This window comes from Microbacterium sp., from assembly GCF_047606685.1.
Lineage (GTDB): Bacteria > Actinomycetota > Actinomycetes > Actinomycetales > Microbacteriaceae > Microbacterium.
In genome coordinates, this window is record NZ_JASGEC010000060.1 from 1 (window position 1) to 57,671 (window position 57,671).

48 protein-coding genes and 1 pseudogene (1 of these 49 running past the window's edge) are annotated in these 57,671 nt (G+C 66.1%); 17 read left to right on the forward strand and 32 right to left on the reverse strand.

The window, feature by feature from the left end:
• Both QM611_RS06640 and QM611_RS06645 read right to left on the reverse strand, forming a co-directional pair.
• Positions 1 to 788, reverse strand: a 788-nt coding sequence (locus QM611_RS06640) for a tyrosine-type recombinase/integrase (RefSeq protein WP_415079122.1), incomplete at its 3' end; no start/stop codon positions are given.
• A complete protein-coding gene (locus QM611_RS06645) occupies positions 788 to 985 on the reverse strand; it encodes a hypothetical protein (protein WP_085106792.1) in 198 nt (65 codons plus the stop codon). The genes QM611_RS06640 and QM611_RS06645, both read right to left, overlap by 1 nt.
• A gap of 141 nt (positions 986 to 1,126) precedes the next feature.
• Between QM611_RS06645 and QM611_RS06650 the strand changes: the two genes are divergently transcribed.
• A complete protein-coding gene (locus QM611_RS06650) occupies positions 1,127 to 1,837 on the forward strand; it encodes a hypothetical protein (protein ID WP_415079123.1) in 711 nt (236 codons plus the stop codon).
• 250 nt (positions 1,838 to 2,087) lie between these two features.
• Here QM611_RS06650 and QM611_RS06655 read toward each other — a convergent pair whose 3' ends face one another.
• The 4 genes from QM611_RS06655 to QM611_RS06670 are packed head-to-tail and all read right to left on the reverse strand — an operon-like array spanning position 2,088 to position 9,035.
• Positions 2,088 to 5,147, reverse strand: coding sequence for a type I restriction endonuclease subunit R (locus tag QM611_RS06655; protein ID WP_415079124.1), 3,060 nt, complete (start codon positions 5,145 to 5,147; stop codon positions 2,088 to 2,090).
• The gene (locus tag QM611_RS06660) at positions 5,144 to 6,397 is read right to left on the reverse strand and encodes a restriction endonuclease subunit S (protein WP_415079125.1); all 1,254 of its coding nucleotides are present in this window, start codon (positions 6,395 to 6,397) and stop codon (positions 5,144 to 5,146) included. The genes QM611_RS06655 and QM611_RS06660 overlap by 4 nt, the downstream gene beginning before the upstream one ends.
• Entirely contained in the window at positions 6,394 to 7,962 is a 1,569-nt protein-coding gene (locus QM611_RS06665) for a type I restriction-modification system subunit M (protein ID WP_415079126.1), read from the reverse strand. The genes QM611_RS06660 and QM611_RS06665 overlap by 4 nt, the downstream gene beginning before the upstream one ends.
• Positions 7,959 to 9,035: a restriction endonuclease gene (locus QM611_RS06670; protein WP_415079127.1), complete on the reverse strand. Its 1,077-nt coding sequence runs from the start codon at positions 9,033 to 9,035 to the stop codon at positions 7,959 to 7,961. Before QM611_RS06670 ends, QM611_RS06665 begins: the two co-directional genes overlap by 4 nt.
• A 119-nt stretch (positions 9,036 to 9,154) precedes the next feature.
• On the opposite strand from QM611_RS06670, the gene mobF reads away from it, so the two are divergent.
• Entirely contained in the window at positions 9,155 to 12,589 is a 3,435-nt protein-coding gene (gene mobF, locus QM611_RS06675) for a MobF family relaxase (protein WP_415079128.1), read from the forward strand.
• Positions 12,590 to 12,617: 28 nt separating this feature from the next.
• On the opposite strand, the gene QM611_RS06680 is transcribed toward mobF, so the two are convergent.
• The 5 genes from QM611_RS06680 to QM611_RS06700 form a co-directional block, all read right to left on the reverse strand.
• Positions 12,618 to 13,169 (reverse strand): PIN domain-containing protein, encoded by a 552-nt coding sequence (locus QM611_RS06680; protein ID WP_415079129.1) that lies wholly within the window; start codon positions 13,167 to 13,169, stop codon positions 12,618 to 12,620.
• A complete protein-coding gene (locus tag QM611_RS06685) occupies positions 13,166 to 13,693 on the reverse strand; it encodes a helix-turn-helix domain-containing protein (RefSeq protein ID WP_415079130.1) in 528 nt (175 codons plus the stop codon). The genes QM611_RS06680 and QM611_RS06685 overlap by 4 nt, the downstream gene beginning before the upstream one ends.
• 425 nt (positions 13,694 to 14,118) lie before the next feature.
• Positions 14,119 to 14,472 (reverse strand): TfoX/Sxy family protein, encoded by a 354-nt coding sequence (locus QM611_RS06690; protein WP_415079131.1) that lies wholly within the window; start codon positions 14,470 to 14,472, stop codon positions 14,119 to 14,121.
• A gap of 5 nt (positions 14,473 to 14,477) precedes the next feature.
• On the reverse strand, positions 14,478 to 14,747 hold the full coding sequence (locus tag QM611_RS06695; RefSeq protein ID WP_415079132.1) for a hypothetical protein: 270 nt from the start codon (positions 14,745 to 14,747) through the stop codon (positions 14,478 to 14,480).
• Complete coding sequence (locus tag QM611_RS06700; RefSeq protein ID WP_415079133.1) at positions 14,740 to 15,075, reverse strand: ArsR/SmtB family transcription factor; 336 nt, start codon at positions 15,073 to 15,075, stop codon at positions 14,740 to 14,742. Before QM611_RS06700 ends, QM611_RS06695 begins: the two co-directional genes overlap by 8 nt.
• 153 nt (positions 15,076 to 15,228) lie before the next feature.
• Between QM611_RS06700 and QM611_RS06705 the strand changes: the two genes are divergently transcribed.
• A complete protein-coding gene (locus QM611_RS06705) occupies positions 15,229 to 15,564 on the forward strand; it encodes a YdeI/OmpD-associated family protein (RefSeq protein WP_415079134.1) in 336 nt (111 codons plus the stop codon).
• A 62-nt stretch (positions 15,565 to 15,626) separates the two neighbouring features.
• On the opposite strand, the gene QM611_RS06710 is transcribed toward QM611_RS06705, so the two are convergent.
• The 9 genes from QM611_RS06710 to QM611_RS06750 all read right to left on the reverse strand — a co-directional run bounded on the left by QM611_RS06710 (position 15,627) and on the right by QM611_RS06750 (position 23,145).
• Complete coding sequence (locus QM611_RS06710) at positions 15,627 to 16,562, reverse strand: HAAS signaling domain-containing protein (RefSeq protein ID WP_415079135.1); 936 nt, start codon at positions 16,560 to 16,562, stop codon at positions 15,627 to 15,629.
• Positions 16,559 to 16,897 (reverse strand): PadR family transcriptional regulator, encoded by a 339-nt coding sequence (locus QM611_RS06715; protein WP_415079136.1) that lies wholly within the window; start codon positions 16,895 to 16,897, stop codon positions 16,559 to 16,561. Before QM611_RS06715 ends, QM611_RS06710 begins: the two co-directional genes overlap by 4 nt.
• A 612-nt stretch (positions 16,898 to 17,509) precedes the next feature.
• On the reverse strand, positions 17,510 to 17,794 hold the full coding sequence (locus QM611_RS06720; RefSeq protein ID WP_415079137.1) for an RES domain-containing protein: 285 nt from the start codon (positions 17,792 to 17,794) through the stop codon (positions 17,510 to 17,512).
• Entirely contained in the window at positions 17,787 to 17,981 is a 195-nt protein-coding gene (locus QM611_RS06725) for a hypothetical protein (protein WP_415079138.1), read from the reverse strand. Before QM611_RS06725 ends, QM611_RS06720 begins: the two co-directional genes overlap by 8 nt.
• 426 nt (positions 17,982 to 18,407) lie before the next feature.
• On the reverse strand, positions 18,408 to 19,040 hold the full coding sequence (locus QM611_RS06730) for a DUF3349 domain-containing protein (RefSeq protein WP_415079139.1): 633 nt from the start codon (positions 19,038 to 19,040) through the stop codon (positions 18,408 to 18,410).
• A gap of 1 nt (position 19,041) precedes the next feature.
• Positions 19,042 to 19,329 (reverse strand): hypothetical protein, encoded by a 288-nt coding sequence (locus tag QM611_RS06735; RefSeq protein ID WP_415079140.1) that lies wholly within the window; start codon positions 19,327 to 19,329, stop codon positions 19,042 to 19,044.
• 33 nt (positions 19,330 to 19,362) lie between these two features.
• Complete coding sequence (locus tag QM611_RS06740) at positions 19,363 to 20,559, reverse strand: inorganic phosphate transporter (RefSeq protein WP_415079141.1); 1,197 nt, start codon at positions 20,557 to 20,559, stop codon at positions 19,363 to 19,365.
• Positions 20,560 to 20,661: 102 nt separating this feature from the next.
• Positions 20,662 to 22,125 (reverse strand): purine-cytosine permease family protein, encoded by a 1,464-nt coding sequence (locus QM611_RS06745; protein WP_415079142.1) that lies wholly within the window; start codon positions 22,123 to 22,125, stop codon positions 20,662 to 20,664.
• Between the two features lie 108 nt (positions 22,126 to 22,233).
• The gene (locus tag QM611_RS06750; RefSeq protein ID WP_415079143.1) at positions 22,234 to 23,145 is read right to left on the reverse strand and encodes a LysR family transcriptional regulator; all 912 of its coding nucleotides are present in this window, start codon (positions 23,143 to 23,145) and stop codon (positions 22,234 to 22,236) included.
• A gap of 72 nt (positions 23,146 to 23,217) precedes the next feature.
• Between QM611_RS06750 and hisD the strand changes: the two genes are divergently transcribed.
• The 4 genes from hisD to QM611_RS06770 all read left to right on the forward strand — a co-directional run bounded on the left by hisD (position 23,218) and on the right by QM611_RS06770 (position 28,443).
• Entirely contained in the window at positions 23,218 to 24,537 is a 1,320-nt protein-coding gene (hisD, locus tag QM611_RS06755; RefSeq protein ID WP_415079144.1) for a histidinol dehydrogenase, read from the forward strand.
• 13 nt (positions 24,538 to 24,550) lie between these two features.
• The gene (locus QM611_RS06760) at positions 24,551 to 25,372 is read left to right on the forward strand and encodes a nitrilase-related carbon-nitrogen hydrolase (RefSeq protein WP_415079145.1); all 822 of its coding nucleotides are present in this window, start codon (positions 24,551 to 24,553) and stop codon (positions 25,370 to 25,372) included.
• 476 nt (positions 25,373 to 25,848) lie between these two features.
• Entirely contained in the window at positions 25,849 to 27,441 is a 1,593-nt protein-coding gene (locus QM611_RS06765) for a sugar transferase (protein WP_415079146.1), read from the forward strand.
• 336 nt (positions 27,442 to 27,777) lie between these two features.
• A complete protein-coding gene (locus QM611_RS06770) occupies positions 27,778 to 28,443 on the forward strand; it encodes a hypothetical protein (RefSeq protein ID WP_415079147.1) in 666 nt (221 codons plus the stop codon).
• A 117-nt stretch (positions 28,444 to 28,560) separates the two neighbouring features.
• Here QM611_RS06770 and QM611_RS06775 read toward each other — a convergent pair whose 3' ends face one another.
• From QM611_RS06775 to QM611_RS06785, 3 genes are all read right to left on the reverse strand, one after another.
• On the reverse strand, positions 28,561 to 31,854 hold the full coding sequence (locus QM611_RS06775) for a PKD domain-containing protein (RefSeq protein ID WP_415079148.1): 3,294 nt from the start codon (positions 31,852 to 31,854) through the stop codon (positions 28,561 to 28,563).
• A gap of 178 nt (positions 31,855 to 32,032) precedes the next feature.
• On the reverse strand, positions 32,033 to 32,530 hold the full coding sequence (locus tag QM611_RS06780) for a hypothetical protein (protein WP_415079149.1): 498 nt from the start codon (positions 32,528 to 32,530) through the stop codon (positions 32,033 to 32,035).
• A gap of 164 nt (positions 32,531 to 32,694) precedes the next feature.
• On the reverse strand, positions 32,695 to 36,294 hold the full coding sequence (locus QM611_RS06785; RefSeq protein ID WP_415079150.1) for a PKD domain-containing protein: 3,600 nt from the start codon (positions 36,292 to 36,294) through the stop codon (positions 32,695 to 32,697).
• Positions 36,295 to 36,695: 401 nt separating this feature from the next.
• On the opposite strand from QM611_RS06785, the gene QM611_RS06790 reads away from it, so the two are divergent.
• Entirely contained in the window at positions 36,696 to 36,836 is a 141-nt protein-coding gene (locus QM611_RS06790) for a hypothetical protein (protein WP_415079191.1), read from the forward strand.
• Here QM611_RS06790 and QM611_RS06795 read toward each other — a convergent pair.
• Positions 36,829 to 37,038 (reverse strand): hypothetical protein, encoded by a 210-nt coding sequence (locus QM611_RS06795; RefSeq protein ID WP_415079151.1) that lies wholly within the window; start codon positions 37,036 to 37,038, stop codon positions 36,829 to 36,831. The two genes, QM611_RS06790 and QM611_RS06795, sit on opposite strands and share 8 nt — an antisense overlap.
• A 121-nt stretch (positions 37,039 to 37,159) precedes the next feature.
• Between QM611_RS06795 and QM611_RS06800 the strand changes: the two genes are divergently transcribed.
• Positions 37,160 to 37,693, forward strand: a complete 534-nt coding sequence (locus QM611_RS06800) for a hypothetical protein (RefSeq protein ID WP_415079152.1) — start codon at positions 37,160 to 37,162, stop codon at positions 37,691 to 37,693.
• A 14-nt stretch (positions 37,694 to 37,707) separates the two neighbouring features.
• Here the strand turns inward: QM611_RS06800 and QM611_RS06805 are convergent, their stop codons facing one another.
• From QM611_RS06805 to QM611_RS06815, 3 genes are all read right to left on the reverse strand, one after another.
• Positions 37,708 to 38,709, reverse strand: coding sequence for a glycosyltransferase family 2 protein (locus QM611_RS06805; protein WP_415079153.1), 1,002 nt, complete (start codon positions 38,707 to 38,709; stop codon positions 37,708 to 37,710).
• A 319-nt stretch (positions 38,710 to 39,028) separates the two neighbouring features.
• Positions 39,029 to 40,483, reverse strand: coding sequence for a sulfotransferase (locus tag QM611_RS06810; protein WP_415079154.1), 1,455 nt, complete (start codon positions 40,481 to 40,483; stop codon positions 39,029 to 39,031).
• Complete coding sequence (locus QM611_RS06815; protein WP_415079155.1) at positions 40,480 to 40,842, reverse strand: UDP-N-acetylglucosamine--LPS N-acetylglucosamine transferase; 363 nt, start codon at positions 40,840 to 40,842, stop codon at positions 40,480 to 40,482. The genes QM611_RS06810 and QM611_RS06815 overlap by 4 nt, the downstream gene beginning before the upstream one ends.
• Before the next feature lie 262 nt (positions 40,843 to 41,104).
• On the opposite strand from QM611_RS06815, the gene QM611_RS06820 reads away from it, so the two are divergent.
• Genes QM611_RS06820 through QM611_RS06840 form a run of 5 tightly spaced genes read left to right on the forward strand, consistent with a single transcriptional unit; the run spans position 41,105 to position 47,664 of the window.
• Positions 41,105 to 42,763, forward strand: coding sequence for a Wzz/FepE/Etk N-terminal domain-containing protein (locus QM611_RS06820; protein ID WP_415079156.1), 1,659 nt, complete (start codon positions 41,105 to 41,107; stop codon positions 42,761 to 42,763).
• Positions 42,760 to 44,127, forward strand: coding sequence for an O-antigen ligase family protein (locus QM611_RS06825; protein ID WP_415079157.1), 1,368 nt, complete (start codon positions 42,760 to 42,762; stop codon positions 44,125 to 44,127). Before QM611_RS06820 ends, QM611_RS06825 begins: the two co-directional genes overlap by 4 nt.
• The gene (locus QM611_RS06830) at positions 44,124 to 45,257 is read left to right on the forward strand and encodes a hypothetical protein (RefSeq protein ID WP_415079158.1); all 1,134 of its coding nucleotides are present in this window, start codon (positions 44,124 to 44,126) and stop codon (positions 45,255 to 45,257) included. Before QM611_RS06825 ends, QM611_RS06830 begins: the two co-directional genes overlap by 4 nt.
• Positions 45,254 to 46,120 carry a sulfotransferase family protein gene (locus QM611_RS06835; RefSeq protein ID WP_415079159.1) on the forward strand — a complete coding sequence of 289 codons (867 nt, stop codon included), beginning with the start codon at positions 45,254 to 45,256 and terminating at the stop codon, positions 46,118 to 46,120. Before QM611_RS06830 ends, QM611_RS06835 begins: the two co-directional genes overlap by 4 nt.
• Positions 46,087 to 47,664, forward strand: coding sequence for a lipopolysaccharide biosynthesis protein (locus QM611_RS06840; RefSeq protein ID WP_415079160.1), 1,578 nt, complete (start codon positions 46,087 to 46,089; stop codon positions 47,662 to 47,664). The genes QM611_RS06835 and QM611_RS06840 overlap by 34 nt, the downstream gene beginning before the upstream one ends.
• Here QM611_RS06840 and QM611_RS06845 read toward each other — a convergent pair.
• Positions 47,661 to 49,046, reverse strand: coding sequence for a carbohydrate binding domain-containing protein (locus QM611_RS06845; protein WP_415079161.1), 1,386 nt, complete (start codon positions 49,044 to 49,046; stop codon positions 47,661 to 47,663). The two genes, QM611_RS06840 and QM611_RS06845, sit on opposite strands and share 4 nt — an antisense overlap.
• A gap of 408 nt (positions 49,047 to 49,454) precedes the next feature.
• Between QM611_RS06845 and QM611_RS06850 the strand changes: the two genes are divergently transcribed.
• Positions 49,455 to 52,058 (forward strand): PKD domain-containing protein, encoded by a 2,604-nt coding sequence (locus tag QM611_RS06850; protein WP_415079162.1) that lies wholly within the window; start codon positions 49,455 to 49,457, stop codon positions 52,056 to 52,058.
• Between the two features lie 13 nt (positions 52,059 to 52,071).
• Here the strand turns inward: QM611_RS06850 and QM611_RS06855 are convergent, their stop codons facing one another.
• The 4 genes and pseudogenes from QM611_RS06855 to QM611_RS06870 all read right to left on the reverse strand — a co-directional run bounded on the left by QM611_RS06855 (position 52,072) and on the right by QM611_RS06870 (position 55,860).
• Positions 52,072 to 52,788 carry a glycosyl hydrolase gene (locus tag QM611_RS06855; protein ID WP_415079163.1) on the reverse strand — a complete coding sequence of 239 codons (717 nt, stop codon included), beginning with the start codon at positions 52,786 to 52,788 and terminating at the stop codon, positions 52,072 to 52,074.
• Between the two features lie 428 nt (positions 52,789 to 53,216).
• Positions 53,217 to 53,544 (reverse strand): annotated as a pseudogene (locus tag QM611_RS06860) (transposase); the annotation flags it as partial.
• A gap of 82 nt (positions 53,545 to 53,626) precedes the next feature.
• A complete protein-coding gene (gene cysC / locus QM611_RS06865) occupies positions 53,627 to 54,805 on the reverse strand; it encodes an adenylyl-sulfate kinase (RefSeq protein WP_415079164.1) in 1,179 nt (392 codons plus the stop codon).
• The gene (locus tag QM611_RS06870; RefSeq protein WP_415079165.1) at positions 54,805 to 55,860 is read right to left on the reverse strand and encodes a sulfite exporter TauE/SafE family protein; all 1,056 of its coding nucleotides are present in this window, start codon (positions 55,858 to 55,860) and stop codon (positions 54,805 to 54,807) included. The genes cysC and QM611_RS06870 overlap by 1 nt, the downstream gene beginning before the upstream one ends.
• Before the next feature lie 200 nt (positions 55,861 to 56,060).
• Between QM611_RS06870 and QM611_RS06875 the strand changes: the two genes are divergently transcribed.
• Together QM611_RS06875 and cysD are read left to right on the forward strand one after the other, a co-directional pair.
• Positions 56,061 to 56,819, forward strand: coding sequence for a 3'(2'),5'-bisphosphate nucleotidase CysQ (locus tag QM611_RS06875; RefSeq protein WP_415079166.1), 759 nt, complete (start codon positions 56,061 to 56,063; stop codon positions 56,817 to 56,819).
• Positions 56,816 to 57,671, forward strand: partial view of a sulfate adenylyltransferase subunit CysD gene (gene cysD, locus QM611_RS06880; RefSeq protein WP_415079167.1) — the 5' portion only. It continues 65 nt past the right edge of the window; 856 of the gene's 921 nt are visible here — the first part of the coding sequence; its start codon is at positions 56,816 to 56,818; its stop codon lies off the right edge, out of view. The genes QM611_RS06875 and cysD overlap by 4 nt, the downstream gene beginning before the upstream one ends.

Here is a 57,671-nt window from a genome sequence, read left to right on the forward strand (position 1 = left end):
AGCGGCACCTCGCGGGACTTGTGGCTCTTGGGGCTCTGCTCCACCAGCTCGCCGTTCCTGCCGGGGCTCAGCGACCGGCTGACCCGGATGATGTTGTGCGCGAAGTCCACGTCGCGCACTCGCAGCGCGGTCGCCTCGCCCGCGCGCATCCCCGTGTAGACGAGGGTCGCGAGGTAGCGCCGGTACACACCCTCGGGGACGAGCGTGAGCAGGGTGGCGACCTGCTCCAGCGTCAGGGCGCGGGAGATGGGCGAGACGGACTCGCGCATGCTCGGCCGCCTCACCTCGCGAGCCGGGTTGTAGTCGATGAAGCGGGAGCGCCGCGCGGCGTCCAGCAGCCGGGACAGCACCGCGAGGGCGTCGTTCTTGGCCGACGCGCCGCCGGACCAGGTGACCATCGCGGACTCGATCATGGGCGAGGTGATGTCCTCCAGCCGGTGCCGCCCCAGACTCGGCTTCACCCGGAGCCGCCAGCCGACGTCGTAGCAGCGCGCGGTCGCCGGGCGGACGGACGCCTCGATCGCGGGCCAGTACCGCTCGTGCCACTGCTCCAGCGTCATCGAGCCGTTCGGGTTCCGCCCAGCGATGACCTTCGCCAGCTCGCGCTTCGCCTCCGCGAGCGTGAGGAACATACGCGACCGCTCGGCCGCTCCCCCGTCCACGCTCGGGCCGACGACACGGATCTGATACCGCTGGCGGTCGGCACGCCAGCGGATGCCTTCGGGCAGTGGCCGGCCCGTGCGCGGGTCGATCCGCGCCGGGGAGTCCTTGCCCGGCCGCCCGGCCATCAGGTGTCCGTCCCGCCGCGGGCGAGCAACTCGTCGATGGTGTCGGCGCGCCAGAGCAGGTGCTTGCCCATGCGGGCGTCAGGCTCGGGCACCAGGCCGTCGCGCCGCAGCTTGTCGAAGGACGAGACAGGGATGCGGCACCGCTCGGCCGCTTCGACGCGGTTCAGATACTCGACCCGTGATGCCGTCTCGATCATGCCGCGCTCCTTCCACCCGGATGGCTACGTCCTCGACGCCCGCTTGACGTTCGCAGATAGTTGCAGTTATCTGACTGTAGCGTCGCACATGGATTTCGGCAAGTATCTGAGTTGAGACGGGAAAGTCGATACACTCGGCAGGTGTCTATCACTCCTCCGCGCCGCGGCTACCAGCCCTACGACGGGCTCATCACCGCGGACGACCTGCCCGAGGGCTGGTACCTGCCCGACCGCTTCCCTGGCGAGCGCGAGGACGACGCGAGCAACGAGATCGACGCCCTTCTCGGCTACGACGATTCGCTCGTCACCGACGAGCAGCGCCGGTCGCAGGCGGCGTCCGACGAGAACGAGACCGTCGACGGCCGCTGGCGCTACATCGAGCACACCGAGACGCACACCCGCGTCATGATCCGGCTCCAGCGGCAGATGTTCGCCGTCCCCGAGGAGGTGCGGATCACCGGCGTCATCTACCTGCCGTGGCGACCCGGCGACCCCATCACGAGCCAGCTCCTGCGCGAGCTGCCGACCGCCCGCATCGAGGCCGCAATCAACAAGCGCCTGTTCGCCATGAAGCGCACCGAGACGATCACCGGCGGCAAGATCGTCCTCCCCTCCGGCCACAAGGTCAGCGAGCGCGACCTGCGGGGGCCGCTCGGCGACCCGAAGAAGACGCCCGACTTCTACGAGCTGGTCGCCCTCCAGCACGGCCGCCTGACCAGGGAGGGCGACCGCAACCCGAGCGCGACGATGGCGCAAATCAACAGCGTCGCCCTCTCCACCGCGCAGGGATGGGTGACCAAGGCCCGCGACCGCGGGCTGCTGCCGCCGGGACGGCGCGGACGGGCCGGGTAACGCCGCCTGACCGCCCTTCCGGCCCTACCGCTCGGCGGTGTCATGCCGCGACCAGCGGCGATCCACACCGAGTTGACGGCGAACACGGAACGGCGTCCGCGCGGAGTCTCCATTGCCGGTGTGCTTGTGCGGCTTGCACATCGCGCAGCCGCGCCAGCGCTTGTGCGAACTGTGCGCCATCAGAGTCTCCAGGTCATAGAAAAGTAGATCAGGATACATGGGCAGCTTCGGCAACCCATCGCTCCACCGCTCAGCCGAGTCCGAAGAATCGCTCGAAGTAGGCCACGAGCGCGTCGAGGACGGCCGCGCGCTTCTCGACGTAACGTGTCGCTGCTCCGGCACCGAACCGCGGCATCGGGGGCAGGAGACGACCGATGGCCGTCCCTGCTGTCTGCACGCCGCCGTCGCGGAAGGCGGCGGCCATGAACGCCTGCGTCTCCTCCGGCTTCAGGGACTCTCGCTCGATGATCGTGGCGAGTTCTTCAGCCTTGCGCTCCGCGATGAATCGCCGCCACTCCTCGTCGACATCAGCGCTGACGGCGATGGACGCGACGAAAGCCTCGATGAGGTCCTTCTTGGAGCGCAGCGTGATCGAGGAGTCGAGCGCGCGGGTGATGGAGGCCGTGATCTCCTTGTCGGCCTTCAGGTCCTTGCCGCGGCCGTCGTTGTAGGCGCGCACGAGCATGAGCACGTAATCGACACCGACCTCGACGGACTTGACCAGTTCGATCTCAAAGACGACATCCTCCGTGATCGCCTCCTTGCCGACCTTCGCCCGCTCGCGGCGCTCGGCGTACAGGTCGACGTAGCGGCTCTGGTAGTCCTGGAGCACGCCCTCCGGGAGGATCTCATTCCCGGCGAACTCGTCGAACGCGGTGAGGATGTTCCGCAGTCGCAGGATGCCGCCGTAGAGGGCGATGAAGGCGTTCTCGGCCTTTTCGCCGAACGGCGCCTCGCCCGGCGGGAACTCGGTGAGCAGGCGGTCGACGAGCGCTTGGTAGTCGCCGTAGTAGTCGGCGAAGGGCTTCAGCACGACGATGCCGCGCGCGTCCTTGTCGCCGAAGAGCGCGATGGCGTCGTTTGTCGCCTCTTCCAGGTTCCGGAACGAGACGATGTTCCCGTATGCCTTGACGGCGTTCAGGATGCGGTTCGTCCGCGAGAACGCCTGGATGAGGCCGTGCTGCCGGAGGTTCTTGTCGACGAAGAGCGTGTTCAGCGTCGTCGCGTCGAAGCCGGTGAGCAGCATGTCGACCACGATCACGAGGTCGATCTCGCGGTTCTTGATCCGCTGCGTGAGGTCCACGTAGTAACGCTGGAAGCCGTCCCCGCTGGTGGAGAAGCTCGTGCGGAACAGGTCGTTGTAGTCATTGATGGCGTCTTCGAGGAAGTCCCGTGAGACCTTGTCGAGCCGGTCGGTGTCCATCGCCTCGTCGGGCAGCAGGCCGCTGCCCTGCTCAGCCTCGTTGGCCGCGTAGCTGTAGATGATCGCGACCTTGAGACGCTGCGCCTCGGGAATGCTCTGCTGCTGCCAGGAGAACTGGTTGTAGTAGCGGCGGGCCGCGTCGATGGACGCCGTCGCGAAAATCGCGTTGAACCCCGCGACGCGGCGGCCGCGGAAGTCGTAGGTGTCGTGCCGCTGGGTCTTCTGGTCGAAGTGCTCGCGGATGTACTCGGTAATCCCCGCGATCCGCTCCGGGGCGAGCAGCGCCTGCTCGGTGTCGATCGCCCGCACCTGCTTGTCGGCGATCGCAGCGGGAGCCTTGATGGTGTCGATGTAGTCGATGCGGAATGGCAGCACGTTCCGGTCGCGGATCGCGTCGACGATCGTGTAAGTGTGCAGCTTGTCGCCGAACGCTTGCTGCGTCGTGCGCAGGTGCACTTTGCCGCCGCTGGCGGCGTTCGCCGCGAAGATGGGCGTGCCCGTGAAGCCAAAGAGGTGGTACCGGCGGAACGCCTTGGTGATCTCCTCGTGCATGTCGCCGAACTGCGAGCGGTGGCATTCGTCGAAGATGACGACGACGTGCTGCCCGTAGATCGGGTGCTGCTTGTGCCGCTCGACGAAGATCGAGAGCTTCTGGATCGTCGTGACGATGATCCTCTTCGTCGGGTCGCCGAGCTGCCGGGTGAGCACCGCGGTCGAGCTGTTGCCGTTCGCGGCCCCTTCCTCGAAGCGGTTGTACTCCTTCATCGTCTGGTAGTCGAGATCCTTGCGATCGACAACGAAGAGCACCTTGTCGACCTCCGGCATCCGAGAGGCGAGCTGCGCGGTCTTGAACGAGGTGAGCGTCTTGCCAGAGCCGGTCGTGTGCCAGATGTAGCCGCCGGCCTCGACCTTGCCGAGCTGCTTCGCATTCGTGGCGGTAAGGATGCGCTGGAGGATCTTCTCCGTTGCGACGATCTGGTACGGCCGCATCACCAGCAGCATCCGGTCGGTGTCGAAGACGCAGTACTTCGTCAGGATGTTGAGGATCGTGTGCTTGGCGAAGAACGTCTTGGTGAAACCGGCGAGGTCCTCGATCGGCTGGTTGTTCTCCGCAGCCCACCATGACGTGAACTCGAAGCTGTTCGAGGTCTGCTTGCCCCTGCCACCCCTGACGCCTGCGGAGCCTGCGCGTGTGGACTCGTCGATATGCCGTTCGCGGGTCGTGTTCGAGTAGTACTTCGTCTGCGTGCCATTGGAGATCACGAAGAGCTGCACGTACTGGAACAGGCCGCTGCCGATCCAGAAGCTGTCGCGCTGATAGCGGCTGATCTGATTGAACGCCTCGCGGATCGGCACCCCACGACGCTTCAGCTCGACGTGCACGAGCGGCAGGCCGTTCACGAGGATCGTCACATCGAAGCGGGTCGACCTGCCCGCCGCCTCCGCCCCGTCGACCTCGTACTGGTTCAGCACCTGGAGTACGTTGTTGTGGATGTTCCGCTTGTCCAGCAGCGCGATGTTCTTCGTCGTCCGGTTATCGCGCCGAAAGGCGATGATGTGGCTCTCCTGGATGCGCGCCGTCTTCTCGACGGTGCCATCCGAGTCGCGGGCCAGCTCGTCTCGGTAGAAACGCGCCCATTCCTCATCGGTGAAGACGAAGGCGTTCAGCGCCTCGATCCGCGCCCGCAGGTTCGCTACCAGCTCGGCCTCGGTCGTGATGCGGAGCCGCTCATACGCCTGCGCGACGAGCTGCCCGATGAACGCCTCCTCGAGCTGCGCCTCCGACTGGTAAGCAGCGACCACGGCCGGCTCCGGCGTGAACTCCGCGACGACCGTCGACTCGCTGGAGACCGCGATCGGCTCATACCGCAGGGCTGGATCGGTCACGCTGCCTCCTGGAAGGTCAGCAGGCGGTCGCGGTAGTACCCGTACTGCTGCCGCCGAGCCTCCAGCTCCGCGGGCAGGCCGATCAAGAGATCGTTCACGAGGGCGTCGAACTTGTCGAGGATCGAGACAATCCGCCGCTGCTCGTCGAGCGGCGGGACGGGAACGACGATCTTACCGAGGCTCTCACCTCCGACACGCTTGACCTTGGCTCGGGTAACGTACTTCTCCTTCTGGCCGTGAAATGCCGCGGTCTGCATGACATAGGCGATGTACGCAGGGTCCTGCCCGGAGCGGAAGGCGAACGAGTCGTCGTGGATAGCGACCTCGGTGTCGCCGAGCCAGGCGACCGCCTTCGCCACGTCCTCGACCGTCTCACCGACACCGGCGATCACGACGTCGCCCGGCTTCGCGTAACGCAGGCTTCCGGCGAGGTCATGCCGGACATAGCTGACGGTCTCTCGCGCGGAGACACCGTAGTGCGTGTAAATCTCCCCATAGTGAATGCTCGGGATGCCCACCGGAACCATGTCATTCTTCGTGAACCGGCGGCCGCGGATGAATGTGCCAAATTCAGCCATTTGAAGATAGGTCACCCCCCCCCCCCCGCTCAATTCGCGAAAGCTAAGAACCCGGTCACGGTAGAAGGCATACTGCTGCCGGCGGGCCTCCAGCTCAGCCTGCAGTTTCTCTTCCAACTCCGACTCCAGTGCCTGGAACACGTCGAGTACTCGAACAATCTCCTCCTGAACGCCAACAGGCGGAACGGGTATCCGGTGCGCAAGCAACGCTTTACTCTCGATCGCTGCCATCGAGCCAGCCATTCGACCTGCGATAGCGAGGATGGCATTCGCCTGCTGATGGAGAACATGAGCGAGATACTGAGGGAGAACGCCGCCATGCGGAACAACCGCACGCATGTCCTGGTTCAGAGTCACGCTGATCGGGACGTACGCGGTGGGCAGGCGACGTCGGAGGATATTCGATCTGACCACGATCGCGATCGAACCTGCCGGAACCAGCTTGATCGATCCCCGCTGCAGGGCAGCTTCCGCGATGTGATCCTCCGTGACTGCCACGACTTCGCCAGTCATGTCCTTTGGGGACAACCACGGCACGGTTCCATCAGCCCAATACTCGGAGACGGACTTCGATGGGGTGCCCCCGCCATACCAGTCACCGATGTCACGCAAGGCCCGGAACGGCACACCGTCCGGACATAGCTCACGGATGAGATCGTCGATGCGACTCATGCGTCAACCTCCAACTCGGCGACGATCGCGTCGATCTGCGTGCGCAGCTCGGCCTGGCGGGCGACGATCCCGGCGATCCGGGCGTTCAGCTCGGTGATGTCGATCGCCTCGGTGGTGTCCTCCTTATCGACGTAGGCGTCGACGGAGAGGCGGTAGTCGTTCTCCGCGAGCTCCGCGGACGAGACGAGCTTCACGAGATAGTTGGCATCCGCCCGCTCGGTGAAGACCTCGATGATGCGGTCGCGGTGCTCGGCGAGCAGCTTGTTCTTGTTGCCGACGCGGGTGAAGAGCGTCGAGGCGTCGATGAAGCACACGTCGTTGGTCTTCTTCGACTTCTTGAGCACGATGATGCAAGTCGCGATGCCGGTGCCGAAGAACAGATCGGGCGGGAGCTGGATGACCGTGTCGATGTAGTTGTTTTCGACGAGGTACTTGCGGATCTTCTGCTCTGCCCCGCCGCGATACAGCACGCCGGGGAACTCGACGATCGCCGCCGTGCCGTCGACCGCGAGCCAGTGCAGGATGTGCATCGTGAAGGCGAGGTCGGCCGCGGACTTCGGGGCGAGCACACCGGCCGGGGCAAAGCGCTCGTCGCCGATGAGCACCGGGTCGCTGTCGCCGGGCCACTTGATCGAGTAGGGCGGGTTCGAGACGATCGCCTCGAACGGCTCGAAGCCCCAGTGTTTCGGGTCGATGAGCGTGTCGCCGTGGGCGATGTCGAACTTCTCGTAAGGGATGTCGTGCAGGAACATGTTGATCCTGGCGAGGTTGTACGTCGTCAGGTTGATCTCCTGACCGTAGAAACCCCGCCGGACGTTCTCCTTGCCGAGCACCTTGGCGAACTGGAGCAGCAAGCCGCCGGAGCCGCACGCTGGGTCGTAGACCTTGTTCACCTCGGACTTGCCCGCCACCGTGATCCGCGCTAGCAGCTCGGAGACCTCCTGCGGCGTGTAGTACTCGCCACCCGACTTGCCCGCGCTGGAGGCGTACATCTGCATGAGGTACTCGTAGGCGTCGCCGAAGGCGTCGATCGTGTTGTCCTCGAAGCTGCCGAGCGGCAGATCGCCGATCGCCTCCAGCAGCTTCACGAGCTTCTCGTTGATCCGTTGCACGGTGGAGCCAAGCCTCGCGGAGTTCACGTCGAGGTCGGCGAAGAGCCCTTTGAAGTCCTTCTCGCTCGCAGCTCCCACCGCCGAGCCCTCGATGTGCTTAAACACGGCGTCAAGCGTCTCGTTGAGGTTCTCGTCGTGCCGTGCGCGGGCACGGACGTTGACGAACAACTCGGAGGGCAGAATGAAGAAGCCCTTGTCGAGAACGGTCACCTCGCGCATCGGCTCGGCGTCGCGGTCATCGAGGGTCGCGTAGGAGAACACCGCATAGCCCGCCGCCCGCTCGGCGCGGTCGAAGTGCGCGGCGAGGTTCTCGCTGATGTAGCGGTAGAACAGCATCCCGAGGACGTAGGACTTGAAGTCCCAGCCATCGACGGAGCCCCGAAGATCGTTCGCGATCCGCCAGATCGTCTTGTGCAGTTCGGCGCGCTGCGCTTCCTTTGTCGTCGGCGTCATGCGCTCGCACTCTCGTCAATCACCCAGGCGCGACGCAGCGGGATTGTCTCCTTGATCAGATCCGGCATCACCTCATAGTGCTTGAGCAACCGATCGACGAGTTCCTCTGCGTCCCACACCGCCACCCGGAGCCGCTGCGCATCGACCTTTGCCTGCGCCTGCGGCGTCAGGCCACCCAACGTCACAAGCAGCCCATGATCCGCCTGATGCTGGCCGACGACCCCGCCGAGTTGGTCGAGCGCCTCAGAGCCGACACGACTCGACTGCGACTTCACCTGGACGATGATCGTCGGAGCCGAAATACCAAGCACTCCCGAGCCCGCGATGATGTCGATCCCGCCATCCGCCCCCTTCGGCGGCACCTTGCACGTCATGCCCTCGGCTCTCAGTACCTCTGCAACGAGATCCTGCAGCGCGTGCCCTGCGAACTGCTCCTTGATCCTGGTGAGAATGCGGTCACGCGAGTAACGAATGATGTCCTGCCCGTCGCTGGCGATCGCCTCATCCGTGTCGACGACGTCATCCTCAGCCTTTGGCAACGTCAGCGCGACACCCGGCCGCGCACCTGGATCGGTCTCCGCGCCACCCAGCACCCTGCCGAGCCGGTACGCCGCGTCGTTCCGGCTAATCTGCACTACCGTGCTGAAAGCGCCGAGCGAGTATAGGAGATCCTGGTTGATCGCGGCACGAGTCACGTCCGGGCGCCTCCAATCGACCGTGCGGACATGGTTCAACACCCCCGTTCCCGAGAGGTACCGATACTCGCCAGTCACCACACCGAAGGCGAGCCGACCCAGGCTCTTGAGCGGGAGCACGACGATGTCACCGATCGCCATGCGGTTCGCGAAGGCGTTGAGCTGAGCGGCGTAGTTGCCGATCGCCTTTTCCGACTTGTCCGGCATCACCGGGGCGAGCAACGCACGCATCGCGGGCAGGTCTTTCGCCGCGCTCAGGTCGCCTACTTCGCGGAAGTCGACGGCCGTGAATCCACTATCGAGCATCCACTGGTCGAATCCGTAGTTCTTCGACCCGCGTACCAGCCATGCCCTCGGCTCCATCGTCTCCACGCTCACAGTTATGACCCTACCGATGTGCGATCTGCCCCCAGGACGGCCCTTCCCACCCCTATCCCTCGGAATGGACGTATGCTACCGTCGATATTTGCAAGTATCTGAGTAACGAGTGGTGGGCCATGAGAGGCGGCGTGATCCTGTTCCGGGGCACCGGGGCGGATGCGCTGCGCTATCTGGAGTCCGACCGCGCCAGAGCTGACGAGTATTACCTGGAGGCGGGCATCGCCCTGGCGGAGTTCACGGCGGTCGATGCTGAGGGCCGGGTGATCGGCGAGGTCGCACTGACCGCCGACGAGTACCGCCAGTGGGTCGATTGGACGAACCCGCTCACCGGGGAGTCGATGGGCAAGCCCCGACTGCCCGGCGACGGCAGGCGTGGATCGCCGCGGTTCGCGGAGATGGTCGTGAATGTCCCCAAGTCCCTCTCCGTCGCCGCCGCGCTCCACCCCGAGGTGTCCGAGGCGTTGGACGCGGCGCAGCGCGACGCCGTGGCGGAGATTCGTTCCTGGCTCGGCCAGCACTCCGTCACGCGAGTCGGGCCGCGCGGCGCGCAGGAGGTGGTGCCGGTCGAGCAGTTGGAGACAGTCGCTGTCTCGCACAAGACGAGCCGCGCCGGTGATCCGCACCGGCATATCCACTTCCAGATCGGCAGCCGAGTCTGGGCGGCCGGTGCGTGGCGCGGGTTGGACACGGCGGCGTTGTTCCGGCAGCAGGGCGCGATCCGTGCCCTCGGCACCGCGGTCCTTGCGGCGCACCCGCAGCTCGCCCAGGTGCTCGACGCGCACGGCCTGACGCTCGATCCGGTGACCGGGGAGGTCGCGGAGCTGGAGCCGTGGAACGCGCTGATGTCCAAGCGCGGCGCGCAGGTGGCGCGCAACCTGGAGAAGTTCACCGCCGAGTGGGAGGCGGCGCATCCCGGCGTCGAGCCGGGGCCGGTGGTGCGCGCCAGGTTGCAGGCGAAGGCGTGGGATCACGAGCGGCCGAGCAAGAAGCCCAGCACGCTCGGGTCCGAGGCGGGCTGGCTGCGCGAGTTGCAGGACGCCGGCTACACGCCCGACCTGCCGCGCGCCACCGTGCAACCGGCGCGCACGCTGGACGAGCTGACCGTGCAGCAGGTGGCCTCCCGTGCGCTCGACCGAACTGCGGCCGGGGCGTCGGCGTGGACCATGCATGACGTGCAGGAGCAGGTGGCGCGCATCGTCACCGAGGCCGGCGTGCGGGCCACCCCGGACGAGCTGCGCGAGTTCATCGGGATCACGACACGGCTGGCCGCCGACGACTGCCTCTCGATCCTCCCGCCCGGCGCACCTACGCACGAGCATGTGGCGCATCTGACGACGTTGCACGTCGTTGCGGTCGAGACGGAGCTGCGCGACCGGCTCGCTGCACGCGCCACCGTGCGCACGTCCGGTGCAAACCCGGCCGTGCGGGAGCCGGGGCTGGACGCGGACCAGGCGCGCGCCGCTGCCGCGGTCGCCTCGGCCCGGCCGCTGGTCGTGGTCGAGGGCGCGGCCGGCGCGGGCAAGACCACCATGCTCGGCGCAGCGATCCGCGCCGCCGAGCAGGACGGCCGCACCGTGCGGGTGGTGACGCCGACGAAGAAGGCCGCCGAGGTCGCCGCCAGCGAGCTCGGCGTGCCGACCGACTCCGTGGCCGCGCTCGTCCACGCACACGGGTTCCGGTGGAACGCCGACGGCGTCTGGACCCGCCTTGCCGTGGGCGACACGGACTCGGAAACGGGTGCAACCTACCGCGGCCCCGCGAAGGCGAACCGCCTGGCTGCCGGTGAGCGGATCGTGGTGGACGAGGCCGGGATGCTCGACCAGGACACCGCCCTCGCCCTCCTGACCATCGCGGACGAGGCCAGCGCAACGCTCGCGCTCGTCGGGGACCGGGCGCAGCTCCCCGCAGTCGGCAGGGGCGGCGTGTTCGACATCGCCGCCGCCCTGACTCCGCGGGTGTTCGACCTGACGAGCCTGCACCGCTTCACCGATCCCGACTACGCGCAGCTCACTCTCGACCTGCGGGCCGGCCGCGACCCCACCAAGCTGTTCGACCGGCTGTACGCGCTCGGCCTGGTCGTGCTGCACGAGGACGCCGAGACGCTGCATACCGCGGTCGCCGCCGAGCGGATCGACGGGGCCGCGATCACCACGGCGACAAACGACGAGGCCCGCGAGCTGAACGCCCTGATCCACGAGGACCGCGTGCGGGAGGGCGTGGTCGACGACGCCCGCACCACCGAAGGCTCGGACGGCCTCAGCATCGGCCGGGGCGACTTGATCCAGACCCGCCGCAACGACGCGGAGGTGGGCGTGGCGAACCGGCAGACCTGGATCGTCCAACAGGTCGGAGACGACGGGAGCCTGTGGGCGCGGGACCCCGCCTCCGGCCGGAAGCAGCAGCGCACCGCGTGGCTGCCCGCCGAGTACGTCACGGAGCACACCCACCTGGCCTATGCCGCGACCGCCTACGGCGTCCAGGGCCTCACCGCCCCCGAGTCCCACACGATCCTCACCGACGCCCTCAGCGCGGCCGGCGTCTATGTCGGCCTCACCCGCGGCCGCGAGGCGAACCGCCTGCACGTCGTCTCCGCGGACCTCGGGGACGCGCGCGAGCAGTTCGCGGCCGCACTCGAGCGGGATCGCGCCGATCGGGGGCTCCGCGAGGCGACCGAACGGGCGAGACTCGCCGTCGCCGGAATCGTCGCGGACGGTCCCGCGACGATCGTGAACGCCGAGCGCGCTCGTCTCACGAAGCTGATCGAACAAGCCGAGCGGGCGACGTCGAAGTGGGAACGGGAGGCAGCCGCGTTCGCCACGCTGGCAAACCGGCACAAGAACGAGACGGACAAGCAGAAGGCGATGGTCACTGCGGCCGAAGCGGAGGCACAGCGAGTGCGAGCGGCGGTCGCCGACCCGCTCATCGCCCAAGCAACCGCGGACGGCACGGCGGTCATCACCGCACAGTCGCGGGTGTGGGAGGCATCGCGGACGCGGAGTGCGACGCGAGGGTTCCGCAAGCGCAGCGCGGCCCGTGCGCTGAGTGCCGCGATACGCGAGCGTGAGACCGCCGAGACGGCCGCTCGCCAGCGTTGGGGCAGCATCCCTGCCACGGCCACGAGCGTTGAGGGGTGGGCCGCGACCGTCGCAGGCCGTGAGGCCGACGCGCATCCTCGCGTGGTCGAGCAGCGTGAGCGCGTCGCGGATGCCAAGCAGAAGCAGCAGGAACTCGCAGCCCGGCACACGCAGCAGAACCGCGCCCTCATCGCCCAGGCGTTCGGGGATCGAACCCCGAGCAGCCCGCGGAAGCTCGCCGCCCAATGGCGGGCGCAGGTAGAGACGGCCCGCCGCGACCTCGCCACCATCGAGGCCCTACCCGTGGCCGAGGCAGCGCAGCTCATTCGCGACCGCGCCGCTCAGGAGCAGGCCCGGCGCGAGGCTGCCGAGCGCGCCCTGGTCGCGCGGAAGGCACGCGCCATGCAGCTCCACGACTTCACTCGCCGCCCTCCAGACCGCGGGCCGACGCCGCCCAGTCATGGGCTTGGGCTATGACCACCGCACGGCGCGCTCCCGCGAATACTCAGTAAAGCTTCGACCGGGCCGCATCCACGAACTTCGGCACCCCGGCACGGGTGAGTGAGAGCAGGAAGTCATCGACAGTCATCGCCGGAGAGTCGTATCCCTCGACGAGTTCGACCAGGGCGCGAAGCGTCGGCGCGTGGTAGAGGTCGAGCTGATCCAGGAGGAAGTCGTCGGGGTGGACGACTTCGAGGTCGAACGGTTCGACGGCCTCCGCCGGGAAGTGCTTCGTGTTGAAGGTCACCAGCACTTCGGCGCCACCGCGGACGGCGGCTGCGAGGACGTGCCGATCCTTCTCGTCGTTCGTCATCGTCGGCACCAGATCGTCGTAGCCGGTGACCATCGCATCGGCGAAATAGTGCTCCATCGTGCCGACGCGCTTCTCGACGAGCGCCGGGTCCTCGCCGTTCTTCACGAGGTTCTTCGCCAGCTCGAACAGCACATCCTTCGACCACAACGGCCGGAACAGTCCACGATCAGCGAGTTCGAGGATGAAATCGTTGAGCAGCGCCCCGTAGAGAACGTTGGTATCGAAGAAGGCGGGAAAGCTCACTCAGCGTCCAGCTCCGCACGGCGCGTCACATCGGCCGGGTTACCGACCTGAACCTTCGCCCCCAGACTCGCGCGCTGCAACTCGCGCAGCGCAGCGCGACGCTCGGCACGGAAGTTCGCCTGGTACGCGACCAAGTCCTCCAACCGGACACGACGGTGGCGGCCGGGCTTGTCGTAAGCGATGTCGCCCGCCTCCAGGAGACGGACCAGCGTCGGGCGGCTGATGCCAAGGAAGTCCGCGGCCTGCTGCGTCGTCATGGTCATGCCCTGCGGCACGATCGTGATGCCCTCACCCGCGGCGAGCGCGTTCGTCACCTGATCGAGGATGCGGAAGATCTCATCCGGGATGGGACGGGCGTTGCCCTGGGGGTCGACGAGCGCAGCCTTGGACGAGCTCTGCGCGAGGAAGACCTCGAGCTCGCGCATCAACTCGGCGAAGTCGAGAATCTCCTCACGAGCGTCGGCCTCGGGGAGGTAGGTCTGTGCCTTGCGGGCACCGCGTGGGGTGGCGGTCGAGGTGCTCATAGTACTCATCCTACTTGGACAAAACGAAAAAATCGAACACAAAGTCGGGTGGCGGACCTGCCGACCCTGGGCCATATCCGGGCCATTTCCGGCCACCGAACCAACTGCGAGCAACTGCGACTATCCAGGAAAATACCTGGTCAGAAGCAAGCCGCCGCCATAGATACAGTGCGATTTCGCCCCCGAACTCACTGAAAATCGTGAGGTCACGGGATCGACGCCCGTCGGAGCCACTGAACCCCCCGAGGTGGCTTCTACACCGAGGGGGTTCTTCATTTTTGGCGGTCGTGGCATCGAAACGGTGCGTCGTCGCGCCCCTCACGCTCTGATCTTCACCGTGATCAGAGCGTGAGTGCCGCGACTGTTCACGTCGGCTCCCGCGCGGTTCGCCGCTGAGAAAAGCGCTCGAGGACACGATCAGCGGCTCACGGGCGCCCGCCCGTCACGGCGCGGTTGTGCTCCATGGCGACCCCAACCCAGAACGACAGCTGCTCGTCGCCCCCGATCGCGTCAGCCGCGACCTCGATCCAGCCCGGCCCCATGTCGCGCCCTGGCCCCATCTCCGCCTGCACCGCTCCCGGCCGGGCCAGCAGCTCGTCGTGCCGGCCAGCATCCACTCGCACCAGCAGCCTGCCGCCCTTCAACGCGCTGACGATCATCTTCTCGTTCACCATCACAGAGCGGCTGCCGAACATCGGCACTTCACGCACCACGGGCTCATCTGCCACCAGCGCACGGATCCGTTCGATGAGCTCCGCCTGCTCGGGCGTCACAGCCATCCCTCTCACTCCCCCTGGTCGGGCGGGCCGAAGGAGAGCCGGTCGAAGATCAGCACGCTCTCGGCGATCTTGCCGTCTCGGCGACGTAGCCCGTCGCGGTCTCGACGTCGCCACTCGTCCAGGCGCGGTGGTACGTGCGCACGATGTCGTGCTCGGACTCTTGAGCCATCGGACTCTCCTTCGCTTGTGCCGCGAGTGCCGTCGTTGGTGGTCAAGTACTCGAACACGGTCTCGGGCGCCGCGGCGATGTCGATGGAGTCTCGGAACTCAGCCACGGGCGATCGGCTTCCGCGACTCGATGACCGCCTTCAGGTCGGCCAGCTTTCCGGGCCAGAAATCGTCGAGGTACGAGCGCACGGCCGCGAGCCCGTCGGTGTCGACCGCGAACAAGTGGCGCGTGCCATCCCGAGTGCCCACGGCGAGGCCCGCCCTCCGCAGCACTCCGAGATGGTGGGAGGCCGTCTGCTGCGAAAGGCCGACCTCCTCGGCGATCGCCCCGACCGGCTGCGGAGCAGAGCGGATCACCCGCAGGATCGCGCGCCGGTTTCCGTCGGCCAACGCCCGCAGCGCGAGATCGAGGTCGACCGCAGCCTCCGCGCCCATCGCCGCCTCCTCGCTTGGTCGCGTTCACCATAACACAAATGACTGTTTGTACTCATGGTTACATGCACAAGCGACACCACCCCCGTCGGCACAGAGCCCGCGGGTAGCCTGGGCGACGGCACACCCATCACCCCGTCGAGGAAGGCGCGCACAGTGCAGCAAGATCTCGAGCGCCGGTCATTCGACTCTGTCGACGACCTGTGGGCATGGCTCGTCGAGAACCACGAGACTCACCCGGGCCTCTGGGTCGTGCTGCAGAAGGCCGACAGCTCGAAGCCCTCGGTCTCCTTCCACGATCTGCTGGAGGCGGGAATCGCCTTCGGCTGGAGTGAGAGCACGCGTCGGGCGAACGACCGGACGTCGTACCTGCAGAAGTTCACGCCCCGCCGCACGAAGGGCACGGCATCGCCCCGCAACGCCGCGCTCGCCGATCGGCTCGAGGCCGAGGGGCGGATGACTCCCGCCGGGCGGAGCGCGCTCGGGCGTTGACCGCCGAGCCCATCCGGGTGGCGTTGGCTCAATCTCCCGACCCTCGGGGCCCGCCCCCGACCTCAACGGATGCTGCCGCGCGCCACCAGGCCGCAGAGCCCCACCACGAGCCACAGCCCGCCTGACCACCACAGCGCGAGCAGCAGCATCCCGCTGTCGAAGACGCCCAGCAGCATCACGCCGACGCCGAGCACCCCGACGACCGCGTCGATCAGCGGCACGCGCGCCGCGAAGAGCACCGCGAGCAGCACGACCACGAAGAACGTCACCCACATCGGCACGCTCGCGTCTTGCAGCGTTCCGGTGAGCAGGCCGCCGAAGGCGAGCATGGCCGGCAGCAGCAGCGCCACCGCGCCGACGATGCGCCAGACGCGGCCGCCGCGCATCCAGATCGGCACGAGCATCGCCGCCCACAGCAGCAGCGCGAGCGGCACGTAGAAGCCGCCGATCGTGAATCCGGCGAGGAGGGATGCCGCAGTCACCAGCCCCGCGACGGCCCACCCGGCGACGGCGCGCGCCCGCGACGGCAGCACGAGCGGCAGCAGCACGAGCGCCGCGGGCAGCAGCGGAAGCAGGCCGACGCCGATGCCCATCTGCTCGAAGAGAGTGGATGTCGCGTACACCTCCTGCTCGAAGCCGTTGCTGGACTGCACCGACTGGGCGGTCGTGTACAGCGGCAACAGGAAGGTCACGAACACAGCGGTCACCACCGCGAGCGCGAGCGCGGCCCCGTGCAGGATGCGGCCCGCCCGCGTGGCCGGATCGGCGGGCTCAGCGGGCGCGGCGGGCGGCAGACCCAGCTCTTCGCGGGCGGTGCGGGCGACCGCCTCCGGCGCGCCGAGCGCGGCGAGCACCGACTCGGGGTCGCGGCCGGCCTCGATCGCGTCGGCCGCGTGCGCGCGCACGTCGTCGAGGATCGTCTGGCGGGCGGCATCCGGAATCCCCGTGAGCGAGGCATCCAGTTCCCGCACGTACTTGTCGACGTCAGGATTGCTCATGACTCCTCCTTCAGAAGAGCGCCGACCTGCGGCACGATGGTCTGCCAGACGGCGGCGAAGGTGCGGAGCTGATCGCGGCCCCGGTCGGTGACGGCGTAGTAGCGGCGCGGGCGACCGGATGCCGCCGACTCCCAGCGCGTGCTGACGCTGCCGGTGTCGCGCATGCGCGCCAGCAGCGGGTACAGGCTGCCCTCGCTCGCGGTCAGGCCGCGCTCGACCAGCTCGTCGGCGAGCTGCAGGCCGTACATCTCACGCCGCGCGAGCAGGGCGAGCACGCAGAACTCGAGCACTCCCTTGCGGATGTTCGTGGCGATCCGCTCGTCGTCGTCGGCCATGCCTCGACTCTACCTTGCATAGCAAGACTTGTAAAGCAAGGCTTGCGCAGCAAGGTGTGCTGAGAGGAGGAGATGGGCCGAGGGGAGGATGCTTTCGCAGCATCCCGTCCTCCACTCGGCAGATCTCCTCCGCCCGGCCCCGTCAGCGGCGGGGATTCGCCCGCACGCGGACGACATTGACGCGATGCTCCGACGCTCGGCGTCAGCCCCGCGCCTACTAGACGGCATCAATCAGTGCACGGAGAGGTCGAAGTCGCGGGCGACGCTCAAGAGGCGAGGGTCGGCGCGATCGATCGCGTCGGCCTCCTAGCGCGCAATCGACACTCCCTCGAACAGCGCCCAGCACTCGTACTGCCCAAGCCTTGACCCGTATCTGATCCCCGAGTACAGGAATCGCCCGTCCTCATCCACACGGCCGAAGAACCACTCGGCAAGGTAGCGGGTCAGGAACCGGTCTCTCCCGCGCACCGTAGCGACGTCCAACGTCTCGTGACCGAGCGCGGTCAACTGTGCAGGGATCTCAGCCGTGAGAAACGCGTGGGTTGCCGGGTGATCGATATCCACCAATGGCAGAGGGTCCTCCAAGCTGAACCGGACGATCTGGCGTCGCGTTCACCAGTCCGCGGGGACGGCCCCGACTTCCATGAAGTGCTCATCGGCCTCGCGTGGCAGTGCTCGAATGGCTGCGGTCGGCCGGAACCGCGCCAGTGTCTCCGCGAATGCCCCGTCTGGATGGGTCGCCGCGTAGAGGACCCCGCCGCCCGGCACGTCAAAGCGATTGCCGCCGGCACGATTCTGCGCGTCGGTCGGACTGATCCTCGAGAAGTTCAAGGGCTCCGGCCGGCGCCCCACGCGCCAAAGCTCGCGGGGCGCCTCGACAAGACGCGGCTCAACCACCGGCCGCGAAGGCCCGCGCAGCAGAGGCAACCTCTCGGAAGCGTTCAGCGGCAAGCGCCTCCGCAGGAGAGTCGTCGTCGAGCTGCGGATTCATTCCCATGAACCAGGCGCGAACCGTGTGGTCGCCCTCGACCGATGAGAGGAGCCCGTACACCTGGAACGTGTTGCGGAGCTTGCGCTCTTCCACAGTCCCCGGGTGGTTCTCGCCAGACACCCACCGTTGAACGGTGCGCACATCGCGATCAACGATGAGCGCGAGAGAAGGTGCTTGCCAAGCACGCGCTGCAGCTGTGCCGCGACGTCCTGAATATCGATCTGCACAGCGTCGCTGTGAGCCTTCGACCTTGAAGCCGCAGGGGCCCTTGTCGTCGTTAGAGTCTCGGTCATTGCGTCCCGATTCTGTCGCGCTTTTGTCTTCCCAGATTACGCCCACTCCATCGTCGCAGTCCCTACCGACACACATCTCGCGGCCGCCGTGCGGCCCGGGCAGGGGCCGGGTGGGTGTCGGAGAGCAGGGCGGATGTCGGAGGATTCGGCGCAGATCCTCCGACATTGACGCGATGCTCCGACGCTCGGCGTCAGCTCGAGAGCCCGCCCGACGGCCGCGACCGCGTCAGACCAGGGCCCAGCCGACCGCGGCGAGGCGCTGCTCGACGCGCGCAACGTCCGCCTCGGACGGAAGCTCGCCGAGCACCTTCGTCATCAGCACCTGCGCGTCGACCCGCGAGGCGTGCTGATCGGCGTCCGCCCCCTGCTGCGCGATGAGCGCGTCGGCGACCGCGCGCACCTCGTCGTCGCTCAGGCGGCGGCGCAGCAGAGCGAGGATGGGGGCGTAGTCCACCGACGGCACGCCGTCGGGGTAGCCCTCGCGCAGCCATGCGAGCACGCGCTCGACGGGGCCGCGCTCCGCACCGGACGCGCGCGGCGGCTCGTCCACCTCGTCGACGAGCCGCTGCACGCCGCCGCTGAGCGGCCAGCCGACCGCGGCGAGCCGAGCCGCGACCGCGCGAACCTCGTCTTCGCGCGGCGGCTCTGCGGTCACCCGCTCGATCGCCGCACGGATGTCGGACTTGCGCACCGGATCGGCGCTCAGCTCGTCGAGCTCGGCGATCACATCATCGAACTCGGCCTCGGTGAGAGTGCGGCGCAGGAGCGCCAGCAGCGGGAAGTAGTCCTTCGGCGGGACGCCCTCGGGGTAGCCGACGCGCAGCCAGCGCAGCACCGACGAGATCACTCCTTCGGCCATGTCAGACTCCGAACAGCGAGATGCCGAGGTAGTGGTCCAGGCTGTGGCGGGTGATCCAGAGCACGCCCGTGACGACCGCCGCGATCACGATCAGGAAGAGCACGTTGCCGGTGGCCGTCAGCGCGGGGCGACGAGCCGCCTGCACGCCGTCGGCGACCTCTCCGGCTCCGGCCGCGCGCAGCCGGATGCCGAGGGCGAACAGCGCGGGCAGTCCCGCGCCGAAGAGCAGCCCCACGCCCAGCACGCGCACGGCGGCGAGCAGGATCTCAGGGAAGTTGATGTCCATCATCGTCTTTCTTCTCGCTTCCGTTGAAACGCTAGCTCACACCGCGGACGCGGCGGCCTCGGCCTGGGGAACCACCGAGCCGTCCCACTCCGCGTTGACGTTCGAGGGGTCGACGCGCTGCTTGCGACTGCGCAGGTACATGTACAGCGACAGGCCCACCAGGATGGCGAACACGGTGAGCGCACCCGCCAGCCCGCCGACGCCGTTCGCGATGAAGTAGCACACCGCTCCGACGACGCCGGCCGCCGGGAGCGTGGTCAGCCACGCCGTGACCATGCGCAGCGCGACGTTCCACCGCACTTCGGCGCCGGGCTTGCCGACACCGGAGCCGAGGATCGACCCGGTCGCGACGTGCGTCGTCGACAGCGCCATGCCCATGGAGCTCGAGGTGAGGATGATCGCGGCGGAGGATGCCTCGGCCGCCATGCCCTGGGGCGACTCGATCTCGACGAGGCCCTTGCCGAGCGTGCGGATGATGCGCCAGCCGCCGAGGTAGGTGCCGAGGGCGATAGCGACACCGCAGACCACGATGATCCACACCGGCAGCCCGTCCTCGAGGATGCCGTCCACGGTCAGCGAGCCGTGCGCGATGAGCGCGAGGGCGATGACGCCCATGGTCTTCTGCGCGTCGCCGGTGCCGTGGGCGAGGGAGACGAGGGATGCCGTGCCGATCTGGCCCCAGCGGAACCCGTTGTCGCGGCGCCTCTGGGACGCGCGCTTGGTGAGCGCGTAGACGAGCGCCGTGCCGGCCGCGGCCACGACGCAGGCGATGACCGGCGCGAAGAGGGCGGGGACGACAATCTTGGTCGCGATGCCCGACCAGTTGATGGTCGCGGCCCCGGCGATGCCGGCGCCGATGAGGCCGCCGAACAGGGCGTGCGACGAGCTGCTCGGAAGGCCCAGGAGCCACGTGAGCAGGTTCCACAGGATGCCGCCGACCAGGCCCGCGAAGATGATCGTCATCGCGGTCTGCGCGGTCAGCCCGTCGACGAGCGCTCCGCTCTCGGTCTGGATCTTCAGGACGTCCTTCGTGATGGTCGCGGCCACCTCGACCGACAGGAACGCGCCGACGAGGTTCAGGATCGCGGAGATCGTGACGGCGGTCTTCGGCTTGAGCGCCCCCGTGGCGATCGAGGTCGCCATGGCGTTGCCGGTGTCGTGGAAGCCGTTCGTGAAGTCGAAGGCAAGGGCGGTGACGATCACGAGGATCAGAATGAGTATCTCAGCGCTCATAGTTCACGAGTCTCGCAGCGCGCCGAGCCCCGAATCGGCGGAATCAGGGAGTCTTCCTCGGCCGTTCACCGAGTGTTCACGAGGTGCGGGCCGCGCGGGCGTCTAACGGTCGAAGGCGACTGCCTGGATGCCGGTGGCCGCCCGCTCGGCCGCCGCCGCCTGGCGCTCGGCCTCGAGGTCGAGGCTGCGGCCCAGGACGAGGTATGCGACGGCGGAGACGATGAGCCCGACGAACAGCGCGATGTCGGCGTCGCCGAGCGCTGCGGCGGCCGGGCCGACCCACCACGCGGTGACCACGAACGGAAGCATGGCGAACAGGCCGATGAGGTACGCCAGCATCCCGCGCCACCCCCAGTTGCCGTAGACGCCGGTCGGCCGGAAGATCTCCGACACCGCATAGTGGCCGCGGCGCACGAAGTAGTAGTCGACGAGGTTGACGGATGTCCACGGCACCATGACGTACAGAAGGATGACGAGGAAGCTGCCGAAGTTGTCCAGGAACTCGCCCGAGCTCACCGAAGCGCCGATGAGCGCAGACACGGCGACGACGCTGCACGCGATGACGCGGACGAGACGAGTCGGGGTGATCGGGCGGATCGAGTCGACGGTCGTGATGAGCTCCATTGCCGCGGCGTAGATGTTGACTGTGATCACGGCGACGAGGGCCGGGAGGGCTGCGAGGAGGAGGAATGTGCCCGAGCCTGGAAGCACCGCGTTCGAGAGCTGCTCGACCGCGCCGATCGGATCGCTGCTCGCGAACGCGGCGGCGACGAAGGCGCCCAGCAGCATCAGCCAGGACATGCCGACGAAGACTCCGCTGTAGGTGTAGAACAGCGCGCGCCCGGGCCTTGTCTCGGGCGGCAGGTATCGCGAGTAGTCGGAGACGTAGGGCGCCCAGCCGAGCGCGTATGCGGCCGCGGCGCCGAACTGGACGAGGAAGGACACCCACGTGAAGCCGGTGAGCGAGAGCTGCTCCGGGGGAAGGGGGACGAGGAATACCGCGGCGACGGTGACCAGGCCGAACGTGAGGAGGAACAGCCAGGTGAGCCACTTCTGAGTCTGGTGGATCCAGTGGTAGCCGAAGATCGAAAGCATGAGCGCGAGGCCGCTGATGATGAAGTACCAGAGCACGTTCGCCTGAAGACCCGTGGCCCGCACCAGGATCTCGGCGCCGAGCATCTGGTTGAACATGTTGAAGCCGACCAGGCTGAACACCACGACGACGCAGATGAGCGCGACGCCGCGGTAGCCGAACTGCGCGCGCGACTGGATCATCTGCGGCAGGCCGAGCTGCGGCCCTTGCGCGGAGTGGAACGCCGTGAACACCGTTCCGACCGCCGCGCCCAACAGGATGGCAAGCACAGACGTCGTGAACGATGCGCCGAGAGCCGCGCCGAGCATCCCTGTCGCGAGCGTCGTGATGTTGGCGTTGGACATGAACCACAGAGAGAAGAGGCTTCGCGCGTTGCCCCGTCGCTCTTCGAGCGGCACCCACTCGATCGATCGCCGCTCGACGAGCACCGTGCCCCTCGTCGCGGCCGGCTGTGCCGCCATCGTGTCCGCCATCGGCGCTCCCTTCATCAGTGGGCGCCGCTCCGGGCGCTGAAACTGACGATAGGGAAAGGCTGACCTACATACCAGACGATAGTTGCCTTTAGAATTGATCGTTTTAAGCTATGGCTCTGTCGACGTGTTCAGCGCTGCCACCATCTCCGACGCAACGCGGACGAGCTCGGCAGCGGCCGGTGCCAGCGTCGAGTCCCGACGCCGGACGGCGGCGATCGTGTCGAACAGCGACGGGTCGAAGCGTCCCGTGTGCAGGCCTTTCGGAAAGTCGTCCCGTGCGGCGATCGTGCGCGAGACGAGCGTCTCGCCAATCCCTCGCCGCACCAGCTCCAACGCGGTGCTGACCGTCTCGACCTCGACGATCGGCTCCAGCCGCAGGCCTCGCACCTGCGCGCGCTCGGCGAGCTGTCGCCGCGTGGGGTCGTCCCATCCATAGTGGGCGTCGTAGGCGATGAGCGGGCGCACCGCGATGTCGTCGATCGTGACCGGGCGGGCCACGCGACCGGGGTCCCGACTCACCCAGAGCACTTCGTCGCGCAACAGCGGCGTGACCTCGAGCCCCTCGTCGTCGACGGGGAGGACGACAATGCCCGCTTCGAGAGACCCGTCGCGGACGCCCGCCGCAACCTCCGCGGAGTTCTGGCCCACCAGCCGCAGGCGCACTCCGGGATGCTCGCGGTGGAACACATCGATGAGGTCGGGAAGGAAGTAGTGACGGGCGTTTCGGAGCACGCCGATCGAGACCAGCCCCCCGCTGAGCCCGTGGAGCGCCTGGAGGGCGAGCACGCCGCCGTCCGCCCCGGCGACCGCGCGCTGCGCCCATGGCAGCAGCTCCTCCCCGGCCGCGGTGAGATGCAGCCGACGACCGCCGCGGACGAAGAGTGCGAGGCCGTGCTGCACCTCGAGCTTGCGCACCAGCTCTGAGATGGTGGGCTGGGTGGTTCCCAGCTCGTCGGCCGCCGCCGTGAACGACCCGAGCATGGCTGCGGCGAGAAAGGCGCGGAGCTGCGTCAAGGTCATCGTTCAAGACTATGCCTCTCATACATGCTCTTCTCCTTGTGCGATATTTCGCGGGGAACGTACGATCGCACCATGCTCCACACCTCCGCCGTCCTCACCGGCCTCGAGGGCCGTTTCCAGCGCCTCAAGACCCCGGGCGTCAGCGCCCCCTCCGCCCAGCGCGATCCGCGGGTCGTCCAGAAAGTCTCCGAGATGCTGAGCGACATCGAGCGCAACGGCCTGACCAGCGTGCGCCGTTACGCCGCAGAGTTGGACAACTGGGATGCCGACGAATTCGAACTGGACGCGAAATCCATCCGCACGAGCGGCGACCGGCTGGATCCCGAGCTGCGCGCGGCCATCGAGCTAGGCTCCGAGCGCACCCAGGCGTTCGCGCGCGCGCAGCGCGAACTGCTGCGGGACTTCGAGGTGCAGCTTGCCCCCGGGCTCGTCACGGGCGTGCGTTACGTCCCCGTATCGCGCGTCGGCGCGTATCTGCCGGCGGGCCGCTTTCCGCTCACCGCCAGTGCGTTCATGACGGTCGGCGTCGCGAAAGTCGCGGGCGTCTCCACGGTCATCGCGTGCACACCGCCGCAGCCCGGCGGGCGCGCCAACGACGCGGTCACCTACGCTGCGCACCTGTCCGGCGTCGACCGCGTCTTCGTGCTCGGGGGGGTCCAAGCGCTCGGCGCCATGGCGTTCGGCCTGCTCGACGAGGCGCCCGTCGACATGCTCGTCGGGGCGGGCAATGCGTTCGTGGCCGAGGCCAAGCGGCAGCTGTTCGGCACGGTCGCGATCGACCTCCTGGCCGGCCCGTCGGAAGTGGCCGTGATCGCCGACGAGACCGCGGACCCCGTGCTGGTCGCCGCCGATCTGCTCGGCCAGGCAGAGCACGGCCCGAACTCCCCCGCCGCCCTCGTGACGACGTCCGCAGAGCTCGGCCGCGCCGTTGCCGACGAGGTCGAGCGCCAACTGGCGACACTGTCCACCGCGTCGATTGCCGGTCCCGCGTGGCACGACTTCGGCTCGATCACCGTCGCGTCCGACCGCGACGCCGCCATCGAGCTCATCGACGACCTTGCCCCTGAGCATCTCGAGGTCATCACGGCGGACGACACGTACTACCACGACCGTCTCCGCAACTACGGCTCGATCTTCCTCGGACCATGGAGCACCGTGGCATATTCCGACAAGGGAATGGCCGGCACCAACCACGTGCTGCCCACGGCCGGCGGCGCGAAGCACTCGGCAGGACTCTCGGCGGGCCGCTTCCTGAAGCCGCTCACGTACCAGCGGGTCGCCGAGGACGCGACGGGCCTGCTGGCGCCGGCGGTGGCGACGATCTCGAACTCGGAACGGATGGCGGCGCACGCCGCCACGGCGACGCTCCGCCTCGACCGGCTCGAGAGCTGAGCCGGAGGCCACCGTGACCGCGAAGACCGTGCGCATCCGCTGCACCCAGCTCAGCCCGCGGATCGGCGCGGTGGCCGACAACCTCACCCGCATCGACAGCGAGCTCGCCCAGGCTGCCGCCGACGCGGTCGACCTCCTCGTTCTGCCCGAGCTCGCGACCTGTGGCTACGCCATGACGGCCGAAGAGGCACGGGCGGCAGCCCTGCCCGCCGACGGGGAGGTGCTCCGCGGCTGGGCCGAGTCGCTGGCCGGCACGACCACGACGGCCGTGATCGGATTCTGTGAGGACGGCGGCGACGTGCTGTACAACAGCGCGGCTGTCGTCGCTGCCGGGGCCGAGCCTGTGGTCTACCGCAAGCTGCATCTCTGGGACACCGAGAAGCTGCTGTTCTCGGCGGGCGGCCAACGGCCTCCGATCGTGCGGACGCCGGCCGGCGCGCTCGGCGTGATGATCTGCTACGACCTGGAGTTTCCCGAACTGCCGCGCTCTCTCGCCCTTGAGGGCGCCGAGATGATCGCGGTGCCCACCAACTGGCCATCGCGCGCCCGGCCCGGCGGCGAGCACCCGCACGAGATCGTCCACGCGATGGCGGCCGCTCAGGCATCCGCGCTCGCAATCGCCTGCTGCGACAGGGCGGGCGACGAGCGCGGCCTGTCGTGGACCGAGGGGACCGCGGTGGTGGGGCCCGACGGCTGGCCGATCGGAGAGCTCGACGCCGACAGCCGCCTCGATGTCGAGGTGGAGTTGCCGGCAGCGCGCACGAAGACCAGTGGGCGCAACGACCTCTTCGGCGATCGTCGCCCGGAGTTCTACGGCCCGCTCGGCACACAGTGATCTCAGCCGCCTTCAGCGCTCATGGCAGACCCGCCCAGCCACCGAGGGCGCGGCCGTCGTCGGATCCGGACGACGGGCGGGCGGATGTCGGAGAGTCGGGCGGATGTCGGAGGATTCGGCGCAGATCCTCCGACATTCGCGCGATACTCCGACGTTCGGCGGATGCCCCCCGCTCGCAGCCGGGGAGGTGCTGCCCCGAACCTCAGGAACCTTCAGACTGTCTTAATTCCCGGTCTAGGTATCGCCGAAGGCTTTCGCCGCTCGTACGTGGTGGATACACTTTAGAAGTCGCTGAGAGTCCCGGCGCCGCATGACCCTGTGGGAGGGGTCGCATGTGCGACGCGAGCGACGCAAGTCGGGGCAGGTCAAGGGGTTGACCAAACACTGGGGAGTGGTGGCTAGACCGCCACCCACTGGGGAACTGGGGAAAAAATGGGAAAGCGTGTTCTCGCGCGCTCGGAGAGCGAGCGGACACTATGACGTCCGTCGACGACGCCGTCTCGGCGTCCACCTTCACTTCTGCGCCGGCGGCGGCTTCGACCACCGCGTCGCCGGGCGCGTTCGCGCCGATCGCGGCGCCGCGCACGGACGAGACGCCGGTCGTGCCCGGCACGCAGGTCGCACCGCGCGTCACGCCGACGCTCGAGCGCCGCCAGATGTGGGAGCGGCGGTACCGCCGTCGCCTGCGACTGACCGACACGCTCATCGTCGCCGCGTCTACGGTCGTGACGGCGGTCGTGCAGCACCAAGTGCTCGAGCCGGCGGTGCTCGCGGCCGACCCATGGATCCTGGCCCGCATTCCTGTCCTCGCGGCGGCGACGTGGCTGCTCGTTCTCGCGCTGTTCAGCACGCGCGACGCGCGCCTCATGGGCGCAGGCACCCGGGAGTACAAGCGCGTCGCGCACGCCACAGGGCTGGCCTTCGGCATCCTCGCGATCGCCTTTGTCGTCTTCCAGTGGCAGGGCATTCGCATGCAGCTGATCATCGCCCTGCCCGTGGGCCTGATCGGCCTGCTGTTCGGCCGGTGGGCGTCCCGCCGGTGGCTGCTGCGCCAGCGGAAGTTCGGCCACTACGTGTCGCGCGCCATCGTGGTGGGCCGCTCCGCCGACGTCGAGCACGCCATCCGCACTCTTCACCTCGATGCGGCGAACGGCTACGTCGTCGTCGGCGCGACGCTCGACGACGACCACACCGGCGAAATCGTCGTGGACGGCCAGCCCTTCGCAACCGTGGGCAGCCTCAACACCGTCGCGCAGTCCGCCAACGAGCTCGGCGCCGACGCCATCATCGTTGCGAGCCAGCCCGACAACGACCCCGACTTCGTCAAGCGGCTGAGCTGGCAGCTGGAGGGAACGGCCGCCGAGCTGGTGCTGTCGAGCCGGTTGGTGGATGTCGCGGGCCCGCGCATCTCGCTGCGCCAGGTCGAGGGCCTGCCGCTCATCAACGTCAAGATCCCGACGTACGAGGGCGGCCAGCACCTGCTCAAGCGGGCGCTCGACATCCTTGTCGCGACGATCGCGCTCATCTCGATCGGGCTGCTGTTCCCGTTCATCGCGCTCGCGATCAAGCTCGACTCGCGCGGCCCGGTGTTCTTCCGCCAAGAGCGCGTCGGCCGCGACGGCCGCCGGTTCCGGATGGTGAAGTTCCGCTCGATGAAGACGAACGCCGAGCAAGAGCTCGCGGCGCTGCTCGAAGAGAACGAGGGCTCGGGCCCGCTGTTCAAGATGAAGCACGACCCGCGCGTCACACGCGTCGGCCGCTTCCTGCGCAAGACGTCGCTCGACGAGCTGCCGCAGTTCTGGAACGTGCTCGTCGGCGACATGAGCGTCGTCGGCCCGCGCCCGCCGCTGCCGAGCGAAGTCACCGCCTACGACGGCACGGTGTTCCGCCGCCTGTACATCAACCCGGGCATCACCGGCCTGTGGCAGGTCAGCGGCCGCAGCGACCTCTCGTGGGAGGAGAGCGTGCGCCTCGACCTGCGCTACGTCGAGAACTGGTCGGTGATGAGCGACCTGCAGATCATGTGGCGCACCGCGAAGGTCATGGTGCGGCCGAACGGCGCGTACTAATCTGACAGTCCAGCCGGTCGATTCGAGAGCATGAACGGCACCACGGGGCATGAGATTCGCCGCCGGGCGAGCTCAAAGGGCATGCCCGAGGATTGAGGGCAACGACGACGAAGGAGTTCTCCCGTGACGCCTCCGCCATCGCTCTGCGGCCGTGCGAAGCTTTCGCGTGCACACGCACGGCATCAAGCGGCACAGGGAGCAACCCTCCTCGTGGGCGTGCTCGCGATCGCGTCGTGCAGCAGCGTGAGTCCAACACCACCCTCTTCGCCCTCCACCGTGGGCCCAACAAGCAGGTCCACCGAGCCCTTCGACACCGACCTGACCATCGTGTTCAGCATGAGCTTCGACTCGGAGGCCGACCCTCTGCAGGTTGAGCCGGTCGGCACCGCCAAGGTGACGGAACAGTCCGTTTTCGGCGGGAGCCTGAGTTTGGTCGACTCCTACCCGGGAGGGGGAGTGGCCGCCGAATTCCCCGAGTTCAGCGAAGGCAACGAGGAACCTGGTGTGGGGCTTGTCGCCTCGCCCGGGGACAAGCTGTTGCCGGAGCCATCGAATGCTGAGTTCGGTTTCGGAGCGGACGTTCGTCTGCGCAGCGTCGAGTCCTCGGACGACGACAACGGGGACAACATCATTCAGCGTGGGCTCGCCGCCGACCCCGCGCAGTTCAAGCTCCAGATCGACCACGGGGTGCCTTCGTGCTCCGTGACGGGCGATGCCGGCCGGCGTCTCGTGAAGGGGGAACTCCTCGAAGAGGGCATCTGGTATCGCCTTGCGTGCGTACGAGCGACAGGCGCGCTCAAGCTGACCGTTTCCGCAGTCGGGGAAGATGAACTCAAAGAGTACGAGGTTAAAGGATCCACCGGCCGGGTCGATTTCGTGGATGCGACTCCGCTGGCAATTGGACGGAAAGCGACCGGCGCGGGAGAGATCGTGATCAAGCAGCCCGACCAGTTCAACGGAACACTGGATTCGGTCTGGGTCGGAATAGACGACGAGCGGTAGCGGCGCATCTACCCCGAACAGACGGCATCCACAAAGGAGATCTCCAGCAGCCGGCGGCGAGGAGCCTTTATACGTAGCCGGTTCGAGTAGCCTCGCGCGACCTGGCCGAGGGTTAAGTCATCCTTCCGGCCTCAAGGCAATCGAAAGAAGGAACGCCCGGTTTCCCGCGGTCTCGACAGAGGATGTGATCCCACCTGCAGTACCAGCCACCAGCGGACCCGAATCCGCCGCCAATGCGGTGATGTTCCCGCTGCCCGTACCCGCAGAACTCGCTCGAGTGCTCACCTCGCTGGGTGCGGTGAGAACGTTGGCAACGTTGCTCTTGACTGCCCAGTAGGAGACGAGGGTTCCGTTCTGCGCCGCCGTGACGTCTGGGGTCGTGTACGAACCACTCGACGCGGCCAACACAGACGAAGCTTCGACGACCGGGTTTGCGGCATCCACGCCCCGGTAGACGAGGAGCGTGGCGTCTGCCTTTACAGCCGACGATGACGTCGGTGTGAACGTTTTCCCGAGATCGGCTGCCGCAACGACCTTCACCCAAGCCTTGCCGGTGACGCCATTCGACTGAGAGGCCGCCACCTCGGTCCAACCCGTCGGGGCGGACACCGTGGCCGTTGTGGAGTTGCTGGCGAAAGTCATCACCATCAGATCGTCGACCTGCGCGTCGCTGGGCACCTTGAGCGGGTGGGTCGTGGCGTTGCGATTTGTCGAAACGGCGCCGACATAGCTGATCGAATCCGTGAGCTCCACGGGCGACACCGACGTGGTCAGCGTTGCCTGGGCACCCTGTGAGTCGGTGACGACCAGCGTGACATCGTAATCGCCGGACCCAGAGAACACATGCTCAACCTCGGCGCCGGCCCCCTGAGTGCCGTCCCCAAAGTCCCACGCGTAGTCGGCCAACGGACCGTCGGCGTCACTGGACTCAGAAGCATCGAATGAGCACGTCAATGAGTCGCACTCAACCGTGTACGCAGCAACCGGATCGGCGAACACATGCTCGACCTGCAGCGTCTGGGACGACTGCGCCGTCTGCCCCGCCGAGTCGGTAACCGTCAGCGTCACCGTGTACTCGCCGTCAGCCGGGAAGGTGTGGGACACTCGCTCGCCCGAGTCCGTTGTGTCATCGCCAAACGTCCAGGAGTACCCCGCCAATGCTCCTTCAGCATCTGTCGAGGCCGACGCATCAAGCTCACACTCAAGGTTGGTGCACGATGCGGTGAATGCCGCCTCGGGCAGGGTGTCGACAAATTGCACCTGCTTCGAAAGCGTCGCAGTGTTCGTTGCGCCCATGTCGTCCGTGAGGGTCAACGTGACAGTGTACGTTCCAGACGCTGCGTAGGCGTGCGTCGGGTTCGCGTCAGTGCTCTTGGCACCATCGCCGAAATCCCAGCTGTAGGACACGATGCTGCCGCCCTCATCCGAAGATCCCGATGAAGAGAACGAACACGTCTGGTCCACGCAGTCGACGCTTGCCTGGGCGATAGGCGCGAAGTTCAAGGCCGCGCCTGCAACGCCTTGGTAGGCGAACAACGCAGACGCCTGCCAGTTCACGCCGTCAATAGCGGGCCCGGAGACAGTGGACACCGAGCCTGCAACAAACGCGCCGCTCTGCCATCCAACTCGGACAAGAGAGCCGTCCGCCTGTGCCAGGAACACCCAATCTCCCGCGAGGAACATTCCACGCACCTGCGACAGGTTCAGGCCCGTTACCGAGCTCAGCGAGTACTCTGCCGCGCCCACGACATCGTTCTCCGCCGTGAAGTAGCGCATCTTCAGCGCGGAATCTCCTGTTTGTGTGTAGTACATCCGGCCATTGTCGAAGAAGGCACCAGTGAGCTTCGCGGCGCTCGTGTGCCACGCTGTCAGGGTGACGAGTTGGTCGTGAGTGCTGACCGCAACGGGAGCGCCCCAGGTCGTTCCGTCGAAGGAGCGACGAGTGAAGCTCCCATCGGAGCCTGCCAGGTACACATTCCCGTTCAGCATGAACGCCGCTCGAGTGGTCGACCAGTCGATGGCTCCGCTCGACTGTGCAGTCCTGCCCACGGTCGTCCCGGAGAACTCGCTCAGTCGCACGCCGGACGTCGACGGGTTCTGTCCGGCCGTGGGGCCAAGCATCACAACTCCGGCAGGCAGTGTGGGCGCGTTGGTGGCAGGCAGGTCTTTACCGCCAGAGAGTGGGAAATATGCAATCCGCCCGTGGTATTCGTTGTTGCCAATCCGATCCGTGTCGGAACCGACCCACAGTCCGGTCTCGGTCGCAAGCATGTCAAAAACGCCGACGCCGCGCGTGCGACCCGGATTCCAGCTCAGAGGCATGCCGTTGGCGGGGTCGAGAGCTGCAATACCGTCGCGTGCGACAGCACCAGCGCCAGCTCGGTCCGCGGCGAACGGGTTGTTCGCCCACCGGAAGTGCCCGCCAACGTACACCACGGAACCGGTCACCTCGACGGCGTACGTCGTGTCTCCACCGGTGGTGTTGATCCACTCCGGTGTGATGCCTGTCCCGCTACGACTCGTGTTAAATCGTGCTTGTGAATCGCACGGAGAAGTGGCACCGCGGTAGGCGCCGGTAGTGCTGACGACGAAGAAGCTGCCGTCGGGCGCGAAGTCGAGGTCGCGCATGTACGTGTCGAAGGATGTGGAGCAGGTCGCGGCGTAGAAGTCGGTCTGCCAGTTGGCTACGGCTGCTGTGCTGCCCGTGGCATCCAGCATGAAGATCTGCCGTCGGTCGAGTCCTCCAACAGTGAGGAAGTTCCCGATGCCAACCAGCCGGCTGCCGTCGGCTGTCACGTCGATTTTGTTGACACTGGTTGTTCCGCCATTTTGCGTCCCCGCCACCGTCAACGCCATGTAACCGTCGGTCGCCCCCGACGTGGCGTTCAGTGTCGTCAGTTGGCCCTGCGCCGAACCAGACATCGAAGTGAATGCGCCGGCCACCCACAACCGGTCTCCAACCAGGCGCAGGTCCTTCACGATCCCATTACCGGCGACGTTGCGGAATCCGGAGGTGTTCGTGCCGGTCGCGATATCCACGCGCGCCAACTTGCGCCGAGTCTGACCTGCGACCGTGTTGAAGCTGCCGCCAAGGTACACGCTGTTGCCGTCCGCGCTCGGGATGACCGTCGTCACCGTGTTGTCGGGCGAGGGGTCGAACGAGCTGATCGCACCTGTCGTAGCGTCGAAAGCGACAACGTTGCGCCGTTGATAAGTCTGCGTGCGCTGCGCGTCGCTGACCTGGGTGAAGCTTCCACCGAGCACGATCAGGTTCCCTACCTGCGCAATCGAGTTGACCTCGCCGTCCAGCACATGAGGAGTGTTGTTCGCTGGGTCGTCACTCACGACCTTCGTGTGGGTGACCTCAGCAGCAGTTGCCGAGGGGACCAATCCGATCGACGTGACGATCAACGCAGCGACTGTAGAAAGAATGACTGTGAAACGCCATCGACGCATGGCCGAACCCCCAGAACTCGAACGCGCATGGCACCCCCGGGCCATGCGTCCCCGCGATGAATATAGCGCTACGGTCGGCGTCTCCGCGACTGCAATGCCCGAACCTGAGTCAAAACTGAGGCGTCGCGCCCAGCTAACGCGGGAACGAGACGGTCAGTGAATTGCCTTGGACCGCCACGGTGAAGGGCGTTTGAGCCGCCGTCCCGACCCCGAAGACAAGAGCGCCACCAAGGTTGGTCGCCAGCAGCACTTGGCGGATCGCCGGCAAGTCATACGTCTCGTTGGTGATGACTTTCTTGGGGATGGTGCCGTTCTTTCCCGGCACGGAGTTCGTGAACGATACGGTGAGCACTGCCGAACCGTCGAGCAGGACCACATCGTCGTCGGAACGCAGGAGCTTGTCGACGTAACGAATGTCATAACCCGGCACAGCGCGGTCCGCGAAAGCGAAGGTCAACGTGTCCGCCGCTCCGCTTGACGCCACCTTCACGGACATCAACTCCCCCTTCGCGTCGCTCTTCTCGACGCGCGGTGCCACACTCGTTTCGGCAGGTGGCACCGGCTCCAGAGTCGGCGCCGGCGTGATAGTGGGGATCGGGGCCGGCGATGAGCTTTCCGTGTCGACGGTCACGGATGATGCTGCAGTCTGAGGTGTCCCCGTGCACGCCGTCAACCCTAGACAGAGCGCGACGAATCCCGCAGCGACCCCGAAACGCATCCTGTGCGCAATAGGCATGTCAACCCTCCCACCACGACCGGCTCCGCCAGTCTTCCACCGGTCTCTGCTGTACCAGGTCAACCTGCGGGGTTGAGGACGAGGGAGAGGAGGAACGCCTTGTTGCTCGCTGCCGTCGCGGTCGCCGTGACACCACCGGCTTGACCACTCGACAAGGGGCCGGAATCAGCCGCCAACGCGGTGATGTTCCCGTTCGACGAGCCTGACGACGACGCGCGCTCTGTCACACTCTCCGGAGCCGTCAACGTGTCCGCGACATTGCCCTTCATCCCCCAGTACGACACCAGAAGCCCGCCCGACACGCCAGCGACCTGCGGAGTCGTGTGCGTCGTGCCACTGACGGACTCGAAAGCACTCTCCACCGCCGCAACCGGGTCGGCGCTGTCTACTCCGCGATAGACGAGGAGCGTCGCTGCAGCCTTCACTGCCGAAGACGATGTCGGCGTCACCTGCCCGCCAAGGTCGCTGGCAGTTGCGACCTTCGTCCACGCCCGACCGGTCACACTACCCGTGGACGACGTCGCCGCAGCCACCTCCGTCCACCCCGCCGGAGCCGACACGGTCGCCGACGACAAGTTGTTCGTGTACAGCAGCACCATCACATCGCCGACCTGGGTCGCGGCAGGCACCGCCGTCGGATGCGTCGTAGAGTTCCGGTTCGACGTCGCCGAACCCACGAACTCGATCACAGCAGACACCGTGGCGACCTCGACGGTCTCGGTGACCTCCGCAGTCTGGCCCGCCGAGTCCGTCACCGTCAGCGTCACGTCGTACTCGCCGTCCTCCGCGAACGTGTGCGACACCTCCGCGCCAGACCCGTCCGACCCATCCCCGAAGTCCCACGCGTAATCCGCGATCGAACCCTCCGCGTCAGACGACCCCGACCCATCGAAAGAGCACACCAAGCTCGCACACGACACCTCGAACGAACCCGTCGGCAACCCATCGAGGAAGTCCACCGACTGCGTCGTAGACGCAGAGCCCGTGGCGCCGTCATTGTCGGTGACTGTCAGCGTGATGCTGTAAGTTCCCGCGGCTGCATAGGTGTGCGATGGGTTGGCCTGTGTGCTCGTCTCGCCGTCACCGAAGTCCCACAGGTAGCTCGCGATGCTGCCGCCCGCATCGCTCGAACCGTCCGACGTGAACTCACAGGCCTGGTTCTCGCACTCCACACCGATCTCCGCCGTGGGCGGGTAGTTCGGAACGGAGCCGTCCGCCGACTGGTAGGCGAACAGCGCACCAGCAAGCCAGTTCTTTCCGTCGATCGCCGGACCCGACACGGAGGTGGCGCTTCCCGACACGAAGGCGCCGTCCTGCCAGCCAACCCGAGTAAGGGAGCCGTCAGGCTGCACCGCGAAGACGAAGTCGCCTGCCAGGAACATCCCGCGAACCTGTGAGAGGTCTAGCCCCTCGATCGATTCGGATGCGACGTACTCTAGCGCGCCCACCGCGTCGTTCTGAGTTGTGAGGTAGCGCATTCTGAGCGAATCGTCACCCGATTGCGTGTAGTACATCCGACCGTCGTCGTAGAAGACACCCGTGATGAGAGACACGTTGGTGTGCCAATCGCTCAGCGACACAATCTCGTCTTGGGTGTCTACCGAGACGGCATCGCCCCAGGTGGTTCCGTCATAGCTGCGACGAACGAAGTCGCCATTCGAGTAGGAGAGGTACACATTCCCATTGAGCATGAACCCGCCACGCACACCAGTCCAGTCCCCCGCTCCGGCGACGTCGACGGTTTGACCAACCTCATCGCCGGAGAACTGCGTCGTCCGCACCCAGGTTGCCATGTCGACGGCTTCCACGTCCGTTCGGATGATCTCGATCGCGTTGACCAGGGGATTCTCCACGACGTGTCCGAAGTCGATGTTCACCGTGCCATCGCTCACGAGCTCGACCGAGCGCATGATGCCGATGTCGGTGCCGCCGGCCGCGGCGACAATGTCGAAGTCGTCCAGCACCAAGGAGCCGTCGACGCTCACGTCAAAGACACGGTCACCTTCCTCAGCAGTCCCGGAGTAGCGGTTGGCGAAGTACAAGCGGACCTCGATGGGCGCCCCCTCCTCGACAGGCAATGCCCATTGCATCTCGGGGGATCCGTCGTCATCCCATCGCTCCTGGTCGAACACTGACACGGGAGTACCAGTCGGCACCGACTCGTCGAGGGACACACTTGGGTCATAGGTGGCGACGTTCGTTCCACCAACACGGACGGAACTCGTGTCGGCTGTGTCAGCCGCCCAGTCCGGCCCTGAGTCCGATGAGCTGACCAAGGGGCCCGCTGCGTTGATGCGATACAGCACCGGGGACTCCGAAGCATCTGCCTTGGGCGCCAGCGAGATGATATTGGTAGGCAGAGACGGGGCCTCAGCCACCGGGACGGTCGTCCCCCCGGCCAGCGGGAAGAACGCAACTCGGGCGTGGTACTCGCCCCCGATCCACTCGGTGTCGGAGCCGACCCACAGGCCGGTGTCGGTCGCCAGCATGTCGAACACACCCACGCCGCGATCACGGCCCGGGTTCCAACTCAAAGGCATGCCATTCTCGGGGTCTAGTGCCGCAATCCCCTCGCGGGCAATCGCGCCGGCACCCGCGCTGTCTCCGGAAAACGAGTTGTTCGCCCAGCGGAAGTGGCCACCCACATAGACGGCAGTTCCGGTGACCTCCACCGCGTAGGTGGTGTCGCCGCCGGTCGTGTTCAGCCACTCCGGGGTGACGCCGCTCCCCGTGCGATCGGTGTCGAATCGCGCTTGAGTGTCGCACGGCGATGTTGAGCCGAGGTATGCGCCTGTCGTGGTGACGACAAAAAAGCTGCCGTCGGGCGCGAAGTCAAGATCGCGCATGTAGGTATTGAAGGATGAGGAGCAGGTCGCGGTGTAGAAGTCAGTCTGCCAGTCAGCCAGCGCCGCTGAGTCGCCGGAGATATCGAGCATGAAGATCTGCTGTCGGCTCTGACCGCCAACGGTGAGGAAGTTGCCGATCCCGACCAAGCGGCTGCCGTCTGCCGTCACATCGATCTTGGTCACCTGCGTAGTGCCTCCGTTGTGCTGGCCGGCGACAGAGAGCGCCATGTACGCGTCCGCGTTGCCGGTGGTGGCGTTCAGCGTCGCGAGCGAGCTCTGTGACGACCCAGACATCGAGGTGAATGCCCCCGCGACCCACAGCCGATTTCCAACCAGCCGAAGATCCTTCACGATTCCGTTCGCCGCGACGTTGCGGAATCCTGTCGTGTTCTGGCCCGTCGCGATGTCCACGCGCGCGACCTTACGCCGTGTCTCACCGCTCACGGAGTTGAAGCTTCCTCCCAGATAGACGCTGTTCCCGTCCGCACTGGGAAGCACGGTTGTGACTGTGCCGTCCGGCGCAGGATTGAACGCCGTGTCTATCACGCCCGTTGTGGCGTCGAATGCAACGACGTTGCTGCGCTGATAAGTCTGCGTGCGCTGGGCGTTGCTGACCTGAGTGAAGCTGCCGCCCAGAACGATCAGGTTCCCAACTTGCGCGATCGAGTTAACGTCTCCGTCAAGCACGTGCGGTGTGTAGTTCGCCGGGTTGTCGCTGACCACTTGCGATTGCGCGACCTCTGCCGCAGAGGCAGGTTGAGCAAGCCCCAGCGGTATCGCCAGCACTGCGATGACGGACGATACGACGAACACAGACCAACGGCGCATGACTTGCCCCCAGATTCCCCAAAAAAGACACCGCGACCACCCCAGAACACAGACCGCAGTATGAGGGGACTCTAATGCGTTTGCGCAGACTGCGCAAGAGGCCGACGAGACTCACGAAAGGTGCCCGCGATACGCCTTCGGTGCCTCAACTGAGTTTGCCCGCGAAACGGTGATCGTCGTGGCATGGGTAGCGAGCTGTCGATGCGGTCACGGGCGGAGATCACGGCGAAGTGCGCCAGGGCGTACGCGAAGTCGTCGAAGAAGGATCGGGGGCGGATCCTGGACGAGGTGATGGCCACGACCGGGATGGGCCGCTCGACCGCGCGGCAGATGCTGGACCGCCCCGGGTTTGATGCCGCATCTTTTCTGGCTGGAAGGATCGCGCCATGCCGAAGAAGGTCGACCCCGCGCTCAAGGAGCGCACCGTCCGGCTCGTGCGGGAACACCGAGTCGAGCACCCGTCGAAAGCGAAGGCAGAGAACGTGCGGCAGCTCACACTGGCATCGGCTAGCCTTGGCACTATCTGAAAGAGGCGACCATGCGGCGGTTGATTCGATCAACGCGGGCAAAGGTAGTCGCGGCGATGGTGGTTGCCGGCACACTGACTGCGCTCGTTGCCCCGCCTGCGCACGCGGCGACCTTGATGCTCAACCTCAGGTTCGACAACCAATCGCTCGGCAGCACGATTACCAGTCCGACGATCTCGGGCAGCGCATCGGAGTCGGTCACGTCGTCAGTCCTCACACTGAACGCCGGGCTGGCGGTCACGGACGTTGGCGCGCCAGGAAGCGGCCGTGCGATGCGGCTGCCTGCATACTCTCCTCTGGGAACACCACCACCACTCGCCGTCGTGTCGATCATCAACGGCTCGGGCACGGATGACCTGCTCAATCCAGGATCGGGCCGGTTCAGCTTCAGGGCCGACTTCTCCCTCGATGACACTTCGGGCAACGCCCCGAGCAACAGCGACGGAGACAACATCTTCCAGCGCGGTCTCAGCCCGAATGCCCAATGGAAGCTGAGCGTTGATGGGCACATGGCGCAGTGCTCGGTCCGCGCCGCCGGAGCATCGGCAGCGGTGCATACTCCAGCAATTGCCATCCCCAACAAGACGGCCAACGTCAGCTGGTACCGAGCCGAGTGCTTGCGAGACACCGACGCGGCGGGCACCCTGAGCTTGACCGTCTCGTACTACGACACTTCTGCCGGCTCCTGGATCAGCCTCGCGTCCTCTCAAGCAGCGGGCGCAGCGGGCGATCTGACTATGAGCCGTACCATCCCGGTCAGCATCGGCGGGAAGCTCAATAACAACAACACAATCCAGCAGAGCGCTCCAGACCAGTTCAATGGGCTCATCGACAACGTCAAGCTCATCATCGGTTGACGCGGGAAACTGGGTCAGATCCCGCGTCCGCGATTGTGCAAGAACTCCATCACCCGATCCGGCCGAACCAGTCCGACTGCGACTGCGACGGTCAACGGAGCGCGTAACTCGAGCGGGTTACGTCTCCAAGAGCTAGCAGCCCAGCGAACGGCACGTCGCCGGTTCCCCATTGCGGCGTGAGCGAACGCAATCTGGCCTCGAACTCGGGCGGACCCTCGGCGCGATGCCTCAAACTCGGGGTAGCGCCGAAGAAGCCACGTCAAGCCGGCGGCCATTGTCTCCCAACGGCGGAAGAAAAAGGACTGCTTACCCCAGCGCACGACGACGAGCGGGGCGGCGACGTTTACTATGGGGTGCAGCTTGGCGTGCCGCAAGAGGAACTCATAGTCTTCGCCAAAACCACCGGGTACCTGCTCGTCGACCAACCCAACTGCATCGAGAAGGGAACGACGCAGGAGGAAGGTAGAGGGGTGAAGTTGAGTGTGACGATCTCGAAGGAGCGCGGTCATTGGAACTAATTCAGCGTCCAGCGTCCTATCAAACGTTTCACCGTCGTACTGCACCCGGATCCCTGTCGTCGCAAGGGAAGCATCCGGCCACGCAGAGATAGCCGCAATCTGTGCAGAGAGCCTGCCTGGAAGCCAATAATCATCGTCATCGCAGAAGGCGATGTACTCTCCCGCGGACGACCTGATGCCTGAGTTCCGCGCTCCCGCCAGACCAACCTTGCGGGAATTTGTAGTTACACGAACTGAGCGGTGGTCACCCTCACGCTCGATGCCCTTGTCCGGCTCGCTCTGGTCAAACACGACGATCGTCTCAATGGGGCCAGAATAATCTTGACTCAACACGGCATCCACTGCTTCTCGGAGCATCTCCGGCCGGTCTCTAGTTGCTATAACAACCGAAACTAGCGGCAACGGAGAGGTGATTGGACTCACCTCTTTAGGCAGCGTCTCGATCCGCTCTGAACCCCCGCCCGAAGTATACTTTCGCGCCAAGTGCTTCTCTTTCATGAGAGCGGGCACAGCGAAAGGGCACTGCCTTCGCTCGAACGCTGCCTATCATCCGTCGATCGGCTGCACCAGAGTCTTGTTGACATGCCGAATCACTCCCCCTTGCAATCTTCCAGATGCCGAGCACCTTCAGAACCCGCCCTACGCGAGGTTATCATTTCCATACCTTCCACGTATCCTCCCCCTGGCTCTGGCGTGCGTTCGGCACAGCCGTGTCGGAGAGCTATGTGCAAACAGGTTCGCTGACCGCGGGCGACCCGGTTGCAGTACCTCGGTTGTGCGATCTTGAAGGGTGCGGCGGATGCACGTCCGCATACGCTCAGCTGTCGGTGTAGCCCAGCCAGGCCCGCACCGGTGCAGTCAGCAACTTCACCGTGCGGCGCTGTCGGTCCGGCATTGCTTCTCGCCACGCTTCGTCCGGGCGGATGATCACCGGCCCCAGCTGGAACCTCATCGGATTTCCTCCGATCGAGTGCCCGGTCTCCAATTCCACACCGTCCCGCGCCGACAGATCGACGTCGTAAACCCCGGGCAACTCCAGCGCATCCCATGCACGACGGAGCGTTTCGGTCGGAGCCCGAACGAAGTCCTCGTATCGCATGCGGTGCACTTGAGCACCCACGGCCCTTGTCAACTGAATGAGCAAGTTGTTCGATGCCCAGAGGGCGGATGCACTCGCTGACGAGTACCGAGCCATGCTGGCAGCCCGCTCGCCGGTCTCGGGTCGGCTGACTTCCTTTGACCACGAATAAGCAACTGCCACGCTGTCGCGGACAAGGTGCAAGATCCGCAGGTCGACCCGCCGGTCGTTGCTTAGCGCGAGTGCCAACGACGCGTGCTTGGACGAATCCACGACGATGTCCGCACCACTCACCTTGGCCGCGGCATCGTACACGGCTCGATAGAACGAGGTGTACCGCAGGATCTCGTCTCGGGCGGCGACGCTGCGAGGCCGCAGCGTCCGAAGCACACGTCTCTGCCTGTCCACGGCCTGGTGGAGTGCGAGTACCTCCTCAGGATCTACTGCGGACCACCCGCCGAAAGCCTGCTCGCCGACGGCGATCCAAAAGGCACATTGAGAGAAGGGAGTGCCGCAACCGCACAGCTCGTCCTCGATGAGCCCACGTCTCCACAGGTGCACAACCTCGCCCAAGGAGACTGCGTTCGGGATAGCCGTTACTGCCCTCTCGACAAGAGTCGATCCAGACCGGCCAAACCCTCCGATGTAGAGCACAACCGGACCGACTGGTGCGAGGGGGCGACGACGGTCTCGGTTCGCCTCGACCGTCGACTCGAACATACGCACCGTCGATTTCACGGCAGAGCCCTCTCCGCTATGACTGCCCCTCTGGAGCCGCGTGCCACCCGACTGCGGATGCACGAAATCGTCGAGTTCGGCGATGTCCTCACACCTTGACACAAGGCCGTGGCTCTCCGCCCATCGGCTGAATCGCAACTGGTGGTCGTCCACGTGCTCTCCGTGTCGCGGGTCGCGCGGCACAACGATCGGGTAGTGCCCGGCGGCTCGTGCCGCCGATATCGTTCCTGGGCCGCCGTGTGTGATGACAACGGCCGCCTCTGCCATGCGTGCGGCAAGATCCGCGGGGCTGAGGTAGTCGACGCCCTCAGCGTGCTCCGGCGGTTTCGCCGACCCGTATTGCACCAGCACCTTCTGGTCCGGATTACGACGTGCCCACTTGTCGGCCCACGCGACCGCACGGTTGAACGGATGGTGATCGGTGCCGAGGACCATCATGACATCCAGACCGGTCACAGCAGCGGGCCTATCACGATGGCATCGCGGTAAAGTCGCTGCTGCTCGGGCCACTGCACCATCATGATGCTGGTGAAGGGCCTAACCAGGCGGCCAGTGAGGGTCGGGGTCTCGACGCGGTCATACACCTCGATGTACACCGTCGTCATCCGAAAGATCCGCGCAAGAATGAAGAACGGCAAGGCGACCCCGGCGCCGGTTGAAACAACGATCTCAGGACGGCGACCACGAAGCACCTTCCACGCGAGGCGCGCGTTGCGAAGCAGATTGGGGATGTTGCGGGTTGTCGGATGGTACGCCCACAGGACGTCTGGCTCGTCCTTCAGCAGCGCGCTCGCCTCGGGCGTCTCGAACGTCACCCACGTGTGCGGCAAGTGAGACCACCACGGCTGCAGCGACCAAAGTTGAGCGAGATGCCCCCCGCTGGAGCCCACAAGCACCACTCGCCCCTCCGCGGCGAGACTGCTGAGTGGCGTGCTTGCGGACATATTCACAGCATTGTACTGACGCGGAAGAGGCTCGTTGTCACCAGTCGGTCGAGGCAGTGGCAGACTGCCAGGTAGACTGTTGTGTTGATCACACCACAAGCCAGTCCAACGCTGGGGGGAGCGTAGAACGGAAGTGGACCCACTGACAACGGATGTCGGGAGGCTGGATGCCTCTCGCCCACTCAATGCTATTCGGCATCGATTGCCCACGATCGCCCTAATCACGGGCGCCGCTCTTGTTGGTGCCACGGTGTTCACCGCGCTGTCACCACGGACCTACGAGTCGAGCACGAGCGTGCTGGTGGCGCCCGTGTCGACCGGCGCAGATGTCGACATTGAGAACGGGCGGACGAAAGGCACCATCAACCTGGATACCGAGGCCCAGATCGTGCGGTCAGTCGCCCTCGCGGACGAAGTGGCCGACATGCTCGACTCCGACCTCTCTCCTCGAAAGCTGGCCGAGTCCGTCTCGGTCACAGTCCCGGCGAACAGCCAGGTCCTCGATATCACCTTCGAGGGCCCAACCGCCGACGAGGCGATGGCGGGCGCCAAGACCTACGCCGAGGCCTATCTCGATCAGCGTCGCACCAGCACTGAGGATTCTTTGGCGGACGCGCGCAGCGACATCCTCGATCAGATCGATGAGTTGCAGACGGAGTTCGCGGACGCGACCGCCCGCAGTCGCGACTCGAAGCTCAGCAAAGCCGACCGCACTATTGCCTCCACCAGACGAGACTTGCTCCTCAGCCAAATCTCTTCGCTCAACGCCAGCCTGACGTCGATCAGCGGGTCGAGAGTCGATCCGGGACACGTCCTCAGCACCGCGAACTATCCAGACAGCCCCGCCTCCCCCAGCTTTCCGATCAATTTGTCGGCAGGGCTCCTGCTAGGGCTGCTGATCAGTTTCGCGTTCGCCGTAGTGAGCGGGCGGTTCGACCATCGGATACGAACTCCACGTGACATCAGGCCGCCCACGGGAGCAGTGCGCGTGCATCAGGAACTCTTGAATCTCTCGGAAGGCATCGCTGAAGACCTCCCAGCGGACAACGTCGATCAGTTGAGGGTGGCAATCGATTCGTTCGGATCGAACGAGCCACGCGCTGTGCTGGTGGCTCCCGTGGGAGCGCACCGGGACGCCGACACTCTCGCACTCGCTCTCGGCCATTCCTACGCTCGCCGGCTTGGCTCTGCCACCTGCGCGATTGCAAGCACAGCCGAATCGAATGAAACAGAAGCGATTGGACTGACGGACCTCTTCGCCGGAGATGGGGCCGTGAAGCCTGTCGCGCTTGACGACTCGGGGCTGGCGGTGATCGGCCCCGGAAGAAACCCTGAGCGACTCGGCGTGATGCTTCAGCGGCCGCACGCCATCGAACGCGTGCTTCGACTGAGCGACACCGTCGTGGTCTTGTCTACTCCCTCACTTCACCTCTCGGCTGGCGCACAGTCCGTACTCCACGCGGTGGACCGGATCGTGCTCGTAGGTGTGGCCGGCTCCATGGACGACCGAGCGCTGGCACAGACGATCGAGGCTGTCGAACGGTCGCATTTCACAGGAACGACAACAGTTGTGCTGCTCAGCGCGGGTGATGAACTTCGGGATCGTCGCAAACGCCGGCTGGCCGGATCCGTGCCGAGCGACGAGGTCGAGGCGCGCGCAGTAGACGAGGCACCCGAGACGGAAAGCGAGGCTGGGACGGATCACCGCCCCGAGCGTCTGCGATCTGACAGCGCGAGCAAAGGCGGCCGTCCACGCCCGACCACAAACGAGGAAGCGTCGGGCAGCGCATGATGGTCTCGGTCCTCTCGACCGAGACCGCCGCTGGCAAGCGGACGCTACCCCCGTCTTGGCCGGTTTGGGCCGCCACCGCCGCGTACCCCCTGTGGTGGGCGCTCGGCCTCACCACCGTGATCTACCCCCTGCTCGCCGTTGTACTCGCCCTTCGTCTGCTTTACATGCGACGTCTCAAACTTCCGCCCGGCTGGCTGTTCTGGGCCATGTTTCTGCTGGTGGTCGTGGCGAGCATCGTCATGCTGGACGTGGATGCACCTGGCACGGCCACGCAAAGCGGGATAGGCCCGTACGGCGCCTATGCGCTGCGGTTTCTCGATTATCTGTGCTTCACGCTGCTGCTGCTGTACGTGGGGAACCACAGTGAACAGACGTTGCCCTTGCGCAGCGTTATCGCCGCGTTCTCAAGCTTGGCTGCGTCTGTGGGCCTTCTCGGACTAGCCGGCACACTCCTCCCGACATTCTCGTTCCGCACTCCGGCGAGCTACGTGTTGCCCGAGGTTCTCGTGGGCGACGGCGCGGCGAGGCTCGCGCAAGTGCAGGACATTCTCGGCGAGGGGGCAGCCCCGAGGCCCTCCGCTCCGTTCGACTACACGAACACGTGGGGCGAGGTCTTGTCGATGGCCATGGTGTGGCTCGTCGTGTATGCCGTGGTCTTCCGCGCACGGCGGAAGTCAATCGGTCTCGTCCTGGGACTCTCGATTATTCCGACCATCGCCTCCCTGAACCGGGGGATGTGGATCGGAATTGTGCTCACGATCGCGTACGTGGCGGTGCGACTCGCGATGCGGCTTCGCCTCGCCTTGGCTGTCAGCATCGTTGCGCTAATCGCGGTGGCGGGCGGCGTGCTCGCTATCTCCCCTGCTGGCGAGCTGATCGAGGCGAGGCTTGAGAGCGGGCATTCTGACCAGATCCGCGAGAACCTCGCGAATGACTCCCTCCGGCTAGCGAACGAGTCTCCAATTCTCGGCTTCGGGTCGACTCGTCGAACTCAAGGCTCCTACGAGTCGATCGCGATCGGGCCATCCGCGAGCTGCAGCCAATGTGGCGAGCGTGTTATTGGCAGCACGGGACAGCTCTGGCTTCTCCTGGTTGCGCAAGGCTGGCTCGGCACAATCCTCTACTTCACCTTCTTCGCATACGCGCTATGGACCTTCAGGCGAGATCACTCGCCAGCCGGGATCGCAGCGTCGGCAGTGATCCTTCTCTCGATCTATTACTCCTACTTCTACTCTGCGATCGGGACTCCTCTTGCGATGGCGATGCTCGCCGTCGCGATGCTGTGGCGCAGTGCTCAGGAACGCTCTCTCGCTGCGGAACAGATGAGCACCAATGACGGCGAGAAGAGCGGCCTCAAGCCATGATTGAAGAACCCCTCCTTGCCTGTCTGACTGACGTGTTCTCTTCCGACGGACAGGTCGGCATCCGCGATGTGCTTGCGCTCCCCACCTCTGGCGATCCACGCGCGTTTGTGCCCGTCGCTCACCGGCGGTCGGCCGCCCGTGCGCTGTGGAGACAGTACGCCGGGGGTGGAGCGCGCCGGAGGGCTGAGACCACAGCGCTGGCGTCGCTGGTGACGATTGGCTTCGCCGGCCGAGTTCCCCGATGGCGCGTGTCGTTTCCCGATCCGCCTTCAGAAAGCGCGTTCCACCCCTGGCTGCGAACAGTGCTGCACCAGCCCTATTACGTGGGCATCGTCTTGATCGGCCCGAGGCGCGCCAACAGGAAGCCTGTGGTGATGCTCACCGACCGTCAGGGTGCTCTCATCGCGGTCGCCAAACTCGGCTACAACCGCGTCACCCGGCCGCTGGTCCGGCATGAGGCCAACGCGCTGCGCGATGTGGCGGCCGCGCTCGAGGGTCGCGCGCACGTACCTGTGCTTCTCGCTTCCGATCGGCTTGAACACACAGAGGCGATGTTGATGAATCCGTTGCCCAAGATCAACTCGGGAAAGCGTGTATCAAGAGAGACTCTCGTGGCGGTCGTGCGCGGGATCGCTTCTTCGGCCGTGGGCAGACGCACCGACTTGTCCACGGTGATCGAACACCCTCGCATGAGGCCGATCGTGGACGCTGCCAACCGCGTCAGCGCTCGCACTAGCCAGGCACCGGTCGGTGCCGCACATGGCGACCTTCACGCAGGAAATCTCGGGGTTGCGGAAGACGGACGACCGGTGATCTGGGACTGGGAGAGATGGACACACGGCGTCCCCGTCGGGTTCGACCTGCTGCATCACGACCTCCAATCGTGGGTATCGGGCGGAAGCGATCCACAGGAGGCCGCTCGGCGTCTGCTCGCCACCGCGCCCGAGATCTTGGCTCCGCTGGGGGTCCCGACGCACCTTGCCGCTGACATCGCCTGCGACTACCTGGTACGGCTTGCCGCACGGTACGTTGACGATGCGCAGGATCAGGCCGGATCAAAATTGGGCACCGTGGAGAATTGGCTGTTCCCCGCCGTGCTCGACCACCAACAGAACGAGGAGCGCACGTGACGACCCCAAAAGACCTGCTCAGGCGTCTTGAGCCGCTTGCGCGAGGAACCGTGAGCACTATGGCTCCTGTCACTGCGGCTCTGCGGTTGAAGCCGGCGTTCTTGATCGTCGGCGGGCAGCGCTGCGGCACCACATCGCTCTTCAAGACACTCGCGCAACACCCCGCAGTGGCACGCCCCTTCATTTTCAAGGGCATCCACTACTTCGACATGCACTATTCGAGATCCTTCGCCTGGTACCGGGGGCACTTTCCGCTTGAAGTCACGTCACGCCTTCGTCGGCTTCGCGGAGCGGGTCCGATCACCGGGGAGTCCAGCCCGTTCTACGGCTTCCACCCCCTCGCAGCGCAACGGATCGCGAACGACCTTCCCAATGTCCGCCTCATCATGCTGCTCCGCGATCCCGTGGAGCGCGCATACTCTGCCCACAGCCATGAGCGCGCGCGCGGCTTTGAGAATGAGACGTTCGACCGAGCGCTAGAGCTCGAACAAGAAAGAACTCACGGAGAACGAGAGCGAATGATGCAGGACCCGTCCTACGTGAGCTTCCACCTACAGCATCACTCTTACATCGCACGCGGCCGGTATATCGAGCAGATCGAAGCGTTGCAATCCGCCGTCGGCAGGGAGCGTCTGCACGTCGTCGACTCGCACGAGTTCTTCACCCAGCCCGAAACCGTCTTCCCGGGGATCCTCCAGTTCCTCGGGTTAGAGCGCCACGCCGGCATCACCTTCGAACGGCACAACGCGCGAGACAGGAATCCCATGGAGACGAAGCTGCGCGAGCAGCTATTGTCGCGTTTCGACGAGTCAGATGCTCGTCTAGCCGAATGGTGGGGGCGTCCGCTTTCGTGGCGACAGTAAGCGGAGCGGATGACGGGGCCCGACACGAGGCGGCAGGCACGAAAAATGTCGCGCGAGGAGGCCTAGCCAACCTCGTCGGCGCGGGTTACTCAGGTGTGGCCTCTTTCGTCACAACGGTGATCGTCGCCCGGATCGCCACGCCACAAGACGCAGGCTTCTACTTCTCTGCGGTTGCGCTCGTGCTGATCGCTGCCGCGCTGGTCGAGCTCGGTGTGCCTGTCGGCTACGTGTACTTCCTGGCCAGATACCGAGGACTGGAGCGCACGGATGGCTTGCGCGGCATCCTCACTGCGGGCGCTGCACCGATGCTGAGCCTAGGGGTGATCGTTGCGGCCGTGGGAGTCGTTTTCAGGGAGCCGTTGGGGACGCTGCTTCTCGGCGACGAGGCCGACAGCCGTGCGATGATCATGACGATCGTGGCAGGGTCGGTCCTTCTTGCAATCGTCGCCGACAGCGCTCTGAGCGCGACTCGTGGCTTTGGCGTCATGCGGCCGACCGTGGTGGCCGACAAGTTTGTCAATCCCACTATCCAGCTAGCTGCGCTCTTGCTTCTGTCGGTCGTGGGTTGGACCGGAGGCGAAGAACTCGTCTGGACGCGCGCACTCGGTTTCGCCGCTGTCGCGGTGATCGGCACCGTCTGGCTCACCCGACTGCTTCGCCGGTATCCTCGCCCCCTCGGTGAGTCTCTGCGAGATGCCTGGACCCCGGAAGGAGCGACAACTCGAGCGTTCTGGAAGTATGCGGGACCACGCGCCGTTGGTCAGATCGCACAGGTCGGCGTCCAACGGGTAGATATCGTTCTGGTGGCGCTCTGGTTGAGCCCGTCCGAGGCGGCTGTGTACGCAGCCGCGACTCGGTTCCTCATATTCGGCCAGTTAGCGGCAAACGCGATCGGTACGGCAGTCCAGCCTCGGTTCAGCAACCTGACTGCCCGAGGCGAGATGAGCGCTCTGCAGGATCTCTACCGGACTTCAACCGCGTGGGTGATGTTCGCCACGTGGCCCTTCTACCTCACCTTCATCGTGCACGCAGACCTGCTGATGGATGTCTTCGGCGAGGTGTACGCGAGTGGCGCCTCGGTGCTCCGGATCCTGTCCGCGGCGATGCTGGTCGCGACAGCGTGCGGAGCCGTGGATGCAGTTCTGCTGATGGCGGGCCGGTCGACGTGGACGATGATCAACGCGTGGGTGGCACTCGTGGTGAATCTCGGACTGAACATCTGGCTGATTCCACGCCTCGGAATCCTCGGCGCCACGATCGCTTGGGTTGCAGCGATCCTCGTCAATAACGTCGTCCCACTCATCCAGGTGCTACGGGGCCTTCACGTTCACCCGTTCGACCGGATCACAATGCTGGCTGCCCTCGCCCCCGTCTTGCTGTTCGGAGTCGGACCGTGCATCGTGGCGCAGCTTGGGGGCGGGTTGGTCGGCGGGATCGCTTCCCTCACTGTGGCTGCGGCCATTTATTGCCCGCTTCTGTGGCGATGGAGGCGACCCCTTGGACTCGTTGGCCTCTTCCGACGAAATGGTCGCGGGAAGAGCTAACCTCCGACGACAGCCTTCCACGCCGCCTTCGACAGCGAATCCTTCAACCGGAAGTCACCTTCACTGCAGACGGTATCGAAGTAGGTGACGAACAAGGAGCCCTTGCCGCTAAGGTAGCTGGCCGTGCTCTTGAGCCAGGCTGCGCGGCCCGCGCCCTTGTCGCCGCCCATGAGGAGCGATCCTGTCTCGGCAATTCCGAACGGCTTGCCGGCGGCCTTGGAAGTCGCAACAACCTTGTCGAAGATGGACGAAGGAGACACGTAGGTGTCGTTGTACTGCCACGGGTTGTACGGATCCCATCCGAGGACATCGATGTAGGCGGATCCTGGGTAGTAGTCGCTGAACGTGCGACCCGAGCGAGAGTCCACCGTCCAGTCCATCAGAATCAGCGTGGCGTGAAGGTTGGGCTGGCACTCCTCTCGAGAGATGGACACAATTCGCTTCCACGCTTCGCGATAGTCCTTAGCGGTGAACTCGCCCTTGGTGATGTTGTCCTCAGGCTCATGGAAGTAGCTCCAGTAAATCTCCACATCCGTCGGCGCCGATTGGAACCATGACCGAAGCTTGCTGTCGTACTTTCCAGACAAGACATCCTTCGGCGCGATCTTGAACGAGACCACGAGGTCGGCTCCCTTCGCGACTGTGGCGGCCGTCCAGTTTGGCGGCGCCCCCGGATGGAAGATGCGAACAACCTCCGGCGTGCCGTAGGAGCTCTTTGCATAAGCCCAGGCTTCCGTGAGGACCTTGCCCCCCGGAATGTCGAGCGCGACTCCAAAGTCGGTGCCGCTCAAGGTGGTCTGCTGGCACGTCTGACCCGCGGAAGCCTCGGTAACGGCCTCTGCCTCGGCCTCTGCGTCAGCCTCAGCGACCGTAGACGCCGCGCTGGACACCACCTTCAGAGACAGATCATCAACCTGCAGCGGCTGATAGGGCGAGGCTCCGCTCGCCACCACGCTGAAGTCGAGCGCCGCGTTCGACTTCGTGGTGGTGAACGTGAATGTGACGTTCGTCCACTTAGCGTCACTCAGATGGAAGGAGCTGCCGTGCGAGACGACGGTCGACCCGACGACCTCGCGCACACGGAGTCGGCCGGAGAGAGACCCCCGCTGAGTGCGCACCTGCGCGGATGCCTGATAAGTCACACCCGAGTCTCCAGACGCGACCGTGCGCTTGGAATCACTGACTTTGAGGGAACCGCCCTTGGCAGCCCACACCGATCCGTACGCCCCCCTCTTCCCACTCCGAGGAACGAGCGTCTGAGATGCGCTACCGGACTTCCAGCCCGTGACGCCGTTTGCGAACGTGCCGTTCTTCACCAATTCTGGACCGGTCGTCTGTTCGACGGCAGATGCTGCCGCCACGGGCGACAGCGCTATCGTCACAGCAGCGAGGAGGGCGAGAGAGAGGCGTCCGGTGAGGCGGGGTCGGGCGGCACGGCGAACGTGATGAGGAGAGGTGGGCACGGGGGAACCTTCGGTCTTGGGGTACACGACAGGCGATTGTTGCTGTCGACCAGTGTTGGGGGCTTCGGGTCGGGAGCCTCGCACGGGGTGGTTCGGGGGCGCGAGACGCTCCTTCGACGGTAGCGGACAATGCACGGCCCATCCGAGCGAATGAGAGATGCCTCATTCCATCGTCATGTTGGTGTGGCCTGGCGCCAGAGCCCATCAAAGGGGATGACCAGAGCTCACGGGGCATGGATATCAGCGTGAAAGAGGGGTAGAGTCCTCGGAATCGAGAGGTCGTTGGGGGACGGTCGTATCGGGCCTTTCGATGGCCTTGGGGGTCTCATGAACAAGGTTGCACGTCTCCGCGACCGCATCGCCACCAACGTACCTCGCGAGCGTTTCAACCACAGAGTGATGCGCCGCGCAGTGGCCAGAGCAACAGTGGCTGTCGTCATCGCGTCGGCGGGAGCCGTCACGATCGCAATGCCAGCGCATGCGATCGCGTCCCGGACCGTCGCCTTTTACAGCATGGACGAGCAGCCGGCCCAGGCGACGCTCCGCGACTCGTCGGGCAACGGTCGCAACGGAACCATCGGTGCCGATGTCACGCCCGGTGTGATCTACGAGGGCGCCACCGCGCAGCGTTTCGCGACCCACCTGCCCAGCGATGGCGCATTCCCCGGCCATGTTGATCGCGTGCCGCACAACACGGACTTGAATCCTGACTCCGGTGACTTCTCAGTTGAGATCAGGCTCCGCACGACCTATCGGTTCGGCAACATCTTGCAGAAGGGCCAAGGCGCGACAGCCGGCGGGTACTGGAAGGTCGAGAACCCGGAAGGTCTGCCGAGGTGCCTCTTCCGTGGAGGTGACGGCGCCTCGCGTACTGGCTACTCGACAACCCCGATCAACGACGGTCAATGGCACACGATCCGATGCAATCGCACGTCGGCTTTCGTGGAGATGTGGGTCGATGGAGTGCGGCAGAGCCGGCTGAACGGCCAGACCGGGAACATATCGAACAGCTCGGAGATGTCGATAGGCGGGAAAGGCTCCTGCGACGGGCAGAGCGTGACATGTGACTACTTCGTCGGCGACATCGATTACGTGCGCGTCGAGAAAGGCGCTGGCGGCGCACCGAACTCCCCGCCCGTGGCGGTTGCGGACGTCGACTGCTTCGGGCTCGTCTGCACGATGACCGGTGCCGCATCCACCGATTCGGATGGCGCGATCCAGCGTTATCACTGGGACTTTGGTGACGGAACGGCCTACGACGGCTTCAGCACGCCCACCGCCACGCACACGTTCGCGACGGCCGGCACGCACAACATCGCGCTCTCGGTGACAGACGATCGTGGGGCGACCGGTTCTACGACCCGTGAGGTGCACGTCGCGCCTGTCTCGGAGAAGATCTCGTACGTCGGGCAGGCGACGAGCAATGGCAACGCGACCTCTCATCAAGTGACCGTGCCGAGCGCGGTTCAGGCAGGCGACGCACTGCTCCTGTTCGTCAGCCAGAACTCGCAGGCGAGCCGCACCGGGCCAAGCGGAGTGACAGGCTGGACTCAGGCCGACAGCATCGCCCAGGGATATGGCCGGACTACCGTGTGGTCGAAGGTCGCTCAGCCTGCCGATGCGGGCCGCCCGGTGCAGATGACCTTCTCGAGCATCTCAAAAGCCAACATGGTGCTGGTCGCCTACCGAGGAACGCACGCGACCAACCCTGTGTCGTCCTTTGCCGCAGCCACTGACAGCGCGAGCTCCGCAGTCCGAGTGACACCCCTCACCACAGCGGCAACCGCACAGAGTTGGGCGGTCTCGTACTGGATGCACGGCGACGCGTCGTCGTCCGCTTTGACCGCGCCCGACGGCGTCACGGTACGGAGCAACAGTTCGCAAACCGGCGGAGGACGCGTCACCGGCCTGCTCGCCGATAGCTCGGCATCCGTGCCGACGGGCGACTACGGCGGGTTGAGCGCGACGGCCGCGAGCGCAAGCACCACGAACACCGCGTGGACGCTGATTCTGCGGCCGAGCGAGTCGGGCTCTCCCGCGAACCAGCCGCCCACGGCATCGTTCACGACAGCCTGCGAGGCGCTGGTCTGCACATTCGACGCGTCCGCGTCAAGCGATCCGGAGGGTCTTCTCGTGTCCTACGAGTGGGACTTTGGCGATGGTGAGTCTCAAACAACCTCCGGCCCGTCGACAACCCGGACCTATCAAGCCGAGGGAACCTTCACCGTTCAACTCACGGTCGCAGACGGCAGCGGTCTGACGGGAACCACCACCCGGCAGGCGAACCCAACCGCGCCCGACCCCGATCCGACAAACATCGAGTTCGTCGACGTGGCGAGCGCCAATCGGACGAGCGCGACACACGCGATCACCATTCCGAGCTCCATCGAGGCCGGTGACACTCTCGTGATGTTCATGAGCGTGGTGTCCCCGGTGACCATCACCAACCCCGCCGGATGGCAAGCGCTCGACACCGCGGACGGCGGGAGCCTGCGCACCCGCGCGTGGTGGCGCACCGCGAGCGCCGGCGACGCGGGAGCGACTGTGCAAGTGCCCGTCGGCAGTTCGGTCAAAGGCAACCTGATGGTGGCCGGCTACCGCGGAGTCCAAGCCGGCCCGCCGACGTTCGCTGCCATGTCGGGCCAAGGGAGCACCTCGTCCCGGTCGACCCCGAACGCCACGGTTTCGGTGTCCGGTTCATGGGCTCTTTCCTTCTGGGCACACCGTGATGGCACGACCACCACGCTGTCGGTACCGCAAGGCGTGCAATCCCGAGCCACCGGAACTCAGTCAGGTGGCGGGCATGTCACGACCCTTCTGGCGGACTCGTCTGGAGGCGTTCCTCACGGCACCTACGGAGGGAAGGTGGCTGAAGCGGAGGCTGCAAGCACCCACGGCGTGACATGGACGATCGTCCTCCAGCCGGAATGAGACCGCCAGACGGTCACTGCTGGACGATCGTCCGCCATGCCTCCCTTGAGGGAACGTCTGTCAGCCTGAAGTCGTTGCCTCTGGATGACACGGTGTCGTAGTACGTGACGAACAGAGCTCCTTCTGCACGCAGGTAGACAGCGATATCCCTCAGCCATTCGGCGCGTTGCGTCCCGTTGTCGGCACCCATCAGCAGAGAACCAGTCTCCGCGATCGCGAATGGCTTCTTCTCCGCCTTCGACACCTCGATCGGCGCGCTGAAGATAGTGTCCGGCGACTGGTAGCCGGAACCGTCAATTGCGTTATACGGGTCCCAGCCCAGCACATCGACGTACGCGGCCCCCGGATAGTAATCATCGAAGTCCCGGCCCGATGCCGGTTCTACCGTCCAGCCCATCAGGATCAAGGTGGAGTGCAGGTTGGAGCGACATTGCTCGCGAGAGAGCATCGCAATGTGCTTCCAGGCCCGACGAAACTCGTCCGCGCTGAACGCACCGCGCTCGATCTCATCTTCCGGCTCGTGAAAGTACGTCCAGAACACTTGGACGTCGCGGGGCGCGTTGCCGAACCAAGCCCGTAGCGCGGCATCGTGTCGCCCCGTCAGAACGCTCTTCGGATCTATCTTGAAGGACACGACGAGGTCAGTGCCTTTGCGGGTCGAAATCTCCTGCCAGTCCGGCAGACCGCCGAAGAATACGCGAATCGCTCGCGGTGTGCCGTAGTTGGTCATCGCGACATCCCACGCCTCCGCGACGCTTCGGCCGCTCGACCGGTCAAGAGACACTCCAAACTCCGTTCCGTGAACGGTGTCGGTGGCGCACGTGGCCATCCGGACAATCCGCGGGACGACCCAGACCAACACCGCCGTGAGGAGCAGAATCAGGAGAATCGAAAGCAGGATGGACCGCCGTACGATGCGTGGCCCGCGGAACTGCCGCGGGCCCACGCTGATATCAGGTTCGATCGTGCACCTCTCAGCGCTGCGCGTTGACCGTGACACATCGCCTGTGCGATGCGACCATGGGCACTCCAGGGTCCATCGATCCTAAACGAGCGGCTCCTGCGACCGCTGAGTAGGCAAAGGAGGACACTGGCCACCAGGACCGCTGCGCGCCGGCTCCACCTAGCCTCGGGCCGCACCACCTCGATCAAGCCGCGGCGGCGGCGGCGCTTCTGAACGATCACCGGCTCGAACGTGCCGGCACGGTCCCTGAGCACGTCGATCCGCACCGGGCCGGCCTTGGTCGACACCGTCTTCGACCGCGTCCTGTTCCGCGCGTTCCCCGCCTTTCGTGGCGGTGCCCTTGTCGCGCATGTCATAGCCGAGGTGGCCGGTCAGCTCGTCCTCCAGGGTGTACTCCACGACCAGCTTGGTCAGCTGCGCCAGCAGGCCACCCTCCCCGTCGAGCGCGACCCCGCGGGGCGCAACAGGTGCTTGGCGAGGTGGTCCGCGCTGTGTCCATGTGGGTGGAGGCGCCGAAAGCAAACCGCGTCGTTCCGCGGAAGATCGCGCTGTTCGAGCCCACATCACGCGAGGTCTGGACGCTCCCCAGTCGACGATGTGAGCGTCAGGACAGGATCCCCCGCTGCGTGAGCAGCCCCGTTACGGCGTCGACGCACTCTTCGACGCTCAGCTGCGACGTGTCGAGCACGAGGTCGGCGTCGGTTGGCTCCTCGTACGGCGAGTCGATGCCCGTGAAGTCGGAGATCAGGCCCGCGCGCGCCTTCGCGTAGAGACCCTTGCGATCACGCGACTCGGCGACCGCGAGCGGGGTCGACACATAGACGACGACGAACGGCGAGTCGGGCTCGACCTTGCCCCGCATCGCATCGCGCGACGACGCGAACGGCGCGATCGGCGCGCACACCGCGAGCCCGCCTGCCTCCGCGACCCGGGCGCCCACCCACGCGATGCGACGCAGATTCGTGTCGCGGTCGTCGCGGCTGAAGCCGAGCTCGGCAGCCAGCTCGTGCCGCACGTGGTCGCCGTCGAGCAGCACCGCCTTGTGCCCCCCGGTCGACGACACGCGCTCGACGAGCGCGCGGGCGACGGTCGACTTGCCCGCCCCCGACAGCCCGGTGAACAGCACGACCGCGCCGCCGGTTGCTGCGGAGACCGGATGCCGCAGGTCGACGACCTCGGCGGCTCCCCGGCCCTCGGCCACGACGCGGGCGACATCGGCGTCTGCGCCGAGGTCGACGGCGGGCAGATACCACGCGCGCGCGTCGGGCAGCAGCGCCGCCGCGTCACGCAGGTCGGCGACGAGCGCCGCCGAGCCCGCGTCGCCGGCGACGCCGACCGCGACGAGGTCGAGGCCGCGATGCCCCGCGGCTTGCGCCGCGCGCAGCACGTCGGCGGCGGCCACTGCCCCGCCGAACAAAGCGACCACGCGGTCGTCGAAGCGCGTTGCCGACGTGATGCGCAGGTCGCGGGCGATGCCGTGCGCCGGAGGTCGCAGCTCGGCGACCGGGCCGCTCAGCCACGCCGACCCGCTCGCCGACGCGACGGCGTCGATGCGCAGCTCGGCCAGCGGCGTGTTCTCGGGGTCGCACAAGTGCACGAGCTGGCCGCGACCGAGGCCCGCCGCCACGCTCGGGGCCACCTCGAGGAGCGCCGCCACCGGCCACGCGTCGGGCTTGGAATCGGGCAGGCAGTAGCCGTTGACAGGAGCCAGCGCCCCGCCCAGGATCAGCTCGAGCGCCTCGAGCCGGTCGCCGGCGAGCACGAGCACGGCGTCGGCGGGCATCATCCGTTCACCTCGCCGGGATCGCCGCGTTTCGTCTCGCTTCGCTCGCTCAACGACCGGGACGGCTCAGTCCCACTCAACGACCGCGAGGGCTCAGCCTTCGCAAGACTCTCCTCCCGCAGCCGTTTTGCTTCACGCCAGCGTCGATTCTCCACGCTCGCGAGCGGGTGGAAGCCGTGGTGGCGGCGGATGAGCGCCCACACGACGGGCCCGAGCACGAGGGCGGAGACCAGGATGACACCCGTCGCCTCGTTGCTGACCTCGAGCAGCTTCAGGCCCGACGCGAGCAGCACGAAAGCGAGCGCGCGGCGGATGAAGCCGCCGGGCAGCCGCGACGACAGCTGCGCGCCGATGTAGGCGCCGGGCACACTGCCGATGATGAGCGGGATCGAGATCGCAAGATCGAGATCGCCGAACAACGCGTGCGCGATCGCCGCTGAGACGACAAGCGGCACAGCCTGCACGAGATCGGTGCCCACGAGCTGGCTGGCCTTCAGACCCGCGTACATCATCATGAGGCCGATGATGATGAGCGACCCCGACCCGACCGACGTCATGCCGACGATAAGGCCGCCGATCGCGCCGAGCGCGATCGTGGGAATCACCTTCACCTCGATGTCGGGCCGGTCCTGCGGCAGCGGCTCGCCCTTGCCGTCGCGGCTGCGCGCCCGCTCGACGAGCCGCATGTACGCGCGCACCATGAGCATCGTCGCGGTGAACAGGATCGCAATGCCGAGGGCGAGCTTGACGGCATGCTGCACGTTCGCGTCGTCACCGAGCCCCTTGAGGATGAAGACGCCGGCGAACGCGGTGGGCACCGAGCCGATGCAGAGGTAGAGCACGAGCTTGAGGTTCACCGTGCCGCGCCGCAGGTGCACGAACGAGCCGACAGGCTTCATCACCGCGCTCGCAACTAGATCGCTCGAGACCGCCGCGAGCGGCGAGACGCCGAAGAAGAGCACGAGCATCGGCGTCATGAGCGCCCCGCCGCCCATTCCCGTCAGCCCGACCACGATGCCGACGAACAACGCGCCGAGAACCATCCCCCAGTCCATGGTTCGCCATTGTTCCACACGAAGTCCCCCGACCTGGTATGGAAGCTGAAGGATGGAGGCGCAGCGGCGCGGGATGTTGCTAGGGTGGTACGCGGGGGAACGCGTGCACTGGGGGCGCGCGCTCAAACGGCGATTGCGCCGGGAATTCGCCGCGCGGTGCGCGGCGCCTCTATTCAGCATCGGGGGATGGGGAATGACACGTGACCAATGACGCGAAGGCGGCCGCCGCGCTCGCCCGCGAAGCGGGCCAGCTACTGCTCGACGTGCAGCGCAACGCGAGCGCGGACGAGCTCGGCACGAAAGATCTGAAAGACAGAGGGGATGCCGCGAGCCAGCGGTACCTCGCGCAGGCGCTGGCGGAGCGGCAGCCGGGCGACGCCGTGCTGTCGGAGGAGGCGGCCGACGACCTCGCCCGCCTCGATGCCAAGCGCGTCTGGATCATCGACCCGCTCGACGGCACCCGCGAGTTCTCTGAGGGCCGCCACGACTGGGCGGTGCACGTCGCGCTGTGGTCGGAGGGCGAGCTGAGCGCCGGCGCGGTGGCGCTGCCCGGCGTCGACACCGTGCTCTCCAGCGCCGACGCGCCCCGTCAGTGGCAGCGACCCGACCGCATCCGCCTCGCCGTCTCGCGCAGCCGCGCGACCGCCCTCGTGCAGGCCCTCGCCGACGAGCTCGGCGCCGAGCTCGTGCCGATGGGGTCGGCCGGCTACAAGGCCGCGGCCGTCGTGCGCGGCGAGGTCGACGCCTACGTGCACACCGGCGGCCAGTACGAGTGGGACTCGGCAGCCCCGGTCGCCGTCGCCCGCGCCGCCGGCCTGTTCACGTCGCGGGTGGACGGCTCGCCGCTGGTGTACAACAACGAGAACCCGTACCTGCCCGACTTGGTAGTCTGCAATCCGCTGATCGCCGACGATGTGTTGCGACGCCTGAGCGCGCTCCTGGAGGGGGAGTCCCGATGACCGAAGTGACCGAGGCAGACCGCTACGGGCTCACCCAGCTCGACTACCTCGAGGCCGAGGCGATCTTCATCATCCGCGAGATCGTCGCCGAGAACGAGAGCCCCGGCATGCTCTTCTCGGGCGGCAAAGACTCGATCGTGATGCTGCACCTCGCCGCAAAGGCGTTCGCGCCGGCATCCATTCCCTTCCCGGTCGTCCACGTCGACACCGGCCACAACTTCGACGAGGTGATCGAGTACCGCGACCGCCGCGTCGCCGAGCTCGGCGTGCGCCTCATCGTCGGCTCGGTGCCCGACGCGATCGCCGCGGGCCTGGTGCGCGAGGAGCCGAACGGCTCGCGCAACCGCATCCAGACCCCCGTGCTGCTGAAGACGGCCGAGGACCACGGCCTGACCGCGCTCATGGGCGGCGCGCGGCGCGACGAGGAGAAGGCCCGCGCGAAAGAGCGCGTCTTCTCGTTCCGCGACGACTTCGGCCAGTGGGATCCGAAGAACCAGCGCCCCGAGCTGTGGTCGCTGTACAACGGCCGCATCCACCCGGGCGAGAGCATCCGCTGCTTCCCGCTGTCGAACTGGACCGAGCTCGACATCTGGGAGTACATCGCCCGCGAAGGCATCGAGGTGCCCTCGATCTACTACGCGCACGAGCGCGAGGTGTTCCTGCGAGGCGGCATGTACATGGCCGTGAACCAGCACTGCCAGCCCAAAGAAGGCGAAGAGGTCTTCACCGAGACCGTGCGCTATCGCACGGTCGGCGACGCCACGCTGACTGCCGCCGTGCTATCGCAAGCGCGCACCGCGGAGGACGTGGTGGCCGAAGTGGCCGCGACGCGCATCACCGAGCGCGGCGCGA

Bases quoted from the DNA above. Each gene is read 5' to 3' on its own strand.
- hisD (WP_415079144.1), top strand. From the start codon at position 23,218: ATGCTCCACACCTCCGCCGTCCTCACCGGCCTCGAGGGCCGTTTCCAG.
- QM611_RS06660 (WP_415079125.1), bottom strand. From the start codon at position 6,397: ATGAGTCGCATCGACGATCTCATCCGTGAGCTATGTCCGGACGGTGTG.
- QM611_RS06700 (WP_415079133.1), bottom strand. From the start codon at position 15,075: ATGGGCGCGGAGGCTGCGGTCGACCTCGATCTCGCGCTGCGGGCGTTG.
- QM611_RS06690 (WP_415079131.1), bottom strand. From the start codon at position 14,472: ATGGCTGTGACGCCCGAGCAGGCGGAGCTCATCGAACGGATCCGTGCG.
- QM611_RS06665 (WP_415079126.1), bottom strand. From the start codon at position 7,962: ATGACGCCGACGACAAAGGAAGCGCAGCGCGCCGAACTGCACAAGACG.
- QM611_RS06855 (WP_415079163.1), bottom strand. From the start codon at position 52,788: ATGACCAACTACGGCACACCGCGAGCGATTCGCGTATTCTTCGGCGGT.
- QM611_RS06765 (WP_415079146.1), top strand. From the start codon at position 25,849: ATGACGTCCGTCGACGACGCCGTCTCGGCGTCCACCTTCACTTCTGCG.
- QM611_RS06750 (WP_415079143.1), bottom strand. From the start codon at position 23,145: ATGACCTTGACGCAGCTCCGCGCCTTTCTCGCCGCAGCCATGCTCGGG.
- QM611_RS06770 (WP_415079147.1), top strand. From the start codon at position 27,778: ATGAGCTTCGACTCGGAGGCCGACCCTCTGCAGGTTGAGCCGGTCGGC.
- QM611_RS06870 (WP_415079165.1), bottom strand. From the start codon at position 55,860: ATGGACTGGGGGATGGTTCTCGGCGCGTTGTTCGTCGGCATCGTGGTC.
- QM611_RS06730 (WP_415079139.1), bottom strand. From the start codon at position 19,040: ATGGCCGAAGGAGTGATCTCGTCGGTGCTGCGCTGGCTGCGCGTCGGC.
- QM611_RS06685 (WP_415079130.1), bottom strand. From the start codon at position 13,693: ATGAGCACCTCGACCGCCACCCCACGCGGTGCCCGCAAGGCACAGACC.
- QM611_RS06825 (WP_415079157.1), top strand. From the start codon at position 42,760: ATGATGGTCTCGGTCCTCTCGACCGAGACCGCCGCTGGCAAGCGGACG.
- QM611_RS06805 (WP_415079153.1), bottom strand. From the start codon at position 38,709: ATGAAAGAGAAGCACTTGGCGCGAAAGTATACTTCGGGCGGGGGTTCA.
- QM611_RS06740 (WP_415079141.1), bottom strand. From the start codon at position 20,559: ATGAGCGCTGAGATACTCATTCTGATCCTCGTGATCGTCACCGCCCTT.
- QM611_RS06840 (WP_415079160.1), top strand. From the start codon at position 46,087: ATGGTGGGGGCGTCCGCTTTCGTGGCGACAGTAAGCGGAGCGGATGAC.
- mobF (WP_415079128.1), top strand. From the start codon at position 9,155: ATGAGAGGCGGCGTGATCCTGTTCCGGGGCACCGGGGCGGATGCGCTG.
- QM611_RS06850 (WP_415079162.1), top strand. From the start codon at position 49,455: ATGAACAAGGTTGCACGTCTCCGCGACCGCATCGCCACCAACGTACCT.
- QM611_RS06710 (WP_415079135.1), bottom strand. From the start codon at position 16,562: ATGAGCAATCCTGACGTCGACAAGTACGTGCGGGAACTGGATGCCTCG.
- QM611_RS06715 (WP_415079136.1), bottom strand. From the start codon at position 16,897: ATGGCCGACGACGACGAGCGGATCGCCACGAACATCCGCAAGGGAGTG.
- QM611_RS06735 (WP_415079140.1), bottom strand. From the start codon at position 19,329: ATGATGGACATCAACTTCCCTGAGATCCTGCTCGCCGCCGTGCGCGTG.
- QM611_RS06790 (WP_415079191.1), top strand. From the start codon at position 36,696: ATGCCGAAGAAGGTCGACCCCGCGCTCAAGGAGCGCACCGTCCGGCTC.
- QM611_RS06830 (WP_415079158.1), top strand. From the start codon at position 44,124: ATGATTGAAGAACCCCTCCTTGCCTGTCTGACTGACGTGTTCTCTTCC.
- QM611_RS06645 (WP_085106792.1), bottom strand. From the start codon at position 985: ATGATCGAGACGGCATCACGGGTCGAGTATCTGAACCGCGTCGAAGCG.
- QM611_RS06745 (WP_415079142.1), bottom strand. From the start codon at position 22,125: ATGGCGGACACGATGGCGGCACAGCCGGCCGCGACGAGGGGCACGGTG.
- cysC (WP_415079164.1), bottom strand. From the start codon at position 54,805: ATGCCCGCCGACGCCGTGCTCGTGCTCGCCGGCGACCGGCTCGAGGCG.